This window comes from Paraburkholderia sp. GAS448, from assembly GCF_050435685.1.
Classification (GTDB): domain Bacteria; phylum Pseudomonadota; class Gammaproteobacteria; order Burkholderiales; family Burkholderiaceae; genus Paraburkholderia.
In genome coordinates this window covers 1-57671 of sequence record NZ_JBNDKT010000040.1, presented here as the reverse complement: position 1 = coordinate 57671, position 57671 = coordinate 1, and the positions used below count along the sequence as shown (strand labels likewise).

Genomic DNA, 57671 nt, shown 5'->3' with positions numbered 1-57671 from the left:
GTGCCTTCGCTGGGTGCCAGATGCATCCGTAGACCCGGGCACGCATTCACCTCGCACATGGCCCCGCCGGTCTCACGATATGACGCGGAGATGTCCGTGGTAATGAAATCAACGCCTCCCACGTCCAGGCCAATGGCCCTGATGGCCTGGACGGCCATCTCCCGGTTGTCCGGGTGCACGCTATCGGTGACATCGATAGCGGTGCCGCCGGTGGAGAGGTTGGCCGTGGCACACAGGTAGACGATCTCGCCCGGCTCAGGCACCGTCGCGGGGCCATATCCTTTATCGGCCAGGAGGCGTTGTGCCCCGCCGTCGAGCCCCACGCGGGTGAGCACGTTTTCATGCCCCACACCCCGGCGTGGATCCCGGTTGACCTCTTCCACCAACTCCTCGATGGTGTGAACGCCGTCGCCCAACACGTGTGCAGGGATGCGTCTGGCAACCGCCACCAATTGATCGTTGACCACCAGCATGCGGTAATCAGACCCCGGGATATAGCTTTCGACGAGCACTCCCTCGCTGTATTCCTGTGCCTTATCAAAAGCGAGTTCCACTTGCTCCGGCGTGGTAAGTTGAGTAGATACGCCCTGCCCGTGATTAGAGTCCAGGGGCTTGATCACGACGGGATAGCCGATGTCTTCGGCACGATGGACGGCGTCGCGGGCCCTATACACCTTGCGCTGCATCGGCACCGGCAGGCCCGCATCACGCAGGATCCCATTGGTCTCCTCCTTGTCTGAAGCCAGATCTACAGCGATCTGGCGCGTCTCGCTCGTGAGCGTCGCCTTGATGCGCTTCTGGAAGCGACCATAGCCGAGCCGTACCAGGCTGTTGCCGTTCACGCGCGTACACGGGATTGCACGCTTTCTGGCCGCACTTACCAGTGCGGCGGTGCTAGGCCCCAGGTCGCAACTTCGGGCATAACGGATGAATTCATCCAGTTCATGTTCAAAGTCGAATTCTTCATCGAGGTCCCGCTCCGGCTTCAGTTCGTCAGGAAGCAAATGCTCGATCAACGCCAGGGACAGGTCTCCGGCCTGCCGACCGATATCCTCGTCATGGTATTCGTAGACTATGTCGTAAAGCCCGCACGGCCCTGCGGCACGCGTCCTGCCAAAACTCACATCCGAGCCTGCCACCTTCTGCAGTTCGATGGCCACGTGTTCCATGACGTGACCCAGCCAGGTTCCCTCGCCTTCGCACATGCGCCGCACGAACCCGCCGGGGGTTTGATAAGAACAGCCATGTTGCTCAAGGCCGGGCAGATAGCCAAGAAGACGATCGATGAAGCCTTGGCCGAGACGGGCTGTTGGCCACTCTTCAAGGATCCCCAGATCGATGGTGTACCGAATGACCGGGAAATGGGCATGAATATTAGGTCCTTGGTAAGCTACGACTGACTTGACTTCCATTGCATGACCTCCTGCAGTTCTCGTTCCAGGTCAATGCTCTCTAAGGCTGCCGAAATCGTTACGGCCATGACCTGATCTGACTCGGTGGTGAGGTAGGTAGGAGACAAATTTGGACATCATGCATGCAGCGCTGCCCAGGATCACGCAAACACCAACGTGATGAGTCGAGCCTTCATTTCGTGCCAGCAATCCGCTCGGCCAAAATGGCTGAAGAGCATCGCCACGAAACGCCCCGCTTGACGGAGGGTTGCCGAGATGATCAGCGCTACCTTTCTTTTTGGCCCTGGTGCGCTCGATGAACTCGAGCACCTGACTGGATATGCTGCAGCGTGACCTCACGTCGGGTCTCCTGGCCGGTGGCGGATGCGTTAGACCGTCACCCACACCTTAACGCCCCAGCGTCATGATCTGTATTGGACAAGAGTGATTTCAGGCAAGGCGCGCGCCTTCGAGTGCGTCGCAACCGAAACGCACTCAGGGGTATCCCGAACACGATCCGCACTCGGAACAATCGCTGGCCGATCAGCCTCTTTAAAAATAGAGGCAATTCCGGATAAAGCAACGTTTTTCAGGCTAACCTTTGATCTTGCGACATCTGACTGCCTGTCGGTAGACTCAAGATGTGGCGCGTTAGCGGCGTAGATGGAAATGAACCTGTCACAACTTTTCACGTGAAAGTGTCACTTCCGACGTCCGCGGCATCCATCGCCGAAAACGCCCTTTGCATTCAATCACTTGACGCACGCGAAATAAACGTGTCAGCGCGCCGCTAGCGCTGGAACGAATCGTTTACCCGGAAACTGCGCCCGGCGGGCAGCCGTACGCGTGCTTCAGTCGTCGGTCTCGCTTGACCTCGGCACCCACGCATGTTGTGCCGATCCGCGTCACGTGTATTTGCCCGTAGCGACGAGCATCGAGACAGTTGCGAGCCACTCATGCAAGTGTAGGAACGCGTAAGCCAGCGACGACCGATTGCGGTTCGATCCCGCTTTCGCATTGTGCACGCCGGCGAGAGAATTGGCCGTAGCGACTACACGGTGACACGCACCAGATGCATCGGTACGGCCCCGCCAATAGTCGCGCATTCAGAATCTGGGGGGCTCGCGACCGTAGTGCAAACAGTGTGTCTCCAAGGCAATGCGACAAAGCCGGCGCGGCGAATCCGGATCGCGCGGTGTTGGTCCTGCTAGTCCGCGATACAGGTGCACGTATCCGCTGCGGAAGCGATGATTTCAATGTCCCATCCTGGCAGCGAGGGCGAAAAGCCGCTCATCATGGCCGTTTGAAAACTCAAAAACTTGTGGTTTTGCCCCGAGCGGCACGTGTTCACAGAGGCTGCCGCACCCGCGCTTGCCGTGGACACTCGCGAACGATCGTTTGCAACTCGCATGACGAAACCTCAGTACTGCCCGCTGGGCTGTCACGGGTGGCGCCAGGAATATCAGCCTCCGGATTCTCTTCTCCGTCCGCGATTCCATCTACTCAAATGCCGTGTGGATGCCAACACTAAGGTTGACCCAGAAAAACGGACATCTATCCTTTGGAGAAGGAGGTGCCGATTATGGGCAAGCATCGTACCCCGTACCAGGCGGAATTTCGGGCGCACATGGTCAATGCCCGGCATACAGGGAACGCGCGAAGGTCAGTGCCGGACTTGCAAGCGCGCTGACGGCGAGGGTAAGGCAAATAATCGTCTCCATGACTTGATTGATGGATGCTGCTGGCACCATTGATTGGCCCGTGCGATGTGAGCTTGCGTCAGCTGCCGAAGTACGGCGTACAGAACCTGACCGGTCCGACGCAGGCAGGAACGGCCGAATGAACTTGACCGATGCCGGTTTTGCTAGCCGCTTCGCGTTGGCCGGCGGCACTCGAACCTGGCGTGTCGGCACTCGTGCCGCTTTCGCTTCGCTGCCTGCGTTGGGCGACCTGTTGTGCAAAGATCGGGTTGACGTCGGGGTACGACCTGTCGGTCACGAAGCGGAGCCGTTGTCTTCTGCCTGGTCCAGCTCCTGGCGGACTTCCGCGCGGGTCTTCTCCTGGGCGAATGCGTTAGAAGCGATGCCTGCCGACGCGAGCGGGATCATGGAAAGGCTCAACACATAACATTTGTTCACTTCGCCTTCCTGGATTGATGGTATCCGTCAGCGCATCCCGTCATGAAGAACACAAAATCGCTCTAATGTGGTCACCGGCTCCCCGCGGCGGAGATACAGGCCAATTTCCGCACCATCTCGATGCATCCCTGAATTTGGCTGTTGTACGCGTAAAAATTTTGCTGCGAGACAACAAATTTCGCGCGATACTTGATTCGCCCGCTTCGTCTCCTCGCGGGTTCTTCACCGATGAATGGCCCGCTGGCGCGGGCCTCTTTTCTGGACCGCTGCGGTCTGACTCACGCAAGACGGCTTTGACATCATGGACCTTTGCGACGAGTGCGCCAAGCTTCGAGGCTGCTCCGCTGACCGGGTTCGAGAGGAAGGCATGACGCTGGTCGGCGTCGGTCAATGCGAGGGCGTAGTGGTAATCGAGCACTACCGATGTGAGAAGTGCCAGACGGTCATGGTTCGGCAACTCTGCGGGTGCTCGGCTGAACAAGTATGGACAGCAATTTCCTAGGCCCGTTTGCGCGCCATGTCTTCAAACGACTCCCCAGCTCGAAACCTGTCTAGCCGGTCGCTGGCGGCGGCAATCGCGGAAAGGGGCGCACGCTGCAGCTGTCGGTCGTACGTGGTCAAAATGGCTGCGAACTGCCTAAAGCCATCGTCGTCAAGTGACCAAATTCCCGAATCGCAACCGCGGTCGAATGCCGTCGAGATGACCGTTTCTGCGTCCTGCATCTGTTCAAACGTCGCAATCCCATAGCCAGCCTCCGCCAGCAATCCGGTAAGGATCATGGCCTGACATAGCGTCTGCGCGGCGTTCACGTTGCCTTGTCCGCGACGCATCGCATCGAGCGCGATATGGACATGAAGGGATAGGCGGTCTGCCTCTGGGCGTGGCATGGGAAAAAGCAAGGCGGATAAAGCGCGCGGACCAGCGCGATGCTGACGCTCATCATCGCGCTCCCGCCAAGCCCTTGCAGAATGCGAGCGGTGACGAGCGACGGCAGGGTCGAGGCGACCGAGCAGGCAAGCGACGCGACGGTGAACACAACCAGGCCACCGATGCATATGCGCCTGTGCCCGAGGACATCCCCTAACGCGGCGAATGGCAGAATTGTCGCGACCATGGCGAGCTGATAGGCATTGACGATCCACACGGATGCTGCCGGTGTGGAACGGAGATCGGCGCCTATCGAGGGAAGCGCTGTGTTTGCGATCGCGGTATCGAGAGTCGCCAGCGCGACCGCTAACATGACCGCTACCATCGCACGGCGGTTCTGTGCGGATATCGGGGCATCGAAGGCGCGTATGCCAGCGTTCGATTCTCGGTACTGGCAGAGACGCGCAATCTGCATCGGGTTGCACAAAAGACCGGGCTGACGCAATCGGCCGTCTCGAAGATCGTGCAGCGGCTGGAAGCCGAATTCGAAATCCAACTCGTGGACCGCAGGGGCCGACGCGTCGATCTCACTCCTGACGTCCTTGCTGCGCAATAGCGATTTGATCACGATGCTGACCGAGCAAATGCTCCAGTCCCATCCAGGTCGGGATCTTGTTGCCCTTCCCTACGAGACAGCGCTATTCGAAAGCAGGCTCAGGCTTTTCTATCGCAGGAAAACGTACATGTCGCCCGCGGTGCAAAAATTTCGCGCGGCGTTACACGATGCATTGACTGCCCCATGAAAGCGACCTGGAAGCGAAAACAACAAGCTATCGCACAAGTGGCGGCTGAGACCGGAAAGCCGTGGCCTCGATTCGGATGAACGCGACAGCAGCCATTCGCTCACCGCATCTGACAGATGACGAGAGCCGTCGCACCTATTCCGAGCGGGAATCGCGACTCAGGCCACAAATTCCGCGGCGCTCGCCGCTCGCCATGTTCTGCTGGCGAGCGGTTCAGCCCATTGCCCCGGGCGCGGAACATCCCGCGCCCGGGTGCGTGACGGGACGAGGTTCAGCTCCCTTGCAGCCGGATGTCACGCGACGACGCCCCGACGTACACCGTCCCGCCAGGCACATACCGCCAGCCATTGCGCGACGTGTCCCACACGCTCTGCATGCGCGGCGTGACCGTGATGCGGACGTGGCGTGCCTCGCCGGGGTTCAAGCCGATCTTCTCCCAGCCGACCAGACGTCGCGGCGGTTCGTCGCGGTAGGGCACGCCAAGATACACCTGCGGCACTTCCGCGCCCGCCATGCGGCCATCGTTGCGCACCGTGAACGACACGTCGATCGTGCCGTCAGGGCGATGGTTGACGGAAAGCCCCGAATACGAGAAATGCGTATACGACAGCCCGTATCCGAACTCGAACATCGGCGTGATGTTTTTCGCGTCGTACCAGCGGTAGCCCATGTTCAGCTTCTCCGCGTAGACGGGATCCGGCTCGAACGCGCCGCTCTGCCCCCACGTCGGCGTATCCTGATCGCGCACGGGGAAGGTGACGGGCAGCTTGCCGGAAGGATTGACCTTGCCGAACAGCACGTTCGCGATCGCATTGCCGCCGCCTTCACCCGGATACCAGGCTTCCACGATTGCCGCCACGCTATCCTTCCACGGCATCAGCACCGGGTTGCCGCTTTCCACGACGACGATCGTGCGGGGATTGGCGTGCGCCACCGCCTCGACGAGCGCATCCTGGTTCGACGGATTCGCAAGGCTCAGGCTTTGCAAATCGCCGAAGTCTTCACCCGCCGGCTGCGCGACGACGACAATGGCGACATCCGAGTTGGCCGCGAGCGCCGCCGCCTGGTTGATCTCCTGTTGCGTGTACGCGCGAAACGGCGTCTGCTGATCACTGTTGCCGGCAAAGCTCACCTGCGCCGACGGCGCGAGCGCGTGAATCTCCGCAACAATGGGCGTGTTCAGCTTCAGCCACGGATTGGTCCACCAACTGCACCCGGTCGATGTGCCGAACGTCAAGCCGCCGCAACCCGCGAATGCCCCCGTGACCGGATCACGTGTATTGCCTGACCCGCCGCCCGTCAGCACGGCCGCATCAGCGTGTCCGCCGATCACCGCAATCCGTGAGAGCGAGGCTGCGGCGAGCGGCAACTGGTTGTTGTCGTTCTTGAGCAGCACCATCGACTGCTCCGAGACCGCCTGCGCGAACGCGTTCGCGCCGGCGAAGTCGATCGTGGCGCCGCCCTTCGCAGGATCATCCATCACGCCGGTGCGGATCATCACGTACAGCTTGCGTCGCACCATATCGTCGAGGCGCGCGGTCGAAACCGAGCCGCTCGCGATCGCCTGCCGAACTGCCGTGGGTGTCAGGTAGACGGTGGAACCGACGTCCTCTTCCTCGTCGAGGCCGGCGTTGATCGCGTTCGCCGTACTGTGCGTCGCCCCCCAATCCGACTGGACCTGTCCTTCAAAGCGCCAATCGTTCTTCAGCACGTCGTTGAGCAGATGCGCGTTCTCACATGCATAGGCGCCGTTGAGCCGGTTGTAGCTGCACATCACGCTGCCTGGCTGCGCGCTTCTTGCGGCGATTTCAAACGGCAGCAGATAGAGCTCGCGCAACGTGCGCTCGTCGATCTGGCTGTTGCCGCCCCCCCGGTTATGTTCCTGCTCGTTGCCGGCGTAGTGCTTGATCGTGGCGATGACCTTCTCCCGCTGCGTGCCGTCGATGCGCTCGGCGAGCATCTCGCCGGCGAGCACCGGATCTTCGCCGAGATACTCGAACAGCCGGCCGCCGCGCGGCTCGCGCGCGAGATTCGTGCCGCCGCCAAGTCCCATTCCGAAGCCCTGTGCACGCAGTTCTATCGCAACCTGTCTGCCGAAATCGGAAGACAGGCGGCGATCCCAGCTTGCCGCGAGCGCGATCGTTGCCGGGAAGGTCGTGCTGGCCTGCGATGTGCTGCCGGAGCCCGTCGCGGAGTCGACCATGTTCAGATCAGGAATGCCGAGGCGCGGTACCCCTTGAATGTAGCCCGCACCGCCTCCCGGCACGGCGGACATTGCGTATTCCGAATGAATGAACTGCAGCTTTTCGTCGAGCGTCATCTTGCTGACGAGGGTGTCGGCACGCCGATGCGCGGCCGCCGATCCGAACGCGTTCATCGCAGTTGAAGTGGGCGCGAAATCGAGTGGAAAGTCGGGTACATCCGCACGGGCAGCGACGCACACGGCCGCCGCTAACGCGACCGCCGGCCATAGTTTCTTCTGCATATCTGTCTCTCCGAGATTCTGCTTTTGTTGGAATGCGGAAGCGGAGCGAGTCCGATAGGTTCATACCGGACACGAAGGCTGGCGACGCAGGGTGGCTGCGCAAACGTTTGCCTGCCGGGACGGAATCGGGACCATCGGATTGACTGTAGCGACTCTCCGTGCTGAGTAATGTAAGAATGTAGTCTGACTACAGCATCGGTACTTGTACTAATACGATGCGTTTTTATGCTGAATGATGGTTGTCCGTTGAAACTATTGGCGACTAAACGCGTTGAACGCGCAATGCCCAATGCATTCAGCATGACGAGTACTGACTGAAACTTAGGGATAAGGAATGCGCCAGCGAGGGTTACGGGCCGAGACGCCCTATTCCGTTGACGTTGAAGATGCGAAACGAATGAAATCATCCGATCCGCCGCAGCACACGCGGACCGTCCGGTAAAAAGCGGCTGCTTCGTCTATGCGATCATCCTCTGTCATGCCGCCAACCGGTGCTCATAGTACGGTCGGTCTCTGTCATCAAGAATCGCGTATTGCGCCGCCAGATCAGAAGCATCCGGATTCAGCCATGCATCCATGTTCTCAGGTTTAATCGGAATGATGCAGCGGTCGTGTCCGGCGGCTGCGATCTCCGGCGGCGGCTCATCGGTTATCGCGGCAAAGGACAGAAGGTCCGGCTCACCTTTACCTGACCAGCGCGACCACAGACACGCCACGAGCATGTCGTGAGCCGGATTCGGTCTGAACTCCAGAACGACATTCTCGTCCTTCTCGCCCTCCGCGAGTTGCCGACCTTCCATGCGCGCCCTGCTCACGTTCTCGAAAAACGCGTTGATGACAACAATGCCATGCGAATAACCGAAGAGAGATTTCCAGAACCCTTCCAGGTTGTCGCGACGCGCGTTATACGCGCCCGGGTACTTGACGTCGTATGACGCAGGCTTGCCAGCAATGCGGCACTGATAACGCATGGGCTTGATGACGCGTTGGCCGTGCTCCATCACCATGACCGGCGCGTAGTGTCCGGGGAAAATGCGCGAATCCTCAGCCTTCGGCGACGTACGACGGAGGTCATCGAGTCTGCCGAGGGTCCATTCGATCTTGTCGGTGGCGATGCGCCTGCTCTCCGTCGCCGCTTTCGTCACTTTCGTCTGTAGTGTGCGTTCCGCGTCAGCCAGGCGCGCGCGTTGTTTGAACAGGTCCTGCTCGAGCTTCGTCACCTGTTGCGCATTGAACCTGTCGATGAGCGCCCTGACCTCCCGTTCGTCGTCTGACTGCGGTTCCAGAAACGCATCCTCCATCGCCTTCGGTATCTTCGCCTTGCTGCTACCTTCTGCGCGCTCCCAGAAGAGTTGAATGAACTCCTTGATGCTGATGCGGGCGCCGAACATCCTGACGAACTTTCGATAATCCGCCTGAATCTGAGCCGAATAACACATTGGGACCTCCGTTTTGCGTAGCCTCAATGAAAATTCCTGCTTATCGATGGCAGCTCACCGAGCAGATGCGACATGTCCATCAGCTTGTGAGCAACAAGATGCCGGACCTCACCCTCGCACTGCCATACGCCGAGTACGCCGAGCAAAGACGCGCCCAGCACTTCCTTGCGCTGTCGCTCCAGTACCTTCGGCCAGATAATCACATTGACATTGCCGGTCTCGTCTTCAATCGTGATGAAGATGACACCCTTCGCGGTATCGGGTCGTTGACGTACCGTAACAATGCCACAGCCGCGAGCGAGCCGCCCATTTCGATAGGTCTGCAGCGTGGACGCCGGCATCAATCTGTTCGAGAGTAGTTGCGGGCGCAGGAGTTCCAGCGGGTGTCGTCCCAGCGTCAGCCCCATCGAACGGTAGTCATACACGATGTCGTCAGCTTCGGACGGCGCACCGAGCACGGGCGTCTCGTCCTCCAGCATTGCCGACGCCAGCATGTCCCTGTCCGGTACCGCGGCAACCGACTGCCACAAAGCCTCCCTGCGGTTGCCTGCCAGCGAGGAAAGCGCGTTGGCCGCGGCGAGCACCTGCAGGTCGTGACGATCAAGCTGCGCACGGCGGGCCATGTCGCTTACGCTCTCGAATGACCGCACCGCCCGGGCGGTCTCAATGCGTTCGGCGGACCCATCCCGCATGCCGCGCAGCAGCGAAAGACCGAGACGTACGACGGGTCTGCTGCCATCAGTCCCCTGCTCGAGCGAGGAATCCCATCCGCTGATGGTCACGTCAACTGGCAGCACCACAACACCATGCCGCTTCGCGTCCTGGACCAACTGGGATGGCGAATAGAACCCCATCGGCTGGCTGTTCAGCATCGCCGCCAGAAATGCTTCCGGCTCATGCCGTTTGAGCCAGCTGCTGGCGTACACCAGCAGCGCGAAGCTCGCCGCATGGCTCTCCGGAAACCCGTACTCACCGAACCCTTTGATCTGCTGGAATATGCCGTCCGCGAACGCCTGTTCATAGCCGCGTTCTTTCATGCCATTCACAATGCGGTCGTAGTACTTTTCAAGTCCTCCCTTCCTTTTCCATGCCGCCATCGCACGACGCAACTGGTCGGCTTCGCCCGCCGTAAAACCTGCGGCCAGCATCGCAACCTGCATCACCTGTTCCTGGAAAATCGGCACGCCTAGTGTGCGCGATAGAGCGATTTTCAGCGCCTCACTGGGATAGGTGACCGGCTCGAATCCCTGACGACGCTGCAAATACGGGTGCACAGCGCCACCTTGAATCGGGCCGGGACGCACGATCGCCACTTCAATGACCAGGTCGTAGAAGATCCGTGGCTTCAGCCGGGGCAGCATGCTCATCTGGGCACGCGATTCAATCTGGAACACGCCCACCGTATCCGCGCGCGAAATCATGTCGTAGGTTTCCTGGTCTTCGGGCGGAATGTCCTGCATTTCAAAGCGTTCGCCGCGCTGCTCCGAGACAAGGTCAAGCGTGCGCCGGATGGCTGACAGCATCCCGAGGGCGAGCACATCGATTTTGAGCAGCCCCAGCGACTCAAGGTCGTCCTTGTCCCACTGGATGACGCTGCGCTCGGCCATGGCAGCGTTCTCGACAGGGACCAGCCGTGTCAGCTTGCCTCGACTGATGACAAAGCCACCTGAGTGCTGCGACAGGTGGCGTGGGAAGCCCAGCAGCTGCGTGGCAAGCGACGCCCACGCCTGGATCAGAGGCGTCTCAGGGTCGAGGCCGCAGTCCGCGAAGCGCTTGAGCAGGTCCTTGCGGCCGTCGAACCAGTGATGGGATTTCGCCACCGCATCGACTATCTGCGGGTCGACACCCAGGGCCTTGCCTGTTTCCCTCAGCGCACCACGCGGACGGTATGTCGAGACGGCCGCTGCAATCGCTGCCCGGTCGCGACCGTACTTGCGATAGATGTACTGGATAACCTCCTCGCGCCGCTGATGTTCGAAGTCGACATCGATATCCGGTGGCTCGCCGCGCTCCTTTGAGATGAAACGCTCGAACAACATGTTGCCGCGTGCAGGGTCCACTTCGGTCACCCCGAGGCAATAGCAGACCGCAGAGTTGGCCGCTGACCCACGCCCCTGGCAGAGGATGTGCTGACTGCGGGCAAACCGGACGATGTCGTACACAGTCAGAAAGTAAGGCTCGTATTGCAGGTCCGCGATGAGTTCCAGTTCATACTCAATCTGCTCCTGAACGTTGTGCGGAATACCAGCGGGAAATCGCCGCTGCGCGCCGATCCAGGTTTCCTGTCGCAAATAAGCCGCCGGCGTGAAGCCGTCTGGAACGAGTTCGTCGGGATATTCGTACCGCAACTCGTCGAGCGAGAATGTGCAGCGACCGGCAATGTTCACCGTCTCGGCAAGCGCGTCACCAGGATAGAGGTTGGCCAGTCGCAACCTTGAGCGCAGGTGCTGCTCGGCATTGGGCGCGAGGCTGTAGCCGCACTCATGGACGGGCTTGCCGATCCGGATGGCGGTCATCGTGTCCTGAAGTGGCTTGCGTGAACGGACGTGCATCACGACGTTACCAAGCGCCACCACAGGGACGTCCTGTTGACGGGCAATGAACTCGACCGAGCCACGGTGAATGTCGTCCATGGCGCGCTGATGCAGCACAAGGCCGACCCACGCCCGGCCAGTGAAAGTGTCATCGAGCCACTCAACCTGCGCGTCAAGCACCTCTTCCTTTGCCGGAAAATCCGGTACCAGAATCGCCAGACAGTCGGGCATGCCGCGCAGGTGCCGATATTCCTTTTCGGGCCGCGAGAGGTCTTGCGGCCTGAGCCGGTATTCGCCCTTGGGCGCACGGGTGCGAGCGAGGGTTATCAGTTCGGACAGGTTGCCGTAGCCCTCACGATTCCGGGCAAGAAGAATCAGCCCGAACGCGGGCGAGCCATCGGCGTTCACCAGCCGGAAATACGAACCGACGATGAATGACAGCCCGGCTTCCTTCGCAGCAACGTGCGCGCGGACCACGCCAGCGAGCGAACATTCATCGGTGACCGCGAGTGCGGAGTAACCCAGTTGCGCGGCGCGTTCAGAGAGCTCCTCTGCATGCGACGCGCCATGCAGGAAGGTGAAATTCGAAAAGCAGAACAGCTCGGCGTACGCCGGCAGCGCGGTGAAGGTCGAATCCATGGTGCATCATCCGAACAGTCCGTGCAGAAACCACTGCGGCTCTTCTTCGGCATCCCGGCTGCTGACGCGCTCGCGGTACACCCAGTAGCAGCTCTGGTCGTCGCCCTGCGCGACGAAATAGTCACGCGTGATGAGCCCGCCGTCGTACCAGCCCGCTTCAATTCGCTCGCCGGGCGACACCATACGCAAGGGCGAACCGTAGAACGGCCGGTGCTGCCGTATCAGCAGGCGCACAGGCTTATCCAGCATCCAGGTCGGCCGCGGCAGCCCTTCGGGAAGCTCGATATTTTTCTGCTTCTGACTGACCGGCACCCACTGGTTGGCCACCTCGGGCCGGTGGTCGGGTGTCGGCGCCGGACGAAGCACATTCTCTTCGCCCAGCCTTGCCGCCAGCAGTTCGAGGAGCCGTGCGTGGTCCTCGGGAGAACCGCCGGGCTCGGGGAACAGGGTGTCCGATGCGGGCGCGGCGGCTTCGACCTTCGACGCATCGAGCCGCAGTGCGATGACGGGCGCTGTCAGTTCGATGCGATGCAGCCGCTCCTTGAGGAGCCGCACAAGATGGTCCTCGCGCCATGTCGGCTCGCCCAGAGCGACGTCGATGACTGTGGGTTCGATAGCGTTGCGTCCGCGCTCGTGCTCCAGCGACAGCTGAATGGCAGTCACCGCGAGTTGTTTCGCGCTCAGCCAGCCGCACAGCTGCACGATGAGCCGGTGCGCGCCGAAGACCGCGCCGTCGGCGTCTTCAAGGCGGTCGGGCATCTCGATGCGGGCCGAGAACGTAGGGGGCAACTCAAGCCAGTCGAACAGTTCGGGCGCGGTGCCGAATGCGCGGTCGAGCGAATCGAGCAGATGCTCGCCACATCGCCGCTGCAGGCCCGCGCGCGGCAGGCGCCGGATGTCGGCAATGGTCTCGCAGCCGAGGCCCGTGAACCAGTCAGAGAACGGACGGACTTCGGGGACGGCCAGCATGGGCAGCGCGGACAGCCGCTCTTCGAGTGTGGCGAGCTTCAGCACGCGCCGCGCACCCGGTCCACTCGCATACTTCGCCAGCAGCCATGCGCCCTGCCCGGTGGGCGCGGCGCTGATGCGTGCGGTCAGCCCGAGTGTCGCGAGCACGGCTCTCGCCTCCCGGCACAGCGCGAGCAGTCCGCCGAAAAGACGCAGGCTTGCGCCGACGTCAACCACGACGGTCGCCTCGTCGAGCAGCGTCACTTCGGGCGCAAACCTCATCAGCGCGATACCCACTTCGCATTGCGCCGCATCTTCGCGGCCTGCATCACGCTCGTGCATTTCCGTTTCCGGCGACAGGGTCAGCACACCGCCGCGTTTCATCCCCGGACGCACGCCAGCGGCGCGCGCCGCACTGTCCGCAATGACCACCTTGTCTTTCTCCAGTACCACACTGCCATGAGGCGGCTTAGACGACCAGTTCGGTCTGAAGACCTCGAGCGGCAACTTCGGCAAGTGGACGGCGAGAAAGACGCGCATGGCGGGAAAGCAGAACAGGTGTGGGTTGAAGGGGAATCGACAGAGGCTCCGTGCGCGTGGGCCCTCGTCGTTTCACGATGTCGACGGTCAGGCCGTCCGGTGCCGGTCGCAACGCCAGCCGCAGCAGCGCAGGCGACGAGTCCTGCGCCGCAGCCAGTGGCCGGACCATGATGAACAGGGTTTCCGACGACTGCGCCGCAAGGTGTAACCGGCGCAGCGACGAAGCCTGCGCATGCTGCGCCCAGAAGATAAGCGCGCCACAACTGCCGGCCCGGAGAATCTGCTCTGCAGACCACAGCGCGTCCGCTGTTTTTTGTGCTTTGACCCGCAACACCTGCGCGAGGGAAAGGCCGATATAGCTCAGCCCAAGACCGTCAGGCGTGTGCGGCGGCTGAACGAACGCGATGGGCCGCTTGTCCGCGGCGCTGAGCGCCGGTCGCAGCAGCCGCAGCTCCCCCACACCCGCCTGCTGGACCAGCAGGTCGACCAGCGCACCGACCGGCCAGCCACCACCGGGAAGTTCGGCTGACAGGGCCGGATAACCGGTATCAATCACCCGTCCACGGCTGCGCGCGAGCTGCGACGCCCGCCACAGGGACGGGTGAATCTCTTCTGCGCGGACGGAAGGTGCGGACATGGGATTGTAAAAGACTGTATATTTATACAGTATCCTACACTCAAATCCGCGAAATTGAACTGACACTTTTATATCGAGGCTCCCTATGGACATGCGTACCAGGAAACCCACTCCTCATCCGATGCCGGAGCTAGCTGCATTCATCGCCGACCTGCGTGATGCATTCGGCGACACCACCATCGATGACATCATTTGTCGCGGGAAAGCGGGTGAACCCGTCTTCTACGTATGTGAAAATGGCACGTCCGTCGGAACGGCCAGTGCGTCGAGCACCAACGCGTGGCAGGTGGACGAATCCCTTCGCGACCGGCAGCTTTGCCCCGGCTGCGATGGCACATGCGTGGGAGAGGCGGTCCGGTGTGCCGACTGGTTGAAGCGTCGCAATATGGGGAAGAAAAAGTGAGACAGGCAGGCTGTGGGCTATTGTTGCTCGTGTGCACGTCGATGGTGTTCGCGGGTGAGCGGTATATCGAAGTCTGGAATCCGCCCGAAGCTCAAGGTGGAGTCCATCAATCCAGGAACGCGTCGCAACCCTTGAAGCAAAGGCATACCGCGGCTCATGCGGTCAGGACACGAGCACGTCACATCCCAGCCCCTGCCCCGAAGCTCGCCATGACGCACCACGCCCCCGCCGACGTGGCGCGCAATCCTGCTCCGGACATGTCCCAGATTCCGCGGCAAATCACGCCGGAAGGAAATATCCTTCGCGTTGACTCACGCCGCTACAAGGTCGAGGTTTCGCGCTGATGGAAGTTGAGAACTACAGGGGATACCGTATCTGGGGCCATGCTATCGTTCAGCAGGAGGACATCCTTCAACCAGAACGATATGCGGCAAGCGGAACGATTACCCAGAACAACAGGCTTGTTGAAGCCTCGGGCGTGCTCGGCGCCTTTGAAACCGAAGAAGAGGCCCAACTGGTCGGCCTGAGCTGGGCTCGCGCATGGGTGGACAACCACGGCTGAGTCGTTGCGGTGGCAATTGCGCAATCACATGATCACGATGCCAGGTTCACGACGCATGCCCTCTGCGCCAGTGCGTACGTAGCGCGACGTCCACCACGGCTCCCAATGAGCGCCTGAAGAGTTAGCTATGACAACTCTCTCCGCAAGGTGATCTGTGCGAACGAGGCTTTCTCGTTGAGGACCTTGGCCTGCCGAAAACCCGATGATCGCGTGCTCCGCGCGGATCGTCGCCGACGACGCGGTAGCCTGCATGGAAGCGATTGCGGCACACTACCGGGGCAAGGCCACCCCTTCCGCTTATAGACCAGCTGGCGAATCGGAGATTCGCAGTGCGAGCGGATGTGGCTAATTCAGTATATAAGATCGAGATGAATCCCTTTTCCAGTTGGCTGGAGCAACCGGTCGATGCGTACCGGGAATGGCAGTCGTTCGATGCCGCGGGGGCCGACCGGCGGCCATTTTCTTCGCGCTCGATCACCCAGCACGCCGCGATGTTCGATCGCTTCATGCGGCATCTCACGAACCACCGCGCTACGCTGGCCACCTTTGGCGCTGAACACCTCGAATCGTTCTTCGCCGAGGTCGACAATCGGTGTGCTCCCGGCACGACCACCCGCATCCGGTACGCAAAGCTGGTCGACCGGTTGTGCCGTCATCTGGTTGAGATTGGTGTGCGCAAGGGCAATCCCGCCGTCGACTTTGTTCGCAACGAGGCGTGGCCTGACGATGAACCGCAACCACTTTTTCTTGACCAGGGCGCGGACGAGCGTCTGCAGGCGTTCGTTCAGCCTCGACCGGGCGATCCGGACCGTGAATGTCGCAACCGCGCGATAGTCGCCCTGCTGCTCGGAACGGGCATCACCGCTGCGGAGATTCGCTCAGCCTGCACGGGCCACCTGGTCATTGACGCCGTGCGGCCGCACGTTTTCGTGCCGAAGCGCGGTGCACGCGACGAGCGCAAGGTAACGCTTCCCGGCTTCGCTGTCCCCGCGCTGGAAGTCTGGCGACAAGCGACGCTTCGGGACGACGACAGCCTGTTGTTCCCCGCGCCGCGCGGCGGAAAAATGATGAACGACATGCTTCTAGGACTGATCGTGCGCGACGCCCTCGAAGCGATCAACTTCAACGCCCCGGACATGAGTCCCCGTGTCCTGCGCAACACCTATGCGCGCCGGCAATTGCTCGCCGGGCGCAGCAACGAGGACGTGAGCCTGCTGCTTGGCCTCGTGAGCCAGCGCACAGTGGTTCGCCTTCGCGCAACCCTTCCGAACACTGCCGATCCCCTCCGCGTCGCTCACGCGACTTGACTTTGCCCCGCGAGCCGTAGGGTGGCTTCTGCCGGTTCACTCGACCGGGCGCCACCAACCCGAAGGAGCGCTTGTCTCCTACCGTCGCCCGTTCGTCGATATCGAATACGCAGACGAAAGCGAATCGGAGTTTAGCGGGACTTACCTTTCACCGGTTGAGCACTGGCTCGCTTCCTTGTTGCAGCCTCTTTCGGCGTTCCAGTCGAGTTCGCCACGTTTGCCTTTCCGGTAACGACGTTGCCAGATGCTGATTTACGCGGCCCAGCAGATGACTTGACTGGCAACTTCTTTGTTACCGGCTTTTTGTCCGCCGCAGTCTTCGCGGTCGCGGGTGGCTTCCGGATTGTCGAGACAGCCGACCTGACCGCCTTCTTTGCTGTCACCTTACCTGCCGATGGCTTCTTACGTCCGGCAACAGGCTTCGCCGGTGGGTAAGCTTCGGCCATCTCGATGCCAAACACATCGGCCACCAACGCGTCGTCAAGCACTTTGGCGGTAGCCGGGCGTTTTCTCGATTCAGGCAGACCGACACCGACTTGACTGACGAGATCATTGGCATCGACCCGGCGCAAGGTGAAGAGGGATTCTGGCTGCTGGTCGAGCCGTGCGCCGACGCCGTAGAGCACGGCAGCAACGTGCTTGCACATCGATGCCCAGTCCGGGCAACTGCAATTGAACGCGATTTCCTTCGGCGCAGGGAAAAGACCGGTGCCAGGTTTGCACATGCGCTCCATCACGGCTGTCGAGAGCTTGCCCTGCAGGAGTTCCACGATCGAATCAATCGACCCCGCGCAATCGGCTCCGATCGCTCGCCATTGCTTTGCAGGACACGCCGTCACGGTCACGGCGACCGTGTAGAGGCTCGAACCCATTACCTTCGCGCGGACTTCGCCTGCCGTAATCTGAAGATCGATCACTGAACCGTTTCGCACATAGGTACGGCCGCGCGGCAGGCGGTTGGCATAGTCGCTGTAGCCTTCCAGATTGTCGCACCAGGCCTTGCCCCAGAAGGTCCTGGCGATGGCACCCCGATACGGCGCGATGGGCGACAGGACCGCACCAGCCTTCTTCGCCCTGGCGGCGGCCCGTTCGGCCTTTTTTCTGCGCTCGGCGACCGAGACATAAGGCTTCCAATCCCCGTAATCCATTGCGCTTCCTCTTGACGATCAGTTTTCTTGCGCGGCATGAACGTCGAGCTTCACAAGATCGAGCAATTCGCGATCGCTCATCTCGGTGAGCAGGAGTTCCGCGCCGCCCTCCAGCACATCCTTCACCAGTTGCTGCTTCGCTTCGATCAACTGGTCGATACCGTCCTCGATCGTGCCACGGCAGATAAACTTATGCACCAGGACGTTCCTCTGCTGGCCGATACGAAACGCACGGTCAGTCGCCTGATTTTCCACGGCCGGGTTCCACCAGCGATCGTAGTGGATCACATGGGAAGCGGCGGTGAGATTCAGACCCGCCCCACCCGCCTTGAGCGAGAGCACGAAAAAGGGCGTCAGCTCATCTTTCTGGAATCGCTTGACCAGTTCCCGGCGCCTGGCTACCGGAGTGCCACCATGGAGCACCAGACCTTCGCGACCAAAGATTGAACCCAGAAATGCCGCCAGCGGCTCAGTCGTCTCGCGGAACTGGGTGAATACCAGCACCTTTTCCTGCTTTGCGGCAATGACTTCGGCCAGTTGCCGCAAGCGGGCGAACTTGCCGCTGTCTTCGGCCTTCCACGCCGCGTCGCCCAACCACTGCGACGGATGGTTGCATATCTGTTTGAAGCGCATCAGGAAGCTCAGCACTACACCCTTGCGACCGATGCCTTCGGCGTCTTCAAGCGCGGCGGCCAGATCCTTCACCGCGCGCTGATAAAGCGCCGCCTGGCTCGGGCTCAGGTGGCACCAGGCCTTGAGTTCGGTCTTGTCCGGCAGGTCGTCGATGACCCGCTTGTCGGTCTTCAGGCGGCGCAGGATGTACGGCCGTACGAGCGTTCTCAGTGGGCCGAAGTGCTCGGCCTTCGCCAGCCGCCTCGTAAATCTGGCGAAGACTTTCTCTGAGCCCAGCAGACCGGGGTGGGTGAAATCGAAAATGGACCACAGGTCGGAAAGGCGGTTTTCCACGGGGGTTCCGGTCAGCGCGATGCGCGATTGTGCAAGGAGCTGCTTGACCTGTATCGTTTGCCTCGCGCCCGGGTTCTTGATCGCCTGCGCTTCATCGACGACGGCGACGCGCCATTGGATGGTCCCCAGTACCGGCTGGCGAAGAAGTGAGCCAAAGCTGGTGATGACGAGATCGATGTCCGCAAGCCGCGTGGCGTCCAGCCCGCGCAAATCGGCCGCCGGCATGACCGACGGATGGGCGATCAACAGGCGCAAACCGGGGGCAAAGCGCTCGGCCTCCGCCGCCCAGTTGGCCAGCAGCGACGCGGGGGCGACCAGCAGACTGGGCCGCGCCTCGGCGCTTTCGCGCTTCAGCACGAGCAACAGCGAGAGTACCTGCATGGTCTTGCCGAGGCCCATATCGTCCGCCAGGCAGGCGCCCAGTCCGAGCCGCGTGAGCAGGTACAACCACTGCACGCCGGCCTGTTGGTAGGGCCGCAGGCTGGCCTTGAGTTCCGGTCCCGGGCTGATCTGCGCCAACCCCTCCGGCTGACGCAACTCCTGCAAGATGTCGGCCAGCCAGGGCCCAGCAACAAGCTGCGACCAGTCGCGGTCAGCGGAGTCGCTGCTATCGTCGAGCGAAACACCCGCCAGAAGGCGTAGGGCATCATTAAAGGGCAGACCGGTTTTTGCCGCCGTTTCCATCGCCTCGAATCGCTTCAGGAGACGACTGAGCTTCTTGTTGTCCACCTCGACCCAGCGACCACGGATGAGTTGCAAGCCGTCAGCGCCTTTGAGCAGATCCCTGACCTCAGAGGCACTGAGACGCTCGCCGTCGAGGGACACCTCCATGCTGAAGTCGAGCAACGCTTCCTTGCCCAGGAGCGAAGGCGGCCGTGCGCCGACGCTGGCTTTCACAACGGGACGAGCCGGACGGCCCGACTGCCAGACGCCTGGCGTGCGAACGACAATACCTGCGGCTTCGAGTTTGGGCAGGTCTGTGAGAAGACGGTAGGCATCAAGCGGTGTCCAGCGCAACGGATGGTATATCTCCCCTGTATCCACCATTTCGCGAAGCCAATCGCAATGCTCCGCGGCGCGCTGCACCGGCAGCAGCAGCGACAAAAGCTGCGCACGACTCCTCGCTCCGGAAAATTCCGCCAGGGCTTGCGACAGTGGCTGATGTTGCGCTTTGCCATGGGCCGACAGGCGCGAGGTGTAAGTCGCCAGGAAGGCGAACGGTGACTCCGGGTCCTTGCGGTTCTCAGCGAGGTTGAAATGGACGCGGCCGACGAGATTCCAGGCCGGGTGACGTAGCTTGAGGAAATCCTGAAGCGAGACTTTTGCGGTCGCCAGTTCCTGGTGCAAGGCGGTATTGATCTCGCCCCACAGCGTGGTCAGCACATCTGGCGTGAGATACTCCCCGCCCGTCATCGGCGGCGCATCGGCAATCAGGGCATCGAAATCCCTGGCAGCAGGCGTTGCGACCGCGATCTCTCCGCCTTCGGGCGTAGCGCACAAGGCGGCGACGTAGCGCGCGGCAAAATCACGCCACCAGGCCCATGCGGGCGGCAAAATGCGGCCGATTTCCGCCGTTCCCAGATGCAGCAGGCCATGCCCCGCGCCAAGCGCAAAAGAACTGTCAAGCCGCAGTCGCGTTTCATCCGCCAATAGTGGCGCGGCGTCTTCCGGCACCGCAAGCAGGTGACCGCGTGGCGTCAGGTGTGGCGCGAGAATGTTGGCAGCAGTCAAAGACGGGCGCCCTCATCGCACTGTTGCGACCAGCGCTGAAGCCGCCCGTTTTCACGGAAACCGGCTTCCGAATCAACCAGCAAGCCCACCGGCCCAGTGCGAACTGCGCGAATCTCCGTTTGTGCCTGGTTCGATCGAATTGTCGAGCGGCCCGACCGCCCGGGATATGCCCGGCCGCTGCGTTGTGCATGTCTCTCGAACTGTCTTTTCATCTGCTGTAGACCAACCTGATCGCTACGTATTAACTCACGGAATTTTGACCCCGGCTCTGCCGCCCACTGACCAACCTTCACGGCGGTCCCCGCGAACTTCCGAATTCTGCCAAAAGAAACACGACTCACCGTGAAAGGGTACCAAAACCTGAGTCATACGAGATTGGATCCCGACGGCGGCACCCGCCCGCGCGGCGAAAATCAGCTGGTCCGCTTGTTACAAACGACCAAATGGCGGAGTGTCCCGAATGGCCAGCGACCTGGTGGATCGAGTCTGTACCTCAGTGTCCGGTACCTGAGCGAAAGCGACGTTCGAATGTCCATCTGAATGCACGGACGAAGGGCCGTAGATGGCCGATAAGGAACGACGTCTATCGGCTCTCCCTTCAGCGCATCACCCGGGAGTTCGCAGATGAATCAGGGGTCGAGGGCGACCCCAGTTCAATTGATACGCCCTGTCAGCGTCGGGTGCGGCGCGGGCTGCGCAGAAGCCGTGCCGCGCCCCACCCGCCTGCGGGCAGGCTGTCAGGTTACTGCATGCCTGGTTGCACATATGTCCGAACACCGGCGAGCGGCGACCCATACGCACCGCCTTGTGGATTGTTCGGCAGGCCGTTCACGAGTTGCGCTCGCGGATCGGTCGGATTGAGGTTCATCTCTCCGGCCTGAATGTTGCCGTGTGCGGGATACTCGCTGCCGCGTGGCGCGTTGGGCATCAGTCTCGGGCTGTTAGACGGTGCCCTCATGTCGGTCACCATCGAGAGCCCCTGAGCGAGGACAGATCCTGTCGCCACGCACACGGCAGTCGCGACGACGACACGAACAAATCTGGCTGGCCGCTTCATGCTCGACTCCTCAAACGTTGATCGACCTCATCCAGTGTAGGCGACGAAGACCGAAAACCCAGATCGTCTCGCAAGGCAAGCATACGGCGACCCCGGACGACCGCGCCCCGCTTAACCCGGCAAGTCCTATAAATTTTCGCGGATCATGGCGAACACGTCGGCGGACTGCCCTTGCAACATGGCTTTCGCTGAATAGAGGACCATTCCGTACGCAGCCCCCCACTCGATTTTCGGCGGCATCACGAGCGTCATCGGATCGACCTTGACGTTCAGAAGCGCGGGGCCGGGCTCGTTCAACCATGTGACGACTGCATCTTCGAGCTCATCGGCTTTCGTCACCGTGCGCCCCCATAATCCGATCGCCTCGGCGACCTTGCCGAAGTCCGGGTTTTGCAGGCCCGTATAGAGCGGGAGCATGCCTTCGGACTTCTGTTCGATGTCGATAAATCCAAGCTTGCCGTTGTCGAACACCACCACCTTGATGGGCAGCTTCTCCTGCACGACCGTCATGAGCTCACCGAACAGCATGGCGAGACCCCCGTCGCCGGACATGGAAATCACCTGGCGTCCAGGCTGGCACTTCTGCAGCCCCAATGACATCGGCAGGGCTGCCGCCATCGTGCCGTGGAGCAGACTCGAAAACACCCGGCGTTTTCCGTTCGTCTCGATATGCCGATAAAGCCAGACAGTGGGCGTCCCATCGTCGGCGCAGAAGAGCGCATCGCTCGCTGCGTGCCGGTTGATCAGCTCGGTCAGATAGATGGGAGGAATCGTCCCGCGGCTCGACGGAACGGCCTTGGCGCGGTGGGTTTCCAGCGCATGGGCGTACCGTTCGACCAGCTTGTCGCGGAACTCGGTTGACGTGCGCGGTTTAAGGCGTGGCAGCAACGCCTCCATCGTGGACTTGATATCTCCAACGAGCCCCAGCGTGACCGGATGCCGGCGGCCGAGATGATCGGGTGCGAGGTCGATCTGAACGATTTTGGCCGTATCCGGGTAGAACTGCCGCCACGCGAAGTCAGCGCCAAGCATCAGCAAAGTCTCGCATTCGGATACCGCCAGATAGCCCGCTTCCCCGCCGATGATGCCGGTCATGCCGACGTTGTACGGGTTGTCGTGCTCAAGCACGTCCTTTGCGCGGGACGTGTGTGCAATGGGCGCCTTGAGCCGCTCGGCTACCGCAAGGATTTCAGCGTGGGCGCCACGACATCCCGAACCCCCATAGATCGCAATCTTGTCGCCTGAATTGAGGATTTCAGCGACACGGTCGAGGTCTGCGTCACTCGGCCGGACAACGGGCACATTCGTGTGGACCGAATACGGGACGTCATCGCTCGCATTGGCATGGGCAATGTCAACCGGAACGATCAGCACGGCCACGCCACCCTTTGCAATGGCGGTCTGACAGGCAATCACCGTCTTGCGTCGCGCCTGCTCCGGCGTAATGATCATGTCGCAGAACACGCTGCACGATCCGTAGATCGCCTTGAAGTCCAACTCTTGAGGAAAGTTGAAGCCGATTTCCTCGCTCGCCACCTGGGTTGCGATCAGGATAACCGGAGCCCGATTACGGTTGGCGTCCACCAACCCGTTAATGAAGTGAAGGCTGCCAGGGCCGCAGCTTCCCGCAACGGCCGTCAAGTTGCCGGTCAACATGGCTTCGCCTTCGGCGGCGAACGCTCCCGCCTCCTCGTGGCGCACATGGACCCACTCGATGTCGCTCTCGTTAATGTGGTGAGCGATGAGATTCAGCGTGTCGCCCACGATCCCGTAGCAGTGCTTTACGCCCGCCGCGGCGAGTGTGTCCACAATAATCTCGGCAACTTTCTTGCTCATGTCTGCTCTCCTGAAGCTACCCTGTTCATGAAGTGACCGACCATCCTGACGGTCAAGCGATTTTTGACCGCTGACGGTATCCGTCTGCAAAGTACGCCGCTTTTCCGGCTAGCTCAATCACATGAATGTGGTAGATGCGTCAACTGCATGCAGGATGCTCGAGGGCGGGCGGCTGTTAAAGAAGCGGTCGCTGGAAGCTGACGCGAAGTCTGGTAGAGAACGGACGTTCCGGTGGCTACGCCGCGCCTGTCCCGCGCTCTGCGTGTGCCAACGCCAGCGCCAGCCGTGCCCCGACCTCGGCATTGTGTTTCACGAGCGCGATGTTTGTCGCCAGGCTGCGGCCACTCGTCAGCGCCTTGATGCGAGCCAGCAGGAAGGGTGTCACGGCCTTACCGGTGATTCCTTGCGCCGTGGCCTCGGCGAGCGCCTGCTGAGTCAGCGCGTCGATCTCGTCGGACGTCATCGCTGCCGCTTCGGGCACCGGAGTGCTCAACACCACACCGCCCTCGAGGCCCAGGTCCCACTTGGTGCGGATGAAACGTGCCTGCTCCGCCGCGTCGTCCAGCCTGAAGTCCGCGCGAAAGCCGCTGTCGCGTGTGTAGAACGCAGCGAAATTGTCTTGCTCGCAACTGAGCACCGGCACGCCGTGCGTTTCCAGATATTCCAATGTGAGCCCGATGTCCAGGATGGACTTCGCACCGGCACAGACCACCGCCACCGAGGTCTTCGCCAGTTCCTGCAGGTCGGCCGAGATGTCAAACGTTTCCTGCGCGCCCCGGTGCACGCCGCCAATGCCTCCGGTGACGAAGACCTCAATGCCGGCCAGCGCGGCACATATCATCGTGCCGGCCACTGTCGTGGCGCCGAGCCCGCCGCCGGCCAGCACGGCCGGCAGATCGCGGCGGCTGACTTTGTGTACCTGGTCCGAGCGGCCGAGCAGTTCCAGTTCGTCGTCCGAAAGGCCGATGCGGATTCGCCCTCCGATCAGCGCGATAGTCGCGGGCTCGGCTCCCAGGTCGCGGATCAAGGCCTCCACTTCGCGCGCAGTGCGAACGTTCTCCGGGTAGGGCATGCCGTGGGCGATGATGGTCGATTCCAGCGCCACGAGAGGGCGGCCAGCGGCCTGTGCAGCAGCTACAGGCGCGCTGCAGGTCAACCAGGAGTGTGCGAGGTCGGCAACCATGTCGATGCTTTCGGTGGTGTGATTCACTGAAGTATGCAGCACAAGACTGGTCCATGGTTCGCTGTGCAAGCGCGGGGCGTCGTTGCCACCTGCCTGTTGCCTTGGAGCCGCCCCTCCCGGCGCCGTCAGCGCGCGGCGCGCGACGACACGCATGAACACAGGCTATGGCGAATGCGCGCTAAACTGAATGCGCTACGGAAAAGATCGATGGATCGGGCTCAAGGCGATGAAATTCACCGGGTTGATGCTGCGTCTCACCGTTGCGTGCCTGATTGTGTTCGCAGGAGTCGGCATCTTGCAGGATCGTTTTATCTACTTCCCTGAGAAGGCTGCAATCGAGGACGTCGTTTCCGCCGGACTTCGCGCCTGGCCGACACCTGAGGCGTTCCGGGGCCTCGTGGCCGAGCCGGCCGGATCTGCGCGCGCCACTGCCATCGTCTTTCATGGCAATGCGGGGCATGCCGGACACCGTTCGTTCTACGCCGCAGCGCTCACCCGGCTCGGGCTGCGCGTGATCCTCGCCGAATATCCAGGCTACGGGCCGCGCGACGGCACGCCGGGCGAAGAGAGTCTGGTCGCTGATGCCCAACAGACCATCGCGCTGGCGCATCGCCTCTATGGCGCGCCGCTGCTCCTTATCGGCGAATCACTCGGGGCCGGCGTGGCGGCCGCGGCCGGCTCGCGTGAACGCGACAAGACCGCTGGCTTGCTGCTCATCACGCCATGGGATCGGCTCGAGCACGTCGCCGCCTGGCACTATCCGTGGCTGCCCGTGAAGTGGCTGCTGCGCGACCGATACGACAGCGTGACCCACCTGGCGTCGTTCGGCCGCCCTGTTCTTGTCGTGGTTGCGGAACGCGACAGCATCGTCCCGCCGCGCTTCGGCGAAGCGCTCTACAACTCGCTGGCCGAACCGAGACAACTGATGGTGGTGAAGGTGGCTGAACATAACGACTGGATTGGCCGCGTCGACGAAACCTGGTGGCGGGAGGCAATCGGCTTCCTGCTCACGCCTTCGCATTGAAATATGAAATCACGCTCCGTCCCGTCCAGCAGGGAACGCTTCTATGTCCTCGATGCGAAGAACAGACCTGTCGAGGTGTTCGACCGCAGCGAGTGGTCGCGCTGGATGACTGAGAACGAACTGATCTTCCGCCGCACGCTGCTGGACGAATCCGGTGTGACGGTCACAACCCGCTTCCGCGGTGCGTCCGAACAGAAAACCGGGGAGGCTTCGCTGTTCGTGACGCGCGTCGCCGGAATGGAAGCGCGAGACAACAAGAGCTACGGAGCACGTACGCTCGATGAGGCGCTGGAGCAGCATGAACTCATCGTGCAGAAAATCCTCCGGATGCTGACCAGGCAGTGATCGCCACAGCGCAACGATTCTGCGAGCGTACGACGCTGAGGCGAACGCTCGCGGTTTGCGCCTGGGCCTTGGGGTGCACGGTTCCGGCCGGCTCATCTCTGTTAGCAATATCGCTCAAGCGATCAAACGTTGCGTGTCGCAGCAACCGCTTTGATTTCAACCAGGAGGGTTGGCCTCGCCAACGCTGCTACCCCGAGAATCGTCCATGCGGGAGCATTCTCTTTGATGTAGCGGTCCTTGATCTCGCGAAATGCCGCCAGTTGCTTATCGATACCAACGTGATAGGTGACGAGCTCAACGAGGTCCCCGAAATCGAGCCCCGCTTCTGCCAACACCGCGCCCAATCGCTGGAACGCAAGGTCGATCTGCTCTTCGACGGAGCCGGGAACGGTGCCGTCAGCCCGGATTCCTATCTGGCCGGCTACAAATAGCAGCCCGCCCGCGGCCACTGCAGGCGCGTAGTTAAATGTCCTGAAGACCTCGGTGCTGCCGAGAACGGGATGTGGGTTCGCGAGTACGACTGTCGTTTTGGAAGCATGCATGACAAGTGCCCTGAAAGATAAAAAGGTGGTGGTTAAACTACTTGAGACCAAGCGATCCCCGCCGAGCCTGGTCCTGCTCCTGGGATTCGAACAGCGTCTTAAAATTGCCCTCGCCGAAACCGTCCTCCCCGCGTCGCTCGATGATCTCGAAGAAGACCGGGCCGAGCTGGCGTCGGGTAAACCGCTGCAGCAATATCCTTCCGTCAGCCTTGCCGTCCACCAGGATGCCCCGACGTTGGATACTGTCGAGGTCCTGCCCGCGGCCCGGAGCCCGTGTATCGAGGCTCTGGTTCCAGGCCGCGGAGGGCGCATCCATAAACGTGATTCCAGCGGTTTCCAGGGCCGCGATCGTCTTCTCGATAACGACGCCTACGTTGCCCGATCGAACTTGTGTGCAAACCGCTCCGTCGCCCATTCGATGAAGACGCGCAACCGCTGGCTCATATGCCTGTCCGGCGGATACACGAGGAAGAAGGGGTACGGATCCGGTTGCCACGCCGGCAGAACAGGCAGAAGCTCGCCACGCGCGATCGCGTCCTTCGCAGCAAAGGAGAGGGTTTGAATCAGACCGAGGCCGGCCAGCCCAGCCGCGACATGGGCGTTGCTCTCGTTGACACCCATGCCTTGTGAGCCGCCGATTTCGATTCGCTCGCTGCCCTTCTGAAAACGCATCGGCATGATGCGTCCAGTCCGGGCCGAGACGTAGCTCACGATGCGATGGCCGCTTTTCAGCTGGTCGGGATGCGTCGGCCTGCCGTGCTGCTTCAGATAATCGGGCGCCGCGCATGTCACCCACGATGCACGGCCAAGCGGACGTGCGATGAGCGAGAGCTCGTCGACGCTACCGCCGCGGACGACACAATCTACGTTCTCGCCAATGAGATCGACTTGTCGGTCGCTCACGCCCAGATCGACACGTATGTCGGGATATCGCGCAATGAAATCGGGCAGTGCGGGGATCAACACGCAGCTTGCGTTCGCCGAGCCAATGTCGATGCGCAGCCGCCCGCGCGGACGCTGATGTGCGCTGGCGAAACCCGTGTCGATGTCTTCGAGCTCCTTCAGCACGCGCGAGGTGCGCTCGTAGTACGCGGCACCGTCGGGCGTGACCGTAACGCGTCGCGTCGTTCGCTGGAGCAGCTTGACGCCGAGATGCTGCTCCAGCAAACGCACGAGTTTGCTCACCGTGGCGAGCGGCATGTCGAGCGAGTCGGCGGCACGCGTGAATGCGCCCGCTTCGACAACGCGGGCGAACACGCGAATGGCAAGCAACTGGTCCATGTCGATTATCTATTCACGTAGATAAACTTATTGGATTTAGCCACTTTTTCAACAATCTCCTCGTTTGTACAGTAGCTCACACATCTTTGAAAAGGAAGTTGATCGTGACTACGAACGTACTTGATGGCCTGTTTGCGCCCGTTCGCCTCGGCAGGCTGGAACTGAAGAACCGCCTGGTCATGGCGCCGCTGACCCGCAGCCGCGCCGGGTTTGACGGCACGCCGGGAGAATTGGCCGCGGAGTACTACGCGCAGCGCGCGAGCGTCGGCCTGATTGTGACTGAAGGCACTCAGCCGTCTGACGATGGTCAGGGCTATCTTGCCACGCCGGGCATCTATACCGATGCGCATGTGGCGGGATGGAAAAAGATTACCTCCGCCGTCCATGAGCGCGGTGGCCATATCTTCATCCAGCTCATGCACGCAGGGCGCATGTCGCACCCGGACAACACGCCGCATCATCGTCAGAGCGTCGCGCCTTCGGCCATCGCGGCGCCCGATACGCCGATGTTCACGGCCAGGGGGATGCAGGACATTCCGGTACCGCGTGCGCTGACGACCGGGGAGGTGCGCCAGACGGTGTCCGACTTCCGCTTCGCGGCACGCCGCGCGATCGAGGCCGGCGCCGATGGCGTCGAGATCCACGGTGCGAATGCCTACCTGGTCCATCAGTTCCTTGCATCAAGCGCCAATGCTCGCATCGACGAGTATGGCGGCTCGATCGAAAACCGTGCCCGCTTTGCCATTGAGGTGGCGATTGCAATCGCTGAGGAAATCGGCGCTGACAGGACGGCCATCCGCCTGTCGCCCGGCCTGGCGCGGTGGGGCATCGACGAAGGCGCCGAAGGACCGGCGCTCTACCGCTATCTGGTGGCTGAGCTGGACAAGCTCGGTCTGGCGTACCTGCATGTCACGCATCAGGGCAACGAACCGCTGCTGGCTGACATTCGCAAGCTCTGGACGGGCACGCTGATCCTGAACCGGCCGGGCCGCCCCCGTGACGCGATTGGGGCCGATGTGGCCTCGGGGCTCGCCGATCTCGAGGCGTATGGTCAGATGGTGCTGGCCAACCCGGATTTCGTCGCGCGCCTGAAGACCGGCGCACCGATGAACGATGCAAACCCCAACGCCTTCTTCGGCGGCGACGGGCACGGCTATATCGACTATCCGGCGCTGGCCGAAGCCGGGGAACCCTGAGGGATCGCGCCATGCCTGTCATCGTTTCTCTTCGACGCGCGAATCAGGGCAGCCACTTCAGTGGTCTGTGACCTGCGGTGCGGGGCCGTGTCGATCGCCCCGTTCATCCGGAGTCGATCATGCGTGGATGAGCGCGTAAGCGCGCCGGAACGTTGATACCGCCGGCTGCGAGCCTGCTTCGCATCGTTGATACGATGCGGCTCGCGCCGGCCGTCCTGATCGACCGCGTAGCATGGGACCGGAGTAAGTGCTGAAGCACTAACTCCGGATCGACAAGGCGATATACCATGACACGACAGACAGGAATTCACTCGACCATGATCGAGGCAAATCAGTTTGTCTACTTCGCGTGCGTAGTCAAGCACAGAAGCTTCAGCGCAGCCGCGAAGGAAGTTCGCGTAAGCAAGTCGACGTTGAGTCGCGCCGTCGCCGACCTGGAACAGAAGCTTGGGGCCTCTCTTCTCACGAGAACGACCCGGCGTGTGGATGTCACGCACGCGGGCGAGCAGCTATACACACGCTGCATCGCCGTCTATAAGACCGTATTGGCGGCGCAAAAGGCACTCGAGATTTCCGCTTCCTGAAGCGTTTCCAGTTCCGGCCACTCTGCCGGACGTTCGCCTGACGCAGCCCCCATGGCCCGGTTCCACCGCACGTCCCCGGTTTAACTTCTGTGCGCGAATGCCAGCACGATCGCGTTGCCCAGTTCGTCGGCAACGGGCGCCGATGCGCCTGGTGCCGCGAACATCGTGAACTCGACATCGGGTAATGCAGGCAGGCCGGCATCGGGCGCGATCACATGCAAGCCGTGCGCGAGTTGCGACTGCACGACGGGCGTCACCGCAAAACCGGCCTGCGCGGCGGCGCACAGGCCGGCGCCGCTCGCACACACCAGCGCGATCCGGTAATCGACGCCGGCGCGGGCGAGCGCGGCCAGTGCAGCCTCACGATACGGGCACGGTTCCGGTAACAGCGCGAGCGGCACGGGAGCGCCAGGCGTGAGCGATGCCCACTCCGCACCGACCCAGACGAGCGGTTCGCGCCACAGCACGTGTCCGGGGCGTGCATCGTGGCAGCGTCCACCGATCACTACGTCGAATTCACCCTGATCCATCGCGTGCAGCAGTTCTGCCGGGATGCCGACCCTGACGCTGAACGCGATGCGCGGGTAGCGCACCGCGAACGCCTGCATGACATTCATCAGCCTGACGTTGGCGAGGTCTTCGGAGAGGCCGACCCGGATCGCGCCCTCGCTGGGTCCGCGAAACAGCTGCGCCCGCGCGTCATGATTGAGCGCGAGGATGGCGCGCGCGTAACCCAGCAGCAGCTCGCCGTCCGCCGTGAGCGTGACCGAGCGCGTGGTGCGCGCGAGCAGCTCGCGGCCGGTCTGCTTCTCCAGACGCCGCACATGCGCGCTAACCGCGGACTGCGTCAGATTGAGACGGGCCGCGGCGTGCGTAAAGCCTCCTTCCTGGACGACAGCCACGAAAGAGCGCAGCAGAACGGTATCGAACATGGGATAGTCCTTTCCTATACAGTGCGAATACCACTGAATACGACGATGATACTTCGTTTATATTTTGAATCGAAATATGTTCTGATGGTGGCAGTCAACACACCTGGAGTATTCCCATGCCGACCTTGCTGCATATCGAATCGTCGCCACGCAAGACGCGGTCTGCGTCGCTCGATGTTGCACGTGCCTATCTGGAGGCCTGGCGCGACGCTCATCCGGATCATCCGATCGACGTGCTCGACCTGTGGGCGATCGAGTTGCCGGAATTCGACGGCGACGCGCTCGATGCCAAATACGCGGACCTGCGCGGCACGACGCTCAGCGAAGCCCAGCAGCAGGCGTGGGCGGGGATCCGGCACCTCGCGCAGCGGCTGCACGACGCGGATACGTTGCTGTTCTCCGTGCCACTGTGGAATTTCTCCATTCCGTACAAGCTCAAGCATTTCATCGACGTCGTGTCGCAGCGAAACATCCTGTTCTCATTCGATGAGCGTGGGCTCCAGGGCTTGCTGAAAAACAAGAAAGCGGTGGTGATTTATGCGAGAGGCCTCGACTATTCAATCGACTCGAACACACCTGCCCATTCGTTCGATTTTCAGCGGCCGTTTATGGAAGCGTGGCTGCGATCCATCGGCGTCACCGACGTCGAATCGGTCGTCGTCGAGAAAACGCTGCTGGGTCCAGAAGTCGATCACGCGGCGAGACAGGCTGCACGCGAGCGGGCAGTGGCGCTGGTGGGAGCGGCTTCCGTTCCGGTTGGTAGATAAATTGTCCCAACATACTAACGCGTCGCGTCACGGTCTATTCCGTCGACATTCGTTACGTGGTGTATGAACTGTTTTGCGCGGCGGAAGTAGTAAATCACGTTGCCTGTAGCGACGTGCTGTTCCACTATCCGACGTGTTTCTAGCGATACGGATCGAGCGCAAGGTTTGCTCTTTCAACAGTATTTATTGGACTCCTTACCGTATCGACGGCGCAGATCGAACCCGCGGAAACTGACGACGCGCGTGTGCGATATCGCCGCTTCCATTCCTGCCTTTTTTAACGAGGTACTGTTTTGAACACGCTGATAAAGAAATGGTCGTTGTCGCTGGCCGTCGCCGGTTGTCTGTTATCCACTGCCACTGCGCAGGCCGCGTCCGACCCGGACCTCGCAGGCAAGAACGTCGTTCTGGTACATGGTGCCTTCTCGGACGGATCGAGCTGGGACAAGGTCATTCCTCTCCTCGAAGCAAAGGGCCTGCACGTGACGGCTGTGCAAAACCCCCTGACGTCCCTCGGCGATGACGTTTCGGCAACGACCCGCGCGATCGAGCGGCAAAATGGTCCAGTCGTGCTCGTCGGCCATTCGTGGGCGGGCTCTGTCATCACGCAGGCGGGCAACGACGACAAGGTCAAGGCACTCGTGTATGTCGCAGCATTCGCTCCCGACAACGGACAATCGGCTAACGACATTCAAAAAGACCTGCCGGCACCGTCATGGGCAGCCGAGATTCATAAGGACGCTGCGGGTTTCCTGACGCTGTCCGACAAGGCGATCGCGGAAGATTTCGCGCCCGATGTTTCGCGGGCGCAAGCGCGTCTGCTCGCTGCGACACAAGAGCCGTGGTTTTCAGGCTGTCTCGCCGAAAATATCGGTCACGCAGCCTGGCACGACAAGCCGTCCTGGTATGTCCTCACGACGAAAGACCATATAGTCGGTCCCGCCTTCCAGATGAAGATGGCCAAACACATCGGCGCTACGGTCGTCAATGTGGAGGCGAGTCACGTACCGATGCTGTCGAAACCTGAAGAAGTCGCTGCCGCAATCATCTCGGCGGCGCGGCAGGCAAGGTAGCAGGGTGCACCCGTTGCTCAGAAACCAGCCGACAGATCTGTCCGTTGCAACGGGTCACCCCCACTCACCAGCAACGGGTTCGGTGGGTCCTAAGCGGGATCTAACTGTCTTCAAGACAGCCAGCATATCTGGAGAATCTATATGTCAATGCACAAGAACCTGTGCGTTTTTCTCGCCACCCTTACATTGGCCTGCGTCTCGTTCGCGCAGACGTCCGACGTCAAGCCCGAACGTATCCGCGGCGAAATTGTGTCGCTTCGCGGCGACGTCCTGACGGTACATCGTCACAGCGGTGACACTGTTTCGATCGAAGTCAAGCCTGACGTCGCGGTAACGGCTCTCAAGGTGGTCAAGCTCTCCGACGTCAAAGCGGGATCGTATGTTGGGACGCCAGCAATTTCGGGTCCGGACGGAAAGCTGACTGCTACGTCAGTGCTGCTCTTTCCGGAAGCAGCACGTGGCACACAGGAAGGGCACTTTGCCTATGATTTTGGACCTGACAGCACGATGACGAATGCCAACGTGGACAGACTCGTTACAGCTGCCAGTGGTCGCGAACTCAAGCTCTCCTATAAGGGAGGCAGTAAAACGGTGACAGTGCCGGAAAACGTGCCGGTCGTGACCTTTGCTCCGGCGACGCGAGCCGACCTCACATCGGGCAAGAAGGTGATCGTCGTCGTGACCCCCGCTCAGCAAGGTGTCTTTGAAGCGCACGTGGTTCTCGTAGAAAAAGACGGCGTTGTGCCGTCGCTGTAATGGCAATCGGGCGCTGCTGCGCCCGGTTCTTCCATGCTCCGTCGCCTGGACGTTGTCATATTTCGGGGGCGGTTGTATCAATGTAGTGATGAGAACCTTGCGCCCCGGTAACCGCCGAAGAATGGCGAACGGAAATATTCAGCAGCCGTTCCATTTTCGTCTGATATTGCGGAGCCTTCGGCTGTCGGCAGCGACGACAGTCGACCACTCGGTGGCGGCTTCGACCAGCCGCTGGAGGAGAATCCCCGATGAGCAACGAGTCAAGGCCAGGTAGCGGTACGCCCGCGTGGCAGCCGGCAGGCAATGCGGCGCGTATCGACGACGGCGAGGTCGTCGACGACCCGAGCGTGCGCGACCATCCGCGATATCGTCAGATGTTTCCGGTCCTCACGGAGGCTGAAGTCGACAGGCTGCGTCGCTTCGGCAGCCTGTCGCGCTACGCCAAAGGCGAATTGCTCTATCGCGCGGGAAGCCTCTGCCCGGGCATGTTCGTCCTGCTGGCGGGCAAAATCCGGATCGTTGGTCGTGATGGCCTCGGCCACGAACGGATTATTCACACCTACACCCAGCGCGGCGAGTTCACCTCGGATGTCACCCAGCTCTCGAGCAAGCCCGCAGTTGTAGATGCGTACGTGGTCGAAGATGTCGAAGCCGTGTTGGTGCGGCCCGACGACATCAGCGCCATGATGATCAGCGAAGCTGATCTTGGCGAAAAGATCATGCGCGCACTGATTCTAAGGCGTGTCCTCGTGATCGAGCGCGGACACGGTGTCGTTCTTATCGGCTCCTCCGGTAACGCGCGACTCCTCGCGTTGCAGAATTTCCTGCGCCGCAACACTTTTCCGAACATAACGCTCGATGCGGACCAGGACGCCGAGGCCATCGCACTACTTGAGCGCTTGATGCCGCAGCCCGACGACTTCCCGCTCGTCGTTTGTCCGAACGGCACTGTGCTGCGAAACCCCGATGAAGGGCAGCTCGCATCCTGCCTCGGACTGATTCCCGAGTTCGATCCGACGCACGTCTATGACGTGGCGATCGTCGGCGCAGGCCCCGCGGGACTTGCAGCGGCCGTCTACGCGGCATCCGAAGGAATGTCGGTCGCGGCGCTCGACTGTCGCGCACCCGGCGGCCAGGCCGGTACGAGTGCGCGCATCGAGAACTATCTGGGCTTTCCTACCGGGATCACGGGGCAAGATCTCGCGGGCCGCGCGTTCATTCAGGCGCAGAAGTTCGGTGCACATATCGGCATCCCGTGCGAGGTCAAGGCGCTGTATTGCGACAAGCAACCGCCTGTCATTGAGCTAGCCGATGGCCGCCGCATTACCGCGCGCGCTGTGGTTATCGCCAGTGGCGCCGAGTATCGGCGACCTGCCATCGAGGACCTCGCCCGCTTCGAGCGCGGTGGTGTTTATTACTGGGCTACGCCGATCGAGGCGAGGCTGTGCCGCAAGGAGCCGGTGTTGCTGGTCGGTGGCGGCAATTCCGCGGGGCAGGCGGCGGTGTTTCTGGCATCGCACGCCGAGCATGTGCATATGTTCATTCGAGGCACGAGCCTCGAGCACAGCATGTCGCACTACCTGACCGAACGTGTCGCATCGCTGCCGAACGTGACGCTGCATACGCGTATCGAACTGACCGCGCTTGAGGGAGGTGCTCGTCTCGAACGCGTGCACTACCGCGGTGCCGGTGGCATTGAAGGAAGCATGACAACACATCATCTGTTCGTGTTCATCGGCGCGGACCCGAATACTAGCTGGCTCAAGGCATGCGGCGTCGCGCTGGACAGCAAGGGATTCGTATTGACGGGCACCGACCTCCCAGAAGGCAGCGTGCAATCGCTGCCGTTGCAGACGAGCGTCGAGGGTGTCTTCGCGATTGGCGACGTTCGTTCGGGATCGACCAAGCGTGTTGCGTCAGCCGTCGGCGAAGGCGCGGCGGTGGTGGCGCAGATTCATAGCCTCCTCGCTGCGGGCCGGTGAAGGTTCGTCTGGCTAAAACGCGAGGCACTTGAGTCAAGCAGTTCCGGTTGCTTTCAAGGCTCGCGCTTGGTGCCCTTTGTTGTATTGCGCAGATCGGACGGCTCAAGAAAGAAGTTCCTGTTGTCCGCGACCCGCGCGACCATGAAGTCGATAAAGGTTCTCACGCGCAGCGGTTGCTCGGTTCGATGACGGTAGTAGATGTAAATGGACTCGCGCTGGGACACATGCTGCGTAAGCAATGGCACAAGCCTTCCGCTGCGGATGTGCGATACCGCCGAAAAACTTCCAAGCTGGCCGATCGCCAGCCCGGCAACGACGGCCTCAGTCTCTGCATCGATATCGTTCGTGCACAGCGTCGCTGCGATCTCGCGATACACGATCTCGTCGCCGATCAAGAACTCCCACGGCGCCTGCTTGCCGGTGTTCGCGCGCCGGTATCCGGTGCAGCGATGCACGCCAAGATCGTCGACGGACCTGGGCTCGCCGTGGCGTTCGATATAGCCCGGCGACGCGCACACGATCAGCTGGATGGGCAGCAGACGCCTCGCAATCGCCCCTCCCGCAGGTGGCGATCCGCCGCGAAACCCGACGTCGGCGCGGTCGGCGACGATATCTGTGAAGTGGTCGTCGAATCGGACGTCCAGTTGCACTGCCGGATAGAGCGCTGCAAATTCGAGGATGGACGGCCAAAGCACTGCGCGCCCGAGCGCCGCCGGGGCGCTCACCCGCAACGGACCCGCGACTTCCTCTTTCGAGCGACGGGCGTCGTCCAGTGCCGACGACAGGATCGCCAGCGCAGGTTCCACGCTATGCAGCAGCCTTTCCCCCTCTTCGGTCAGGCTCAGCTTGCGTGTGGTGCGATGAAACAACCGGACGCCGAGCGTCTTTTCCAGCTGCATCACCGCGTGACTGGCGGCCTGAGGCGAGATGCCCTGATCCACGGCCGCCTTGCGCAGATTGCCCAGCGTCGCGACACGGACAAAGATCGAAAGTGCACGGACCTCGTTCATCGGCAGTTCCCGATTCGCAAATAAACGTTGATTATGACTCTAGCAATCTGCGGCTAGTTTATGCGAATCCGCCGCCCTATGATTCGTTCACCTTCACCACGAATCGTAGGAGCAGCATCATGAACAACGTCACAAAACGGCCATTCAAGCGGGTCTGGTTCATCACGGGCGCGTCGCGCGGCCTTGGCGCGCTGATCGCGCGCGCCGCCCTGGCTGACGGCAACGCGGTGGTTGCCGCCGGACGCAACGTCGCCGCGATCATTGAGGGCCTTGGTGAATCGCCCGCATTGCTGCCCGTGGCACTTGATGTGACCGACGAAGCGCAAGCAAGGGCGGCCGTCGCGGCCGCGCTCGAGAAGTTCGGCCGGATCGACGTGCTGGTCAACAACGCAGGGTTCGGGCTGCTCGCGGCCGTCGAGGAATCGAGCGATGCCGACATCCGTCGCATGTACGATACCAACGTCTTCGGATTGCTCAATGTGACGCGCGCTGTTCTGCCCGTCATGCGCGCGCAGCGATCAGGGCACGTCGTCAATATGTCGTCGATTGGCGGCTATCGCGCAGGGGCTGGCTTTGGCGTATATAGCTCGACGAAGTTCGCCGTCGAAGGTATTACGGAAGCGTTGTATGCCGAGCTGAAGCCGCTTGGCATCCGTGCGACCGTCGTCGAACCGGGATACTTCCGGACGGATTTCCTCGATGCATCGTCCCTCGTCGTCGGCAAGGAGATCATCGCTGACTATGACGAGACCTCGGGCAATGTGCGCCGCTTTGCTGCCGGGATGAACCACAACCAGCCCGGAGATCCTGAGAAACTGGCGACGGCCCTCGTCACGTTGGCCGATGCGCAAACACCGCCTCTGCGTCTTCCGCTCGGCACGGACACGCTGAAGGCGATCGCGGACAAGAACATGTATGTCGCCGCAGAAACCGAAACGTGGAAGGATCTGTCGCGATCGACGGATTTCAAGCTTTGATCTGCCTGGTCACGACACAGTAGATTTTGCTAGCGCCGCGCGAATGCAGCGGCGCATTCGCGCGGGCGGCAAAATTCGTCCCGTTTCCACAGGTGAGGAATAGCCCCACGAGTGACCTTGCCGTCGTTTGACGAATCCCATAGCTATGGAAATCAGGCCGCTTCGCCTCGCTGACCGGCGGCCCAGTTCGGCGCACTTGTTGAGCGCAGCGGGCTCATTAACGACCGGCTGCGGGCTGCATGGACAATTGTTGGATCGCGTCTATGCCTGGAACACCTGCTCGGCCCACCCAGCCATTACTTCCCGAACCCACTTGCCGGGTGGACGCTCCAGGCATAGAAACCTGGTACCCTTTTCATACTTCGGTGGCACCGCTTCCGCCACCCAGCAAGGCATGCGAGGGAGGGGTCATGACATTCAAGGCTCAGTGGTACCGGGACAAGTTGGCGAAAAAACGTGGCAAAGGCTTCTGCGGCTATCCGGTGGCCACGGTTGCCTTCTACGGGCCGGACGACACGAGAGCGACGAAGGTCTCTGTTGGCATCATCGCGCACGAAGGTGCTGACGCGGACCCTGTTGAGCGATGGTTCTGCGAAACAACCGACGCGAGAATCGATCCAGAAGTTATCGAAGCAATCGTTCGATTCATCGATCATCACGGTGCCAAATCGGTGATGGCTGTCGACCGTATCATCGGCTGCCCGCACGAAGAAGGCATTGACTACCCGGAAGGCGAAAAATGTCCGCTGTGCTCGTTCTGGGCCAACCGCGATCGATGGAGCGGCGAGATCATCCCGTGAGACGTCAAGAGACAAGCGCTTCCATCCTCGCGCTGAGGCGTTCCTTACCACTTCATTCTGGCCGTTGTCGTGCATTCATTAACGCAGGACATTTACTGGACGCGAAGGGAGCGCGTCGTCGTCAGCAGGTCGCGGCCAGGCCCTGAGCGTGGATCCAACTGTAATTGCCTACGCGACAGCGCGATGGAAATCCGCAACACTCACCAGGTAATCCCGTCAGAAACACCTAGCGTACCTGTGGATTTTGTTAGACAGGGCTTGAGTCCTCGGTATTGTGTCAACAGTATCGCCGATTTGCCGGCAATGAGCGTCGTCTCGTCAAGGCGTCAACGGGACGAGTTGCGGTTCATCCGGTTCGAACCAGTCGGGGTTTCGCTCGGCGACAGGCCCGAGGGACACCAGAATCTCGCGCAGGTGGGCACGCATCGCCTCTTCGGCCAATTCGGGATCGTGCGCTTTCAACGCATTCACGATGTGCGCGTGCTGCTTGATCAGCAAGTCGAGTGGCGATACCTCATTCAGGCTCAAGTAGCGCACACGGTCCATCTGCGCCTTGATGTCCTGAATAGTGTCCCACGCCGCCACACAATCGATGGACTGCGCGATCAGAAAATGGAACTGCTCATCGCACGCGAGAAACGCGGCAGTATCGTTGGCCTTCGACGCGGCCCTCTGTTCACGCAGATTTGCTGCAAGACCCGCGAGTTGGGCATCGGTGATCGCGACAGCAGCCTTCCGCACGACTGCCGCTTCGATCGCCTCGCGAATGAAGCGCCCCTCGCGCACCTTGCGCGGCGAAATCCGTTTAACGAAAGTGCCGCGCTGCGGGAGCACTTGCAGGACGCCGGCCTCGACCAGTTTGATGAACGCCTCGCGGACCGGTTGTCGAGACACCTGGAACATTTCTGACACTTCTTTTTCCGAAAGCGGCGTTCCGGGCGCAAGCAAGCCTGTAAAAATCGCCTGGCGTAGCGAGCGGAAAATCTGTTTTCCGATCGGCTCATGGGATTCAACGGACACCGCGGCTACGGCTCCCGATAGCAACGCTTTCGGCATGTCATCGGAGCCACCGCGCGAGCGCGATCGAGGAACGGCCGGCGAGACTGCCGACTGAACCGCCGCACCGCCACGCCTCGGACTGACGGATAAGCTGGCATTTTTCATACGTGAATGTGTGCCATGGATTGATAGCACTACACTACCATACTAGCTTACGCTCTGCCCTATCTTTTTGTGCGGCAGGCTCTCGAATCCACACCAGCGCGCACAAGGCTCCGAGCACGGCAATCGCTCCGGCCAGCACAAACGCGCTGCCGTAGGCGCCGTGCGTGGCCTGCACGATGAAGCCCGTCACCGCCGGTCCGATCACGCCCGCGAGGTTGGCGAGCAGGTGCACGAAGCCGCCCACCCCGCCGACGTTTTCGCGCCGCACGGTGTCCTGGATCACCGCCCAGTAGACGGAACCGGTGACGTACAGGAAGAAGATCGACACTGACATCAGCGCTACGGCCCCCTGCATGCTCTGCACTCGCCCGGCAAAGGCGACGCACACCGCCGCGATACCTAAACACACCGAGAGCACGATTCTTCGCGACAGGAGCGGCTTGCCGGTCAAACGCAGGATGAAATCCGTAATGAAACCGCCCGCCGCGAGCCCGATACTGCCGAGCACCCACGGAATGACCGTCGCAATGCTCATGTCATGAAGCGACATATGATGTGCTTCGATCAGGTAGGTCGGAAACCACGACAGAAAAAAGAACAGCACGTAGTTGTAAGCGAAGAACGCGCATGCGGTGGCGAGGACGATCGGTTGCTTCAGATAGAAACCGAGGCTTGCCTGCTGGCCCGCGGGAGTATGCTCCATCGACGAAGCCTGCTGCTGGCCCGCGACGATCAATTCAAGTTCAGCGGCCTTCACGCGGCTATTCTGCTGCGGGTGTTCGGTCGTGGTGAGCGACCACAGTACGAGCCACGCGAGCCCGAACAGCATGATCGCGACAAATGCCCAACGCCAGCCAAACTGGATCGCCATATAACCGACGACCGGCCCAGCGACGGCCCCACCGAGCGGCGTGCCCGAACTGATGACGCCGATCGCGCTCGCCACTTCGCGGCGCGGAAACCAGTTGTTCACCATCTTGCTGTTAGACGAACTGAATGGACCTTCGCCCATACCGAACAGCACGCGCAGCACAATCAGCGAGGCAAGGCCGCTAGCGAGCGCAGTCGCCCCGCAGAATATCGACCAGATGCCCATCGCGCCGCCGAACACTTTCTTCGCGCCGAACCTGTCGGAGGCAACGCCGCCGACGAAGTTGAATAGCGCATAGCCGAGAAAAAAGCTGCTGAACACGATGCCCAATTGTGCATGCGAGAAGTTCAGGTCTTTCTGAATCAGCGGCGCGGCGATCGAAAGCGCCGCGCGGTCGAGATAATTGATGACGCCCGCCAGAAACAGCAGGCCGACGACGAACCATCGCTGGCTCTTGATCATGACATGTCTCCGGTGCCGCCTCTTTTTTGCTGGGCGGTTCCAATCTCGAGTTAGTCGAAGTGCAGATGGACCTTCATCGACTGATTGCGGTCGTACGCCACTTCGAACGCACGGTTCGCTTCTTCGAGCGGGAATGCGTGCGTCATGAGCGGACGAAGGTCAATCTTGTGCGCCCCGAGTTCTTCGGCGGCAACCGGGTATTCATCGGTAAAGCGGAATGAGCCCTGATAGCGAAGCTCCTTCGACATCACGAGATTCGCGGCCACCGGCGACTGCCCCGCCGGCAGATTGCCTACCTGGATCACCGTGCCGCCCGCGCGCGCCGCACGCAATGCCGCATCGAGTCCCGCGGGACTGCCCGACGCTTCGAGCACGACATCGAACGTGCCGCGCTGCTGCGACCATTGGTCGACGCGGGCCTGATCGTTGGCGAGAACCGTTTCGTCGGCGCCGAGCATCGTCGCCATTTGCAGCGCCTTCCCGGCGAGATCGAGGGCGACGATCCGGTGCGCACCTGCTCGCCTCGCGACCGCCAGCAAAATGCAGCCGATCGGCCCGCACCCGACCAGCAGCACCTTCGCGCCGACGAGCGACCCGGCCAGCCGCAGCGCATGCAGCGCGACGGCGAGCGGTTCGGCCATCGACGCCTGCGCGAAGTCGAGGCCATCCGGCACCGGCACGCATTGACGCGCGTCCACCGCGATGAACTGGCGGAACATGCCCTGCATGTGGGGAAACGTCGAGGCGCTGCCCATGAAGCGCATGTTCAGGCAATGATTCGGCATCCCCTTCACGCAATAGCGGCACGCGCCGCAGTTGAGCCCTGGATTGACCGCGACGCGCTGCCCGACGCTCAAGTCGCTCACACCCTCACCCAAAGCGGCGATTTCACCCGCGACTTCATGGCCGAGCACGAAGGGTTCGCGTACAGCGAAGTCACCGCTCTTGCCCTTGAAGTAATACGACAGATCGGACCCGCAGATGCCGCCCGCACGCACGCGAATCTGCACCTGGCCCGGCTGCGGTTGAGGGGCATCGAGTTCATCGATGAAAAGTTTTCGGGGTTCGTGGAGAACGGCTGCGAACATCGTGCTGCTCCTTTGTGTCTTTAAGCGGTGCGGCCCCGGCGAGGCCGCATGAAATCACCAGTTCCAGAGCGTGCCGTCCTCAAGACGTGCGACGGGCAAATAGGCGGGATCGTAGGGATACTTCGCGGCGAGCTTCTCGTCGATATCGACGCCGTGACCCGGCGCTTCGCCCGGATGCATCATGCCGCGATCGAACCTCCATGCATGCGGGAACACGTCGAGCGCTTCCTTCGGAAAGCCCATGTATTCCTGCACGCCGAAATTCGGCACCCACAGATCGAAATGCAATGCCGCGCCCATGCAGACCGGCGACAGATCCGACGGCCCATGACAGCCCGTGCGCACCTGATAGAGCGAAGCGAAGTCGGCGATGCGCTTCAGGTGGGAAATACCGCCGGCGTGTGTGAGCGTCGCGCGAATGTAGTCGATCAACTGCTCTTCGATCAGTTGCTTGCAGTCCCAGATGCTGTTGAAGACCTCGCCCACTGCGATCGGTGTCACCGTGTGTTCGCGGATCAGCCGGAAGCCGGCCTGGTTTTCGGCCGGCGTCGGGTCTTCCATCCAGAAGAGTCGGTATGGCTCGACCGATTTGCCAAACCGCGCCGCTTCGATCGGCGTGAGACGATGATGAACATCATGGAGCAGATGCGACTCAAAGCCGAACTTCTCGCGTACGGCTTCGAAGAGCTTCGGCACAAAGTCGAGGTATTTTTCCGTCGACCAGCTTTGCTCTTCCACGCCGCCCCTGGTCGCCGGTTCGTACATGCCGTTGCCCTTCGACACGCCGTAGACGGAGCGCATGTTCGGCACGCCGCACTGGATGCGGATCGCCTTGTAGCCCGCTTCGATGTGCTCGCCGTAACGGTCCAGCGCTTCCGGAATGTCGCGTCCCGTGGCGTGCCCGTAGACCATCACGCCTTCCCGGGACGCTCCGCCCAGCAACCGATAAAGCGGCAGGTTCGCCACCTTGCCGAGAATGTCCCAGAGCGCCATGTCGACGGCGGCGATCGCCGTCATGGTGACGGGACCACGCCGCCAGTAGGCGCCCTTGTAGAGAAACTGCCAGATGTCTTCGATACGGCCCGGATCGCGCCCCACCAGCAGCGGACAGACGTGATCCTTCAGATACGAGGCAACTGCTAGCTCGCGGCCATTCAGCGTTGCATCGCCGATGCCATAAACGCCCTCGTCCGTCACCACTTTCAGCGTGACGAAATTGCGGCCCGGACACGTCACAATCACATCGGCGCGGACGATTTTCATGGGGATTTCCTTGAGTGGCATTCGTTGGAATCGATGCTACCATACAAGTATATTGAATCGTCAACCACGGGTTTTCCCGCTCCCGGATGTCAAGATGAACGCCAGATCGACCCTTTTCCGCAGTCCGCTTACTTCATTGACCGATCACCTGCTTTCGCCCGAGTGGCGCGATCCGGACATCGGTATCGTGCATCTCGGGATCGGAAATTTTCATCGCGCGCATGAGGCGGTTTATACGGAAGAGGCGATGCTGGCGGCGGGCGGCGACTGGGGTATCTGCGGCGTGACGCTGCAGGGCGATGTCAGCAAGCGCGATGCGTTGATGGCGCAGGACGGGCTTTACAGCGTAGTGGAACGCGGCCCCGAGGGCGTGCGCGTCACGGTGATTCGCGCGCTGAAGGAGGTGCTCGCGATGCCGCATGACCGTACCCGGCTCTTCGAGCTTCTCAGTGATCCCAAGGTGCGCATCGTCTCGCTGACGGTCACCGAAAAGGGCTACTGCCGTGACGCGCGAACCGGCGAAGTCGACCGAAGCCGCGAAGGCATTCAACACGATCTTGCGCATCCGGACCAACCTTCGAGCGTTCCCGGCATCCTGACTGCGGCGCTCAGGCAGCGCCGCGATACCGGGACACCACCCTTCACCGTGCTCTCTTGCGACAACCTCTCGCACAACGGCGCGGCGCTGAAAAAGGTTGTCTGTTCGTTCGCGCGAGCAGTCGATCATGAACTCGCCGGATGGATCGACACCCATGTCGCATTTCCGTCCACGATGGTAGATCGCATCGTGCCCTCCACCACCGATGCCGATCGCGATGCCGCCCGCAACGCCTTGGGCATCGACGACGCCGCGCCCGTTCCCTGCGAGCCATTCCGGCAATGGGTCATCGAAGACCGATTTCCCAGCGGACGTCCCGCGTGGGAACGAGCAGGCGCGCAACTCGTCGACGATGTCATGCCGTTCGAACTCGCCAAGCTGCGCATGCTGAACGGCACGCATTCGACGCTCGCTTACCTCTCGATGCTCGCGGGTTTTTCGACAATCGACGAAGCCGTCGCGCACCCGCCGTTGCGGGCATTGATTCACGCGATGATGACGCACGAGATCGCGCCGACGCTCGACGTGCCACCTTCGTTCGACGTACTCGCCTACCGCGACGCGCTGCTCGCGCGGTACGCGAATACTGCGCTCAAGCATCGCACGGCGCAGATCGCAATGGACGGCAGCCAGAAGATTCCGCCGCGTTTGCTGTCAACGATCGAAGCTCGTCTCGACGCGGGCGAATCAATCGAGCGCCTCGCACTCGCGGTCGCCGCGTGGCTTGTATTCCTGCGCGGCCACGCCGACGACGGCACCCGCTACGAAATCAGCGATCCGCTCGCAGCGCGCCTGACGGCCAGCTTGCCGGCAGAACCCAAACGGCTGATCGAGACGATCCTCGCCATCCAGGAGGTGTTCCCACCCCGACTTGCAAGCCGCGAGGCGTTCCGGCGCCCCCTGCTGGACGCTGTCACGCTGTTGCAACGCGGCGCGCGGCGAGCCATCGAAATAGAGCGAGGCTGACGCTGGGCTTCAAACTCCCTGATGAATCACCGCGTCTGGCGCCTACCCAAAACGTACGGCCTTCACACACATTGGCGTACCGACCTCGACGGTGTCGACCTCTTCGGCGGGTTCGCCCGTCGAGGGATCGATGCGGAAGACGGCCAGCCGGTCGCTGTCCTGCAGGGCGACCAGCATGAACCGTCCCGAAGGCGACAATGCAAAGCTGCGGGGCGTCATGCCGCCGGCACTCCGAACCGACGTCGAAAGAATTTCTCCGGTCGCTTTGTCGAGCGTGTAGATGCCGATGGTGTCCTTCCCTCTGATCGATGCATAGAGGTAATGTCCGTCCGGTGCGATCTGCAAATCCGCAGGCTGACCTGCGCCCGGGTTGCCTGGCAGCGCATCCACAGTTTCAAGCAGACGAAGCACGCCATTGACCGGGGAATAGCCGAGGCGGCATACGGTTGAATCGAGTTCGTTCACGACATACGCCGCGAGGCCGTCCGGATGGAACACGAGGTGGCGCGGGCCGGCGCCTGCCTTCATGCGCAACGCGGAGGTGTCCGGCGATTCGAGACGTCCGTTATCGACGTCGATCCGATACGCGATCAGTTCATCGGTGCCCAGATCCGTGACGATCGCGAACCGATTGTCGGGGCTGGGTACGACGCAATGGGCGTGCGGCACGCTTTGGCGGTCAAGCTTCGGTCCGCTGCCTGAATGCGCAAACTCGCTCGACACCGCGCTCAAGCCCCCGTTATCCAGGACCGCGAAGCTCGAGACATGCCGTCCAGGGATTTCCCCGGCCGTCTCATGGGCGTAGTTGGCGACGAACACGGTGGTGGCCTGCCGATCGACATTGCAGTGCGCCGAGAGGCTGCCGCGCGTCGGTTGCCGGTTGATGAGCACCAGTGCGCCGGACTCGAGATCAATGCGATACGCGCTGACGAGCCCCTCAGACTCGCCGAACACTTCACTGGTCGCGTAAAGCAGGCCACGTGACGCGATTACCGCGAGATAGGTCGGATTGGGGATGTCGGTGGTCTCGGCAAGGGGCGTGAGCCTGCCGGCCGCTTCGTCGAAGCTGTACACGACGATACCCCGCCCGTTCGCTGTCGAAAAATACGGCACGCGACGGTTGAGGCATCCGACGAAAACCAATGTGCGGGTATTCATGTGATGAGAATAGGTGTCCGGCACCAAAAAGTATATCTTCGGTTAAACCCTACTTGTATGGTAGTAGAGTTCAAAACTAAGATGCAGACACTGCCTGATTCGACAGCAAGCGTCTTGAGATCGCGATTGGCTGACAGCGGCGGTTCACCACTCCAGGAGACAAGCATGTTGATGAAGAAAGTCATCGTCGCAACCGCGATTGGCGCGGCGTTCGTGGCCGCCGGCGCATCGGCCAAAGTCGCTACGGGCGACACGTCGAAAGACAGGATCGCACTGTCGAACAGTTACGCCGGCAATACGTTTCGCCAGCAGCAGTTGAAGAGCTGGGCGCAGGTGGCCACCGACGCGAAGAAGGTCGGCACGATCGCTGACGCGCCGGCTTTCACCACGGCGGAGAATCAGGCAACAGAACAGGCGCAGCAGATCCAGAACCTGGTTTTGCAGGGATACAAGGCGATCGTAATAAACGCGGCATCGCCTACCGCGCTCAATGGCGCGGTCAAGCAGGCTTGCGCCGCCGGCGTGGTCGTGGTTTCGTTCGATGGAATCGTCACCGAGCCTTGCGCATATCGGATCGCCGCGGACTTCCATCAGATGGGCGCGGTTCAGGTGGACTTTCTCGCGAAGAAGCTTGGCGGAAAAGGCAACATCCTGGAAGTCCGCGGGCTCGCGGGCGTCTCCGTTGACGATGAGATTCATCGCGGCATCGTCGACGAAGTCAAGAAGTATCCCGGGATGAAGATCGTCGGTTCGGTTTATGGCGCATGGACGCAGACCGTGGCGCAGAAGGAAGTGTCTGGCGTGCTGCCTTCGTTGCCCCAGATCGACGCGGTGGTGACGCAGGGCGGCGACGGCTATGGCGCCGCGCGCGCGTTCCAGGCGGCGGGCCGCAAGATGCCGACAATCATTCTCGGCAATCGCCAGGAAGAACTCGCATGGTGGAAGACGCAGGGCGTGGACAGCTATCAGACGATGTCGATCGCGGCCGACCCGGGCTCGTCGACCTTCGCATTCTGGGTCGCGCAACAACTGCTTGCGGGAAATCCGTTGCCGCACGAAATGTCGCTGCCAACGCTCACGGTCACCTCGGCGTCGGTCGACAAGGTCCTGGCTTCGACCGCGCCCGGAACCGTTGCGAGCAACGTATTCACGCGCGACCAGGTGGTCAGGCTCATCGAGGCGCAGGTGAAGCCGTAGGCACGCTTCGCCTATTTTGCCGTCCGCCAGTCGAATCCCCATCCCCGGTTCGGTATCCGCCATGAATCGTAGAGACAGCATCGCCATTGAAGCACTACAGGTCGGGCGGCAGGCCGAACCGTTGATCGCCGTGCGCGACATAGACGTGTCATTCGGTCTTGTGCAAGCCTTGAAGAGTGCAAACTTTCAGTTCATGCGCGGTGAATGTGTCGCGATTGCAGGGCACAACGGCGCCGGGAAGTCCACCCTGATGTCGGTCCTCTCCGGCGCCCGACGCTCGAATTCCGGATGGATCGAGCACGACGAAGTCAGGCACGAGCGCGGGTACAGCGCCGACGTCGCGCGTGGACTCGGCGTGCGGTGCGTGTTTCAGGAGCTGTCGCTCTGCCCGAATCTCACGATCGAAGAGAACATGCGCGCGATGCATCCGCAGCTCAAGGGCATCGGGTGGCGCAAGCGTGCGCGACGCATCATCGAGGCGCAACTCGATGCGATCTTTCCTGAGCATGCCCTTTCAGGCACCGACGTCGTAGGCGATCTTTCCCTCACCCAGCAGCAAATGGTTGAGATCGCCCGCGCGTTTTCCAGCGTCGACAGCCCGGTGAAGGTCGTCATCCTCGACGAACCGACGTCCAGTCTCGACAAGTACACCGCCGAACAATTGCTTGCCTTCGTGCGCAAGGCTGCTGCGAGCGGGATCACCAGCATCCTGATCACCCACATGCTCGGCGAGATGCTGCGCTGCGCGGACCGGATCATGGTCATGCGTGACGGCAGTGTCGTATCGACGCTGAGCGCGCAAGGGCTAACAAGGGACGCGATCATCCGGGCGATGGGCCAGTTCGTCGAAGGCGATGCGACTCCTGAGCGCGAGCGGCGAGCGGCCGCGCATTCGGGCGAAGTGTACAGATGGAACCTCGGTCCGAAAGAACAAACCACGCTCGACGTACCGCGCGGCAGCATTGTCGGCCTCGCAGGGCTTGCGGGGCAAGGCCAGACAGACGCATTGAACGAGATCTATGCCAAAGCCCGCCAGCGGGGCTCGCATCAGCGCGTCGCGTATGTCGCCGGCGACCGGCGTGCGGATGGTGTCTTTCCCGACTGGACAATCGCGCAGAACTTCGCCATCCGCTCACTCTTCGATCGCACGCGGGGGTCGTGGATCGACACGCGACGGCTTCAGGCGTTGTTCGATGCGTGGGCGAAAAAGCTCGATATTCGCGGCGCCACGGGCAACGCCAATATCCTCGCGCTGAGCGGCGGCAACCAGCAGAAGGTCCTGTTCGGACGAGCGCTGGCATCGGACGCTGAACTGGTCCTGATGGACGATCCCATGCGTGGCGTCGACATCGGCACAAAGCTGGAGATCTACCGGTTACTTCTCGAGGAAGCAGCCAAAGGCCGGACCTTCGTCTGGTACACCACCGAAAACGATGAACTGGCGTACTGCGACAAAACCTATGTTTTCCGTTCGGGCCGGGTGACGCAAGAGTTGAGCGCGGCCGAATGTACCGAAGAGGCGTTGCTCGCGGCCAGCTTCGAGGAGGTGACTGAGTGAAATCCATTCCGGTTCGGTTGCGGGGACCGCGCGATCTGCGCTCGGTACTGCCGTTCGCGTCGCTCGTTGCGATCCTCGTGCCGATGGCGATCATCCAACCCAACACGCTCAGCTATTTCGGCGGCGTCATGCTGCTGAACCTCGGCGTTCCGATCGTGTTCGCCACGCTCGCACAACTCGCCGTGATCACCGCAAATGAACTCGATCTATCGATCGGCTCGTTCATCAGCCTCGTTGCATGCATCGGTGCGACCCTGCTGCAAAGTTCGCCGTGGCTGGGCGTGCTGGCGCTCGCCGGATGCGTTGTTCTCTACGCGCTGGTCGGCGCGTTGATCGAGTATCGTCGAATATCGTCGGTCGTCGTCACGCTCGGACTGTCGTTCGTCTGGAACGGCATTGCGGTCCTGCTCCTACCTGCGCCCGGCGGCAAAAGTCCGGACTGGCTGGCGGCGCTGATGGGCTTCCAGTCGCCCATCATTCCTGCGCCGTTGCTGTGGACTGCAGCGATCGCCATCTGCATGCATCTGTTCCTGATGCGCTCGTCGCGTGGCGTAGCCTTGCGTGGCGTCGGAGGAAACGCTGGTGCGATGCGCCGCTTTGGCTGGTCGGTGATACGCGCAAAGGCGATTCTCTTCGGTTGCGCCGGAGTGTTTGGCGTGTGTTCCGGCTTGACCTTGCTCGGTCTGACGACCTCCGCGGATGCCAATATCGCATTGCGCTATACGCTGCTGTCGGTGGCGGGGGTGATCCTTGGCGGGGGTGAGTTCGTCGGCGGCCGGGTGTCTCCTATTGGCGCCGTGCTCGGAGCCATTACGTTGACGCTGGCATCGTCGTTCCTCTCGTTCTTGCAGATCGCCCCTCAGTGGCAGATCGGATTGCAGGGCGCCATCCTGATCGCAGTCCTGTCGCTGCGTCTTCTGGTTCGAACGAAGGAGCAACGCAAATGAGCAAGGTTCTTTCGATACGCCATGCCGCCTGGTTCTGGTCATTTCTCGGCGCCGTTCTGGTCGGTATAGTCGCAAGCGTGGTGTTCGGCCTTGGCACAGCGGGCAGCATGCTTTCGACGGCGTCGGCGTTCGTCGTGTTTTCGGTCCTCGTCGGACTGGGGCAAATGCTGGTGATTACAAGCGGTCCGGGCAATATCGACCTCTCGATACCGGCCACCATTGCGCTGTGCGGCGGCATCGGCATGCGCATCATGGCGGCGAACGATCACTCGATCGTCATTGGTATTCTTGCCGTGATCGCCACGGGCGCGCTGATTGGCCTGTTCAACTATCTATTGATCCGTTCACTGCGCATCCCGCCGATCATCGCGACCTTGTCGTCAAGCTTCGTGCTCCAGTCGTTCGCGATCAGCCTCGGGCGCGGCGGCGCCGCTCCCCCGCCCGCGCTCGAAGACTTTGCGCTCGCTCGCGTGGGCGGAGTCTCGGCTCTGGCGCTCGTCGCCTTGATCATTACGTCACTCATTGCCGTCGTCCTGTTCAGGCTGGTACAGGGACGCAGCTTGTCGGCGCTGGGTCAGAACGCCCGTGCGGCGAATTTCGCCGGGGTCAGGGTGAATGCCGTTCACTGCCTGACCTATGTGAGCTGTTCGGTGCTGGCCGCCATCGCGGCGCTTCTGCTCGCCGCGTTTTCCGGAGGTGCAACGTTGGACATGGGAGCTGACTACATGTTGCTCTCGGTCGCCGTTGTCGTGATTGGCGGCACCCAGGTGTCGGGCGGTCGGCCAAGCGTGACGGGGACCTGGAGCGCCGCATGTTTCCTCTTCCTGATCAACGCCCTTCTCAACGCCAGTGGGGCCGGCGCGGGACTTCGGGCAATCGTTTATGGAGGGCTGATTATTGGGGTAACAGCCATGGCCACTGGCCCCGCAGACGCTCGCACATAGAGAAGCGTGCAGACAACTCCCATGCAGTGCATGCCAGGCCGGGGCCGTCGGACGCTGATGCGCTGCCCGTTTTATTCGGAGCTCACAGCACCGCTTCAAGCGGCGCAGCGGACGATTGGACCCCAGCCTGGCGTTGCCAGCGCTGGGTTCAACAGGCAGACAGTGGAGGACATACGCTGAAGATCGAGATCTATCCGAACGCACTGCACGGTTTCGACACGACGGCGCCGTTGCACGTCTATGCCGGGCACCAGGTCGGCGGCAATCCGACAGCGAGTGCAGCCGCGGAGGCTGAGGCACGCGCATTTCTCGATGCCCGATTAGGCGGAAATTAGAGCGTGCAAACACCTTTCAAGCCAACCAGATCTGAGGATGCGTGACTGTGATTCGAGTATCGCACGCCAAACAATAGAACCTGTTGGCGACCGGCACACTATGCAAGAATGAAAGCTAACAAGACCGCTCGAGTTGTGGGAACACCCGCGGTGGAAATACCCGATTTCTTCAAAAAGTGGACTGGAAGCGCCCCAACCCAATGTCGTCAGGGAACCTGGGAACGTCTGCCGGAAGCGCGAACTCTGCGCGATGCCAGAAAATACAGAGGTCGATGGAATGCATGATTTGCCCACAGAACACAGACGCTCTCCTGCCGCGTCAGTCGTAGGCCAAGGCCCGCTGAGCTCCACGCTCCCGAGCGTTGCCGCCTTTCGTCACACGCCTTCGACGAGAACGGCGCGATAACGCGCGCCCTTGAATCGGTGCTGCGCAGCCTCCTGATATGCCGGGCTGTCGTACCACGCACGCGCGGCCGCTGGCGACGGGAACTCCACGATCACGACACCCTCTGGCGCGTCGCCCTCAAGGACCTGCTGAGGTCCGTAGGCAGCAAGAATCTTGACAGGATGACCTTTGAAAGTCTCGCCCACCTTGCTTTGGTAGATGTCGAGCTCCCCCTGATCCTGCGTGCTTTCCTTTGTGAAGACAATATAAGTCGCCATGACGTACGCTCCTGCGGTGGTGTGAAGGTGCACACGATGATGCCATGAAACCGCATTGGGCCTCGATACGCAGCGTTGGCGCAGATGTCGACCCGTCACTTGGGCGAGAGAACCACCCGATGCTCGCAGACAGACATTCGCGAGGAGATCGCAGCAGGCAGTTCCCTGGCCGATCTTCCTCCTCGCGTCGGACGGATATCGACCCTGACGAGACGTTCGACCTTCCAACTCGCAGCCGTCAGCTCACAGGCGTGGAGCGGGCATTCGGAAAATCAGCTTGGAGGACTTGTATCTCAGCCTTCGAGACGCGGGAAGCCTTCGCGGTCGAAGGCGACGCGGCAACGTCCGTAACGCTCGCTCCTGCGCAGGATCCGAATGCCGAGGAGCGATATAGAAGGCTGAGCGCGCCCAATCATTTGCCTTGCACCACAACCGCAATGGAGAAATCCGCGTAAGCGTGGCGCCGTCAGCTAAATAAGTCAGCGCATAAAGCGCGTCAGCGCGAGTACGTACAATGCGGACGCGGCAAGCTGGACGACGGTGACAGGTAATCCAAAGCGCAGGAATCGGGCGAACGTGACCGGCCTGCCATGGCGGGCGCAGATACCGGCCGACACGATATTGGCGGAGGCACCGATGAGCGTCGCGTTACCTCCCAGCGTTGCGCCAAACATCATCCCGACGAACACCGGAATCGCGGCCGGGGGCCACTGGGTGAAGTGGGCGCCAAGCGCGGCGTCCGGCACCACCTCGGCTGCCACAAGGTAGCCCTTCACCATCAGGATCGCCGCCGCTGCCACGGGGACGTTGGCCAGCAGGCTCGAGAGCAGCGCAATGCCCGCAATCATTGCTAGTGCAACCACTGTCAGAGCGGTGCCGAAGGACTCATAGAGCTGCAGCGCCAGGAGCTGCAGCACGCCCGTCTTGGTCACCGCCTGCACGAGGCAAAAAATGCTCCCAAGGAACAACAGCGTCTTCCAGTCGACATCCCGCAGCACGTTTTCGGTTGGTTCGAACCTCGCTCCGTACCCAACCAGCAACGCCAGCGCACTCGCGATCAGTGCGACCGTCGGCGGCACGAGATGCGTCGGAAGGTTTTCACCAAAAACGAATAGCCCCATCATCGTGCAAGAACGCCGATGGAAAGCACCGCGTAGACGGGTCGTTCGAGTCGCGCGGCGGGCGGCCGCGTCGGCAGTGGCCGCCTCAATTTCCAAAGATCGGGCATCAGCAGGGGCAACAGCGGCACGACAATAACCACCGCGATGCCGCCGCCCAGGCTCACGTGGTGCAGATACTCGCCGAAGGTCATGCCGATCGAGCTGCCGACCAGAAACGTCGCCGGGTCTCCGACGAGCGTCAGCAGACCGGCTGAATTACTGACGATCGCCGTGAGCACCATCGGCCCGACGAAATCCGCCTCCAGAGCCGTGGCGACCCTGATGATAATCGGGGCGAGCAGGATCACTGTCGTTGCATTGGGCAGAAATGCGCACAAGGGCGCCACCAGCGCAACCAGCAATAGCAGGAAGCGTCGGCCGCTCCCGCCGGTGGCGCGCAGGTAAAGGTCGCCGATAAGGTCGAAGAGACCCGTAGTCGACAGGAGCCGTGCCACAACCATCCCGCCGAACAGCAGGCTTAGCGGCCCACCCGAAGCACGTGCTGCGCTGGTGAGGTCGTCCTCGTTCAGGATCCCAAGCGAGATCAGGATGCACACGCCGATCAGCGCAGCAACGGCCATATCGATCACGTTGAAGGCGATCACAAGGATCACTGCTGCGAATACGCCAAGGACGATGTAGGTTTGCAGTTCGCTCATGGCTCGGCCCCCGCTGCCTATCGCACCGGCGGCGCGTACATGAGGCCGCCCTGTGTCCAGAGCCGGTTGAGCCCACGTTCAAGATTGAGGGCGCTTTGGGATCCAAGATTGCGATCGAAGAGTTCTCCATAGTTGCCAACGCTTTGTACCGCGCGCACCTCCCATCCCGGTTCGGCTCCGATGGCCGTGTCAATGTCGTCTCCCGGGGCAAGCGCCCGTATCACCAGGGGATCGCGCACGTTCTCACGGGTGATCCCGCTCTCTTCTGCCGCAATGAGTGAAAACAGCACCCAGCGCACCAGCGTCAACCACTCTGGATCATCGTCGCGCACAGCCGGGCCAAGAGGCTCCTTCGCAATCTGCTCGGGCAGTAGCACATAGGCCTGAGCGCCTCCCGGCGCAAGCAGGCGCGTGGCCGCAAGGTGTGAGGCGTCCGCTGTATAGGCATTGCAGCGTCCTGCAAAAAAGGCGTTCGCTGCTTCGGTTGCCGAATCGACGACGAGCAGCTTCACGTTTGACCGCAGCGCGGCGAAATAGTCCGTGAGATGCGTCTCGCTCGACGTGTCCTTTTCTACACATACGGTGGACCTCGCGAGCCCGGCGGCAGTCTTCACACCACTGTTCTTCGGCACCATAAGAGCCTGGCTGTCATAGTAGAGCACGCCTGCGAACTGGATGCCCAGCGTACTTTCTCGGACGAGGGTCCACGTCGTGTTGCGGCTAAGCAGATCCACTGCACCAGTGCGCAGCGCTGGAAACCGGGCCGACGCTTTCAGTGGAATGAAGGTGACCCTGTCTGCACTGCCCAGCGCAGCGGCAGCGAGAGCACGGCAGAAATCGACATCGATGCCCGACCAGCGCCCCGAGGGGTCTTTTGCAGAAAACCCCGCAACGCCTTCGCTGACGCCGCAGCGTAGCGTACCGTGAGACTTGACCTGAGCGAGGGTTCCGCCATCCGCTGCGTTTGCGACCGATGCTACCGATGTGACAGCCATCAGCAGCGGTACGGTAGCCAGAAAGAGTCTGCGAACGATTTGCTCAAAGCAAGTCATCGAGGTCCCCTATGTCGGACTCTGCACTGCACCAGTTCCGTCTCGCTTCAATGCGGTAGACTGGTGTGAATCGCCAAGGCGATATCGCAGCCGGCGGCACCCAGCGCCCCGATGTCGGCCGTGGCCAGGGCGTCGTAGTCTGTGCCGGCACTGGTCTCGCGCACAAGGGGCCGCCCAGACAGGATCAAGTTTGGTGAGGCTGCCAACTCAGCACAAATTCACTTCTGGCCACAATTGGCTAACGAAATGACGTCTTGACCGCGCGCCAGAGGAAAAACGCACACCCGGCAACCCTGCTTAGGTCTCTCACGTTTTGACTTTATCCTCGGTCATCAGAAGGCCGGTTGACTTTAGTCAAAATCCGCGTACTTCCGCCGGCCGCCTCGCCAGTATTGCCCCTTACCACAGCCGGGGAGATTGAGTGCTCACTACTTTAGCGTACGAAGGTAATGCTGGATCGCGTCGACGGTATTCCAAAAATACTCAATCGCCCTCTTCCCCTGCTCCAGATATGTGAGTGCGCCTTCTTAGTGTCCATGGTAGCTCCCCTGTAAGAGATGTACGATAGCGCGCTTTCCGCGGTTAACAATGGTAGAACCCCTTGCAGTCAAACGGATTCTTGGTGGGCGAGCGCGGCCTCCGTTTTGGCTTGATCAAGTCGGGTCAGTCGGCGCGAAGGTCAGCTGTTTGACGGGAAGCCGCCGCTCGACTGGGCGCAGGGGTGTGTCGGCGAATTCAGTGGTTCGGCGGTTTGGCGCAGCATACGACGCTGGGCGTACGTCCTGTTTGAATCCCATCAATGTTTTCACCGCGCTCGGGAGCGGCTGTCCTCCTTCGTCCGCCAGATTAGAGCGGATGATCGGGTCACAAAGAAATCGGGGGCCCAGCATGAGCGATGCAAAGAGCATAACGTTTGAGGCGGTGCAGCTTAGTGACCGGTCGGAGTACGTTGTGCGCGCTACGTGGCCTGACGGTTACGAACGGCAGATCACCGGCTTTACGGACGATGCCGAGGCCCGCGCGTGGATAACCAATGATGCCGAGGCCGGCTAGACTGGATGGCGCATCGTCCACAGCCTAGCAACTGACGCCCGCAACCGGCGTCGCCGCTATTTAAGTCCAGTGGCCGCATTGACGCCCAATGCGGCCGACGATGTTGCATCGCGTAGGACGGTTTTCGGACCCACAACAGCCCTTCGAGCCGCGCAGACGTGCGACCGCTGCCGCTGCAGTAACGGCCACACATGGCGGGGCACTGATCGGAAACACCGTAGCCTATTGTGCGTTTTCGTTGAAATCGTCGTTGTTGCGCCCGTGGTTGTGTTCCTGCTCATCCCCCGACTCGAACTTGGAGTTTCCCTTGTCGTCGACACAGATTTTCTTTTCGGACTTCCTGATCTGAGCATTGTTTTTATCCGTGACTTTATGCACAAAATCGACCACATCACAATTCGCGGAGCCGGAACCCCCGGAGGCCCCAGAGCCCGATCCCCCGGAAGTCCCGGTGCTAGACCCTCCAGAGCTCCCGCCGCCGGATTCGACGACATAGGTATCCTCGACAGTGCCGACTACCGTCTGTTGGGTCGTATCTGAGAACTCAATGCCGGTGCCGAGCACACCCGAACTTCCCACCGGCGCCGAGGCTGGAATGGGATCGACTTGGGTGATCACATCGACTGACCCATCATCATTGATCTGACCAACTTCAGCAGCCGTATTGGGATTGGTGAAGATCTCTTTTGTCTCTGTAACCGTACTGGGTGTACCGTTCTCCACAACGGTGTCGGTGATGGTTTCCTTGGTTTCAAGGACAGTAGCACCATTAAACGTCGCCACAACAGGTGCGGAGTCCGTCAGCGTCCCCGATCCGGTTACGGGAACGTTGTCTATCGTGCCAGAGACGGAGAAGCTCGCCGTGTCGCCGTTTTCGACCTCGTTGGCAATAGCGGCCTGCAACGGCACCGAAACAGGTTGTGCGGATGTTGTATTTGCATTGTTATTACCGCCCCCACAGCCGCCGAGCAGCATCGCGGAAGCCACGGCCACCAAGGCGCGTCGCGTGGGCAACGCCCGCCGCGCGAGCTCGCCCCGAGGTTCAACGGATGCCGCCCACACGGGATAGCGGTGTCGCGTTGCAAGGGAAACGGCGCGTGCAGTTACGAGAGGATGACGTTTCATAACGAACTCCCCGGTGGCCATTCGGGATTTATTTCAATTGAAACGACGGTGCCACTTCAAAATTAGTGGGCTGGACGTGTTCGCCCTATCGGACCAAGGTCCGATACATGTACAAAGAGTAGGCGATTCGGCGGGGGCAAGCGTATGCCGCGAACCAACCTGCTCAAAAGATCCCCCCGTCGTTGACGGCTTTAGACCATTAGTTAGCAAGCGTTCGCCCTTTACGATTGGGTGGCCGTTCACGGGATGGAGCCGACGCTTGAACGTCCGACCGACGACGCATGTGAACGGCGGTTTGTGGCCCAGAGTGTGTCAAAACGGCTGGCCACTGGGAATTGACGAAACCTGTCTCGGCGCAGGTCGCGGCGTTTCGATTGCGGCAACCCGAACGAGAAATCACAGCCGAACACATCGCAAAGGCTCAACAACCCCGTACGGGCATCACACCCTCATCGCCTTCATAACCGCTTCTGAACCGAGTAGCTTGATCACCCGCTTCATGTTGTACGCCAGCACGTGCAAGCTCATCTCCGTGCTCACCCGCCCGATGGTCCGTGTCAGGAAATGAGTGGCGCCCATCCATGCCTTGATCGTGCCGAACGGGTGCTCGACAGTCTGTCGCCGGATGCGCATCATCTCAGGGGCATGATCAAGTCGCGCCTGCATCTCATCAAGAACAGCTTCGTGTTCCCAGCGTGTCACGCGACGTTGAGGACCGGGCGTGCAGTCCCCTTTTAGCGGACATTGCTGGCAATTCGAACTCCAGTACTTACTGATCTTCAGACCGCGCTCAACGGTTGAGAATCGCCAGATGAGCCGCTCGCCTGCTGGGCACCGATATTCGTTCGTCTGTGCGTTGTAAATGAAGTCATCCTTGCCGAAGCGGCCATGAGCCGTTGCGCTCGATGTCACCGTCTTCGGAACGAACACGCTTATTCCAGCCTCATGGCATGCGAGGATCTCCTCGCTCTTGTAGTAGCCACGATCCGCAACTGCGGTGAGCTTGTCGACGGCCATCTCTGCACGGGCAAGCTTCGCCATCGACGTCAACTGATCACGATCAATGCCATCATTAGTAACGACGTGCGCGACGATCAGATGGTGCTTCGTGTCCACCGCCGTCTGGACGTTGTAGCCGACGACTCCCGTTCCTCGTGTCTTCATCGAACGGGCATCCGGATCCGTGAGCGATACCTGTTTGTCGGGTGCCGCGTTGAGTTGGACCTCGATCTCCTTGAGGCTTCGCATCTGTTCCTTCAAGGCAGCAATCTTGTCCTGCAGTCGCGCTGTTCTGGCCTTCGCAATCGCAGGCTCCTGACGATCCGCTGTGTCCATCGCCTCGAGATAGCGAGCAATACTGGACTCGATGTCGCGCATGCGTCGTTCGAGCTTGGCGCTCGTGAAGTTGCGGTCGCGATGGTTCACCGCGTTGAATTTGCTGCCGTCGATCGCAACGATCGCTTCGGCGAAGAGGTCCAGACGCTGGCATAGCACGACGAACTGACGGCAGACGCTGCGGATCGC

Annotated in this window: 48 protein-coding genes and 2 pseudogenes (1 of these 50 running past the window's edge); 20 read left to right on the top strand and 30 right to left on the bottom strand. The window is 61.3% G+C overall.

Annotated features, from left to right (window positions below):
* From cphA to P3T23_RS39725, 4 genes and pseudogenes are all read right to left on the bottom strand, one after another.
* A protein-coding gene (cphA, locus tag P3T23_RS39740) for a cyanophycin synthetase (protein WP_429321523.1) crosses the window boundary here: on the bottom strand, positions 1–1412 show its 5' portion. It extends 1381 nt beyond the left edge of the window; 1412 of the gene's 2793 nt are visible here — the first part of the coding sequence; it begins with the start codon at positions 1410–1412; its stop codon lies off the left edge, out of view.
* A gap of 1758 nt (positions 1413–3170) precedes the next feature.
* Positions 3171–3499: pseudogene (locus P3T23_RS39735) on the bottom strand (DUF4148 domain-containing protein).
* Between the two features lie 528 nt (positions 3500–4027).
* Positions 4028–4339, bottom strand: a complete 312-nt coding sequence (locus P3T23_RS39730; RefSeq protein WP_429321522.1) for a hypothetical protein — start codon at positions 4337–4339, stop codon at positions 4028–4030.
* An 89-nt stretch (positions 4340–4428) separates the two neighbouring features.
* Positions 4429–4806: pseudogene (locus P3T23_RS39725) on the bottom strand (MFS transporter); the annotation flags it as partial.
* A gap of 220 nt (positions 4807–5026) precedes the next feature.
* Between P3T23_RS39725 and P3T23_RS39720 the strand changes: the two are divergent.
* The gene (locus P3T23_RS39720) at positions 5027–5200 is read left to right on the top strand and encodes a hypothetical protein (RefSeq protein ID WP_429321533.1); all 174 of its coding nucleotides are present in this window, start codon (positions 5027–5029) and stop codon (positions 5198–5200) included.
* A 271-nt stretch (positions 5201–5471) separates the two neighbouring features.
* Here the strand turns inward: P3T23_RS39720 and P3T23_RS39715 are convergent, their stop codons facing one another.
* The 5 genes from P3T23_RS39715 to imuA form a co-directional block, all read right to left on the bottom strand.
* Positions 5472–7685, bottom strand: coding sequence for a beta-glucosidase (locus tag P3T23_RS39715; protein ID WP_429321521.1), 2214 nt, complete (start codon positions 7683–7685; stop codon positions 5472–5474).
* A gap of 476 nt (positions 7686–8161) precedes the next feature.
* Positions 8162–9124, bottom strand: a complete 963-nt coding sequence (locus P3T23_RS39710; protein WP_429321520.1) for an SOS response-associated peptidase family protein — start codon at positions 9122–9124, stop codon at positions 8162–8164.
* Positions 9125–9147: 23 nt separating this feature from the next.
* The gene (locus P3T23_RS39705) at positions 9148–12297 is read right to left on the bottom strand and encodes an error-prone DNA polymerase (protein WP_429321519.1); all 3150 of its coding nucleotides are present in this window, start codon (positions 12295–12297) and stop codon (positions 9148–9150) included.
* A 6-nt stretch (positions 12298–12303) separates the two neighbouring features.
* Positions 12304–13785, bottom strand: coding sequence for a Y-family DNA polymerase (locus tag P3T23_RS39700; RefSeq protein WP_429321518.1), 1482 nt, complete (start codon positions 13783–13785; stop codon positions 12304–12306).
* A complete protein-coding gene (gene imuA, locus P3T23_RS39695; protein WP_429321517.1) occupies positions 13715–14422 on the bottom strand; it encodes a translesion DNA synthesis-associated protein ImuA in 708 nt (235 codons plus the stop codon). The genes P3T23_RS39700 and imuA overlap by 71 nt, the downstream gene beginning before the upstream one ends.
* Before the next feature lie 85 nt (positions 14423–14507).
* Between imuA and P3T23_RS39690 the strand changes: the two genes are divergently transcribed.
* From P3T23_RS39690 to P3T23_RS39680, 3 genes are all read left to right on the top strand, one after another.
* A complete protein-coding gene (locus P3T23_RS39690; RefSeq protein ID WP_429321516.1) occupies positions 14508–14825 on the top strand; it encodes a hypothetical protein in 318 nt (105 codons plus the stop codon).
* Between the two features lie 343 nt (positions 14826–15168).
* Positions 15169–15387, top strand: a complete 219-nt coding sequence (locus P3T23_RS39685) for a hypothetical protein (RefSeq protein ID WP_429321515.1) — start codon at positions 15169–15171, stop codon at positions 15385–15387.
* Positions 15388–15755: 368 nt separating this feature from the next.
* On the top strand, positions 15756–16694 hold the full coding sequence (locus tag P3T23_RS39680; RefSeq protein WP_429321514.1) for a tyrosine-type recombinase/integrase: 939 nt from the start codon (positions 15756–15758) through the stop codon (positions 16692–16694).
* A gap of 131 nt (positions 16695–16825) precedes the next feature.
* Here P3T23_RS39680 and P3T23_RS39675 read toward each other — a convergent pair whose 3' ends face one another.
* The 5 genes from P3T23_RS39675 to P3T23_RS39655 all read right to left on the bottom strand — a co-directional run bounded on the left by P3T23_RS39675 (position 16826) and on the right by P3T23_RS39655 (position 24615).
* Positions 16826–17842: a hypothetical protein gene (locus P3T23_RS39675; RefSeq protein WP_429321513.1), complete on the bottom strand. Its 1017-nt coding sequence runs from the start codon at positions 17840–17842 to the stop codon at positions 16826–16828.
* Between the two features lie 18 nt (positions 17843–17860).
* The gene (locus P3T23_RS39670; RefSeq protein ID WP_429321512.1) at positions 17861–20539 is read right to left on the bottom strand and encodes a DEAD/DEAH box helicase; all 2679 of its coding nucleotides are present in this window, start codon (positions 20537–20539) and stop codon (positions 17861–17863) included.
* A 742-nt stretch (positions 20540–21281) separates the two neighbouring features.
* Positions 21282–21596, bottom strand: coding sequence for a hypothetical protein (locus tag P3T23_RS39665; protein WP_429321511.1), 315 nt, complete (start codon positions 21594–21596; stop codon positions 21282–21284).
* A 126-nt stretch (positions 21597–21722) separates the two neighbouring features.
* Positions 21723–23432, bottom strand: coding sequence for a thiamine pyrophosphate-dependent enzyme (locus tag P3T23_RS39660; protein WP_429321510.1), 1710 nt, complete (start codon positions 23430–23432; stop codon positions 21723–21725).
* 235 nt (positions 23433–23667) lie between these two features.
* Positions 23668–24615, bottom strand: a complete 948-nt coding sequence (locus P3T23_RS39655) for a pseudouridine-5'-phosphate glycosidase (RefSeq protein WP_429321532.1) — start codon at positions 24613–24615, stop codon at positions 23668–23670.
* A gap of 226 nt (positions 24616–24841) precedes the next feature.
* On the opposite strand from P3T23_RS39655, the gene P3T23_RS39650 reads away from it, so the two are divergent.
* Positions 24842–25639 carry an alpha/beta hydrolase gene (locus P3T23_RS39650; RefSeq protein WP_429321531.1) on the top strand — a complete coding sequence of 266 codons (798 nt, stop codon included), beginning with the start codon at positions 24842–24844 and terminating at the stop codon, positions 25637–25639.
* A 3-nt stretch (positions 25640–25642) separates the two neighbouring features.
* Positions 25643–25984 carry a hypothetical protein gene (locus P3T23_RS39645; protein WP_429321509.1) on the top strand — a complete coding sequence of 114 codons (342 nt, stop codon included), beginning with the start codon at positions 25643–25645 and terminating at the stop codon, positions 25982–25984.
* Between the two features lie 122 nt (positions 25985–26106).
* On the opposite strand, the gene P3T23_RS39640 is transcribed toward P3T23_RS39645, so the two are convergent.
* The 3 genes from P3T23_RS39640 to P3T23_RS39630 are packed head-to-tail and all read right to left on the bottom strand — an operon-like array spanning position 26107 to position 27807.
* Entirely contained in the window at positions 26107–26526 is a 420-nt protein-coding gene (locus P3T23_RS39640; RefSeq protein WP_429321508.1) for a RidA family protein, read from the bottom strand.
* Between the two features lie 37 nt (positions 26527–26563).
* Positions 26564–26842 carry a hypothetical protein gene (locus tag P3T23_RS39635; RefSeq protein WP_429321507.1) on the bottom strand — a complete coding sequence of 93 codons (279 nt, stop codon included), beginning with the start codon at positions 26840–26842 and terminating at the stop codon, positions 26564–26566.
* Positions 26843–26895: 53 nt separating this feature from the next.
* Entirely contained in the window at positions 26896–27807 is a 912-nt protein-coding gene (locus tag P3T23_RS39630; protein ID WP_429321506.1) for a LysR family transcriptional regulator, read from the bottom strand.
* A gap of 104 nt (positions 27808–27911) precedes the next feature.
* Here P3T23_RS39630 and P3T23_RS39625 point away from each other — a divergent pair, with 104 nt between their 5' ends.
* Both P3T23_RS39625 and P3T23_RS39620 read left to right on the top strand, forming a co-directional pair.
* A complete protein-coding gene (locus tag P3T23_RS39625) occupies positions 27912–29003 on the top strand; it encodes an alkene reductase (protein WP_429321505.1) in 1092 nt (363 codons plus the stop codon).
* A gap of 287 nt (positions 29004–29290) precedes the next feature.
* Positions 29291–29587: a LysR family transcriptional regulator gene (locus P3T23_RS39620; RefSeq protein ID WP_429321504.1), complete on the top strand. Its 297-nt coding sequence runs from the start codon at positions 29291–29293 to the stop codon at positions 29585–29587.
* A gap of 80 nt (positions 29588–29667) precedes the next feature.
* Here the strand turns inward: P3T23_RS39620 and P3T23_RS39615 are convergent, their stop codons facing one another.
* Complete coding sequence (locus P3T23_RS39615; protein WP_429321503.1) at positions 29668–30519, bottom strand: LysR substrate-binding domain-containing protein; 852 nt, start codon at positions 30517–30519, stop codon at positions 29668–29670.
* 116 nt (positions 30520–30635) lie between these two features.
* On the opposite strand from P3T23_RS39615, the gene P3T23_RS39610 reads away from it, so the two are divergent.
* The 4 genes from P3T23_RS39610 to P3T23_RS39595 all read left to right on the top strand — a co-directional run bounded on the left by P3T23_RS39610 (position 30636) and on the right by P3T23_RS39595 (position 35097).
* Entirely contained in the window at positions 30636–31286 is a 651-nt protein-coding gene (locus P3T23_RS39610) for an FMN-dependent NADH-azoreductase (RefSeq protein WP_429321502.1), read from the top strand.
* A gap of 293 nt (positions 31287–31579) precedes the next feature.
* Entirely contained in the window at positions 31580–32359 is a 780-nt protein-coding gene (locus P3T23_RS39605; protein ID WP_429321501.1) for an alpha/beta fold hydrolase, read from the top strand.
* Positions 32360–32500: 141 nt separating this feature from the next.
* On the top strand, positions 32501–33115 hold the full coding sequence (locus P3T23_RS39600; protein WP_429321500.1) for a hypothetical protein: 615 nt from the start codon (positions 32501–32503) through the stop codon (positions 33113–33115).
* Between the two features lie 248 nt (positions 33116–33363).
* Positions 33364–35097 carry an FAD-dependent oxidoreductase gene (locus P3T23_RS39595; protein ID WP_429321499.1) on the top strand — a complete coding sequence of 578 codons (1734 nt, stop codon included), beginning with the start codon at positions 33364–33366 and terminating at the stop codon, positions 35095–35097.
* A 53-nt stretch (positions 35098–35150) separates the two neighbouring features.
* Here P3T23_RS39595 and P3T23_RS39590 read toward each other — a convergent pair whose 3' ends face one another.
* Positions 35151–36107: a LysR family transcriptional regulator gene (locus P3T23_RS39590; protein WP_429321498.1), complete on the bottom strand. Its 957-nt coding sequence runs from the start codon at positions 36105–36107 to the stop codon at positions 35151–35153.
* A gap of 119 nt (positions 36108–36226) precedes the next feature.
* Here P3T23_RS39590 and P3T23_RS39585 point away from each other — a divergent pair, with 119 nt between their 5' ends.
* Both P3T23_RS39585 and P3T23_RS39580 read left to right on the top strand, forming a co-directional pair.
* Positions 36227–37084: an oxidoreductase gene (locus tag P3T23_RS39585; RefSeq protein ID WP_429321497.1), complete on the top strand. Its 858-nt coding sequence runs from the start codon at positions 36227–36229 to the stop codon at positions 37082–37084.
* 410 nt (positions 37085–37494) lie between these two features.
* Positions 37495–37884: a hypothetical protein gene (locus tag P3T23_RS39580; protein ID WP_429321496.1), complete on the top strand. Its 390-nt coding sequence runs from the start codon at positions 37495–37497 to the stop codon at positions 37882–37884.
* 318 nt (positions 37885–38202) lie between these two features.
* On the opposite strand, the gene P3T23_RS39575 is transcribed toward P3T23_RS39580, so the two are convergent.
* Genes P3T23_RS39575 through manD form a run of 4 tightly spaced genes read right to left on the bottom strand, consistent with a single transcriptional unit; the run spans position 38203 to position 42732 of the window.
* Positions 38203–39048 carry a GntR family transcriptional regulator gene (locus tag P3T23_RS39575; protein ID WP_429321495.1) on the bottom strand — a complete coding sequence of 282 codons (846 nt, stop codon included), beginning with the start codon at positions 39046–39048 and terminating at the stop codon, positions 38203–38205.
* 34 nt (positions 39049–39082) lie between these two features.
* Positions 39083–40381 carry an MFS transporter gene (locus P3T23_RS39570; protein WP_429321494.1) on the bottom strand — a complete coding sequence of 433 codons (1299 nt, stop codon included), beginning with the start codon at positions 40379–40381 and terminating at the stop codon, positions 39083–39085.
* Between the two features lie 50 nt (positions 40382–40431).
* Positions 40432–41469 carry an L-idonate 5-dehydrogenase gene (locus tag P3T23_RS39565; protein ID WP_429321493.1) on the bottom strand — a complete coding sequence of 346 codons (1038 nt, stop codon included), beginning with the start codon at positions 41467–41469 and terminating at the stop codon, positions 40432–40434.
* Between the two features lie 54 nt (positions 41470–41523).
* A complete protein-coding gene (gene manD / locus P3T23_RS39560) occupies positions 41524–42732 on the bottom strand; it encodes a D-mannonate dehydratase ManD (RefSeq protein ID WP_429321492.1) in 1209 nt (402 codons plus the stop codon).
* A gap of 94 nt (positions 42733–42826) precedes the next feature.
* On the opposite strand from manD, the gene P3T23_RS39555 reads away from it, so the two are divergent.
* Complete coding sequence (locus P3T23_RS39555) at positions 42827–44296, top strand: mannitol dehydrogenase family protein (RefSeq protein WP_429321491.1); 1470 nt, start codon at positions 42827–42829, stop codon at positions 44294–44296.
* A gap of 42 nt (positions 44297–44338) precedes the next feature.
* Here the strand turns inward: P3T23_RS39555 and P3T23_RS39550 are convergent, their stop codons facing one another.
* Positions 44339–45454, bottom strand: coding sequence for a lactonase family protein (locus tag P3T23_RS39550; protein WP_429321490.1), 1116 nt, complete (start codon positions 45452–45454; stop codon positions 44339–44341).
* A 171-nt stretch (positions 45455–45625) separates the two neighbouring features.
* Here P3T23_RS39550 and P3T23_RS39545 point away from each other — a divergent pair, with 171 nt between their 5' ends.
* The 4 genes from P3T23_RS39545 (at position 45626) to P3T23_RS39530 (ending at position 50100) form a co-directional block, all read left to right on the top strand.
* Positions 45626–46651: an ABC transporter substrate-binding protein gene (locus tag P3T23_RS39545; RefSeq protein WP_429321530.1), complete on the top strand. Its 1026-nt coding sequence runs from the start codon at positions 45626–45628 to the stop codon at positions 46649–46651.
* 61 nt (positions 46652–46712) lie between these two features.
* On the top strand, positions 46713–48209 hold the full coding sequence (locus P3T23_RS39540) for an ATP-binding cassette domain-containing protein (RefSeq protein ID WP_429321489.1): 1497 nt from the start codon (positions 46713–46715) through the stop codon (positions 48207–48209).
* Positions 48210–48292: 83 nt separating this feature from the next.
* Positions 48293–49156 (top strand): ABC transporter permease, encoded by an 864-nt coding sequence (locus P3T23_RS39535; RefSeq protein ID WP_429321529.1) that lies wholly within the window; start codon positions 48293–48295, stop codon positions 49154–49156.
* Positions 49153–50100 (top strand): ABC transporter permease, encoded by a 948-nt coding sequence (locus P3T23_RS39530; protein ID WP_429321488.1) that lies wholly within the window; start codon positions 49153–49155, stop codon positions 50098–50100. The genes P3T23_RS39535 and P3T23_RS39530 overlap by 4 nt, the downstream gene beginning before the upstream one ends.
* A gap of 710 nt (positions 50101–50810) precedes the next feature.
* Here the strand turns inward: P3T23_RS39530 and P3T23_RS39525 are convergent.
* From P3T23_RS39525 to P3T23_RS39510, 4 genes are all read right to left on the bottom strand, one after another.
* Positions 50811–51098 carry a DUF1330 domain-containing protein gene (locus P3T23_RS39525; RefSeq protein WP_429321487.1) on the bottom strand — a complete coding sequence of 96 codons (288 nt, stop codon included), beginning with the start codon at positions 51096–51098 and terminating at the stop codon, positions 50811–50813.
* Between the two features lie 479 nt (positions 51099–51577).
* On the bottom strand, positions 51578–52222 hold the full coding sequence (locus P3T23_RS39520) for an SLC13 family permease (protein WP_429321486.1): 645 nt from the start codon (positions 52220–52222) through the stop codon (positions 51578–51580).
* Positions 52219–52917 (bottom strand): SLC13 family permease, encoded by a 699-nt coding sequence (locus P3T23_RS39515; protein ID WP_429321485.1) that lies wholly within the window; start codon positions 52915–52917, stop codon positions 52219–52221. The genes P3T23_RS39520 and P3T23_RS39515 overlap by 4 nt, the downstream gene beginning before the upstream one ends.
* Before the next feature lie 17 nt (positions 52918–52934).
* Positions 52935–53969, bottom strand: coding sequence for an amino acid ABC transporter substrate-binding protein (locus tag P3T23_RS39510; RefSeq protein ID WP_429321484.1), 1035 nt, complete (start codon positions 53967–53969; stop codon positions 52935–52937).
* 888 nt (positions 53970–54857) lie between these two features.
* Between P3T23_RS39510 and P3T23_RS39505 the strand changes: the two genes are divergently transcribed.
* Positions 54858–55022: a hypothetical protein gene (locus tag P3T23_RS39505; RefSeq protein ID WP_429321483.1), complete on the top strand. Its 165-nt coding sequence runs from the start codon at positions 54858–54860 to the stop codon at positions 55020–55022.
* Between the two features lie 222 nt (positions 55023–55244).
* Here P3T23_RS39505 and P3T23_RS39500 read toward each other — a convergent pair whose 3' ends face one another.
* On the bottom strand, positions 55245–56147 hold the full coding sequence (locus tag P3T23_RS39500; RefSeq protein ID WP_429321482.1) for a hypothetical protein: 903 nt from the start codon (positions 56145–56147) through the stop codon (positions 55245–55247).
* Between the two features lie 441 nt (positions 56148–56588).
* On the bottom strand, positions 56589–57671 hold a 1083-nt coding region (locus tag P3T23_RS39495), incomplete at its 5' end, for an IS1182 family transposase (protein ID WP_429321481.1).

Coding starts and splice junctions, on each gene's coding strand:
- P3T23_RS39545 (WP_429321530.1), top strand. CDS start 45,626: ATGAAGAAAGTCATCGTCGCAACCGCGATTGGCGCGGCGTTCGTGGCC.
- P3T23_RS39710 (WP_429321520.1), bottom strand. CDS start 9,124: ATGTGTTATTCGGCTCAGATTCAGGCGGATTATCGAAAGTTCGTCAGG.
- P3T23_RS39520 (WP_429321486.1), bottom strand. CDS start 52,222: ATGATGGGGCTATTCGTTTTTGGTGAAAACCTTCCGACGCATCTCGTG.
- P3T23_RS39505 (WP_429321483.1), top strand. CDS start 54,858: ATGAGCGATGCAAAGAGCATAACGTTTGAGGCGGTGCAGCTTAGTGAC.
- P3T23_RS39550 (WP_429321490.1), bottom strand. CDS start 45,454: ATGAATACCCGCACATTGGTTTTCGTCGGATGCCTCAACCGTCGCGTG.
- P3T23_RS39600 (WP_429321500.1), top strand. CDS start 32,501: ATGTCAATGCACAAGAACCTGTGCGTTTTTCTCGCCACCCTTACATTG.
- P3T23_RS39680 (WP_429321514.1), top strand. CDS start 15,756: ATGAATCCCTTTTCCAGTTGGCTGGAGCAACCGGTCGATGCGTACCGG.
- manD (WP_429321492.1), bottom strand. CDS start 42,732: ATGAAAATCGTCCGCGCCGATGTGATTGTGACGTGTCCGGGCCGCAAT.
- P3T23_RS39720 (WP_429321533.1), top strand. CDS start 5,027: ATGCTGACCGAGCAAATGCTCCAGTCCCATCCAGGTCGGGATCTTGTT.
- P3T23_RS39525 (WP_429321487.1), bottom strand. CDS start 51,098: ATGGCGACTTATATTGTCTTCACAAAGGAAAGCACGCAGGATCAGGGG.
- P3T23_RS39675 (WP_429321513.1), bottom strand. CDS start 17,842: ATGGATTACGGGGATTGGAAGCCTTATGTCTCGGTCGCCGAGCGCAGA.
- P3T23_RS39705 (WP_429321519.1), bottom strand. CDS start 12,297: ATGGATTCGACCTTCACCGCGCTGCCGGCGTACGCCGAGCTGTTCTGC.
- P3T23_RS39715 (WP_429321521.1), bottom strand. CDS start 7,685: ATGCAGAAGAAACTATGGCCGGCGGTCGCGTTAGCGGCGGCCGTGTGC.
- P3T23_RS39510 (WP_429321484.1), bottom strand. CDS start 53,969: ATGACTTGCTTTGAGCAAATCGTTCGCAGACTCTTTCTGGCTACCGTA.
- P3T23_RS39650 (WP_429321531.1), top strand. CDS start 24,842: ATGAAATTCACCGGGTTGATGCTGCGTCTCACCGTTGCGTGCCTGATT.
- P3T23_RS39660 (WP_429321510.1), bottom strand. CDS start 23,432: ATGAGCAAGAAAGTTGCCGAGATTATTGTGGACACACTCGCCGCGGCG.
- P3T23_RS39540 (WP_429321489.1), top strand. CDS start 46,713: ATGAATCGTAGAGACAGCATCGCCATTGAAGCACTACAGGTCGGGCGG.
- P3T23_RS39655 (WP_429321532.1), bottom strand. CDS start 24,615: ATGGTTGCCGACCTCGCACACTCCTGGTTGACCTGCAGCGCGCCTGTA.
- P3T23_RS39585 (WP_429321497.1), top strand. CDS start 36,227: ATGAACAACGTCACAAAACGGCCATTCAAGCGGGTCTGGTTCATCACG.
- P3T23_RS39580 (WP_429321496.1), top strand. CDS start 37,495: ATGACATTCAAGGCTCAGTGGTACCGGGACAAGTTGGCGAAAAAACGT.
- P3T23_RS39515 (WP_429321485.1), bottom strand. CDS start 52,917: ATGAGCGAACTGCAAACCTACATCGTCCTTGGCGTATTCGCAGCAGTG.
- P3T23_RS39630 (WP_429321506.1), bottom strand. CDS start 27,807: ATGGACCAGTTGCTTGCCATTCGCGTGTTCGCCCGCGTTGTCGAAGCG.
- P3T23_RS39610 (WP_429321502.1), top strand. CDS start 30,636: ATGCCGACCTTGCTGCATATCGAATCGTCGCCACGCAAGACGCGGTCT.
- imuA (WP_429321517.1), bottom strand. CDS start 14,422: ATGTCCGCACCTTCCGTCCGCGCAGAAGAGATTCACCCGTCCCTGTGG.
- P3T23_RS39635 (WP_429321507.1), bottom strand. CDS start 26,842: ATGGATGCGCCCTCCGCGGCCTGGAACCAGAGCCTCGATACACGGGCT.
- P3T23_RS39690 (WP_429321516.1), top strand. CDS start 14,508: ATGGACATGCGTACCAGGAAACCCACTCCTCATCCGATGCCGGAGCTA.
- P3T23_RS39500 (WP_429321482.1), bottom strand. CDS start 56,147: ATGAAACGTCATCCTCTCGTAACTGCACGCGCCGTTTCCCTTGCAACG.
- P3T23_RS39665 (WP_429321511.1), bottom strand. CDS start 21,596: ATGAAGCGGCCAGCCAGATTTGTTCGTGTCGTCGTCGCGACTGCCGTG.
- P3T23_RS39620 (WP_429321504.1), top strand. CDS start 29,291: ATGACACGACAGACAGGAATTCACTCGACCATGATCGAGGCAAATCAG.
- P3T23_RS39640 (WP_429321508.1), bottom strand. CDS start 26,526: ATGCATGCTTCCAAAACGACAGTCGTACTCGCGAACCCACATCCCGTT.
- P3T23_RS39700 (WP_429321518.1), bottom strand. CDS start 13,785: ATGCGCGTCTTTCTCGCCGTCCACTTGCCGAAGTTGCCGCTCGAGGTC.
- P3T23_RS39565 (WP_429321493.1), bottom strand. CDS start 41,469: ATGTTCGCAGCCGTTCTCCACGAACCCCGAAAACTTTTCATCGATGAA.
- P3T23_RS39575 (WP_429321495.1), bottom strand. CDS start 39,048: ATGAAAAATGCCAGCTTATCCGTCAGTCCGAGGCGTGGCGGTGCGGCG.
- P3T23_RS39595 (WP_429321499.1), top strand. CDS start 33,364: ATGAGCAACGAGTCAAGGCCAGGTAGCGGTACGCCCGCGTGGCAGCCG.
- P3T23_RS39555 (WP_429321491.1), top strand. CDS start 42,827: ATGAACGCCAGATCGACCCTTTTCCGCAGTCCGCTTACTTCATTGACC.
- P3T23_RS39530 (WP_429321488.1), top strand. CDS start 49,153: ATGAGCAAGGTTCTTTCGATACGCCATGCCGCCTGGTTCTGGTCATTT.
- P3T23_RS39645 (WP_429321509.1), top strand. CDS start 25,643: ATGAAATCACGCTCCGTCCCGTCCAGCAGGGAACGCTTCTATGTCCTC.
- P3T23_RS39570 (WP_429321494.1), bottom strand. CDS start 40,381: ATGATCAAGAGCCAGCGATGGTTCGTCGTCGGCCTGCTGTTTCTGGCG.
- P3T23_RS39590 (WP_429321498.1), bottom strand. CDS start 36,107: ATGAACGAGGTCCGTGCACTTTCGATCTTTGTCCGTGTCGCGACGCTG.
- P3T23_RS39615 (WP_429321503.1), bottom strand. CDS start 30,519: ATGTTCGATACCGTTCTGCTGCGCTCTTTCGTGGCTGTCGTCCAGGAA.
- P3T23_RS39685 (WP_429321515.1), top strand. CDS start 15,169: ATGGAAGTTGAGAACTACAGGGGATACCGTATCTGGGGCCATGCTATC.
- P3T23_RS39535 (WP_429321529.1), top strand. CDS start 48,293: ATGGCGATCATCCAACCCAACACGCTCAGCTATTTCGGCGGCGTCATG.